This window comes from Novosphingobium sp. BAM6, assembly GCF_057784955.1.
In genome coordinates, this window is record NZ_JBYNTR010000014.1 from 1 (window position 1) to 40,837 (window position 40,837).

The window sequence follows — 40,837 nt, forward strand, 5'->3', positions numbered from 1 at the left end:
GCGTTGACGGTCGGAGGCCGAAACGGTGAAGCTGATGCCATCGCGCATCCTGCGAGACTGGCACGCCTGCAAGCCGCTGGGAATCCCCAACCGGACTCTTTCGTTCCGGTCAATCCACTAGGGCATCACAATCGCGCACGACGACCTGTCCTCGCCCCGATGTTGCCTCGACATCTTTTAGCCTGATAGGCCCAAGTTCGAGCAGCATCCGGCCTGCCACCCGCGCTTCATCAGCCGAAAACACGGAGTAGCCGCGCAACACCGCATCGCCGAGGTTGGCGCTCAATGTCCGCGCCCAACCGAAGGGATGAATAGCAGCAGCATCCCAGAGCCCATGGCTAATAATTTTCGTCGCGACGAACGGCTCGGGCACAGCCCCTCCGTATAATTGTTCTTCAGATAGGATCCCAAACTGGGTAGCCTCCTTGAGAGTCAAAGTATCAGCGGGAATGAAGAACGGTTGAGAATCAGATCGCACGCCCGGCTCGATGACCCGGCCGCCGCACAACCCAGCGAGACGCTGCGCCAGAACGGCACGTGTCGATATATCGTGACCATTTGCAAAGTTCTCTCCAAGTAACCTAGCCTCAGGAAGCAGTATTGAGATTTCGACATCCATGCGTGCTTCTCCCAATTGACCGGTTTGCGCTTCCGCCCGGATAAGGATCTCCTTGAATGAGCCGCGCATTTTGCGCGGCATTGCCTGCAACCATCTTCGTAGTTTTGGCGGCCTTTTAGGGGCCTAATCGACATCTTTTAGACGGTAAGCGGGCGGTCGATGCCATCCAGCGTTGACGAACTGCCTCCATTGGCACGACGTTGCCCTGCGCAAGCTCAAATCGGTTGCGGCTGCCTCGATAGCGGTTCGTCCGCTACCACCAGCAGATCGTAACCGGCCCACACGACGCAATGCGCAAGCTCGAACCTGATCCCGATGGCCGCGTCCGTAATGACGGCGAATTTATCGGCCATGTGCGACTCTCCTCATACGGCGACGCGGTCGAGGCCAGGCTTCATCACGACCTTGGTCACGTCATTCTGATGGTCGTGAAACAGGCGGTACCCCTCTGGCGCCTGCTCCAATGGCAGTCGATGGCTGATGAGGAATGTGGTGTCGATATTGCGCTCGACGATGGCGTTGAGCAGTCCCGGCAGATAATGCTGCACATGAGTCTGGCCGGTCTTAAGGGTCAGGCCTTTTTCCATGAACGCGCCAAGCGGGAACTTGTCGACGAAGCCACCGTAAACGGCGGGCATCGAAACCCGTCCGCCCTTGCGGCAGGCATGGATCGCCTGTCGTATGCTGTGCGTTCGGTCGGTCCCCGTAAAGGTCGAGACTTTGATTTGATCCCAAACGTTGTCCGCGAAGAACCCATGGGCTTCGAGGCCCACCGCATCGATGCAGGCGTCCGGGCCTATACCACCTGTCATCTGGATCAGAGCCTCGTATGTTTTTGTTTCTTCATAATTGATTGTCTCCGCTCCGAACTTTCGCGCGAGTTCGAGGCGGCGCGGAAAATGGTCGATGGCGATGACGCGTTCTGCGCCCATCAGGAAAGCAGACTGGACGGCGAAAAGCCCCACCGGGCCGCATCCCCACACTGCGACCGTATCCCCCGGCTCGATCTGCGCATTCTCCGCCGCTTGCCAGCCCGTGGGAAGAATATCCGAAAGGAACAGCACCCGGTCGTCATCGATGCCGTCTGGAATGACGATAGGCCCCACGTCGGAGAACGGCACACGCACGTATTCAGCCTGGCCGCCCGCATAGCCGCCGGTCATGTGACTGTAGCCAAATAGACCGGACATCGGCTGGCCGTAGAGTTCCTGAGCTATATCCTGATTGTCCGCCGGGTTGCCGTTGTCGCAGGCAGAGTACTGATGCTTGCCGCAATGATAGCAGCTTCCGCAAGCGATAGTGAACGGCACGACTACGCGCTGGCCCTTTTGCAAAGTCGATCTGGAACCTGTCTCGACGACTTCGCCCATGAATTCGTGGCCGAGGATATCGCCTGCCTTCATCGTAGGGATGAAACCGTCGTAAAGGTGCAGATCTGAGCCGCAGATCGCCGTTGACGTCACCTTGATGATGGCGTCACGCGGATTGAGGATTTCGGGGTCATCCACGGTATCGACCCGAACGTCGTGCTTGCCGTGCCAAGTTACTGCGCGCATCAGGCAGTCTCCTCTTCGCGTTGCTTGAACGTGCGGGCCGCGGTGGCAACCTCGCCTGTTTCCATGAGTTGCTTGAGGCGCCTGAGATCGCGCCGCGTCTGGGTGCCGGGTTCGCGCTGGAACAGCTTGGCGACCAACTTGCCAACAAACCCTGCCGGGGGCTTGTAGAGGATTGTTGCAGTCACGACTGTCCCTCTCCCGCCTGCATCGCTAAATTCCACTCGGCCGCTATTGGAAACGTCTGAGCTATTCGTCGATACCCAGGCTAATGCTTCACCGGGAAGGTCCTGGACGATTTCTGCGTCCCACTCGACGGTCATTCCGGCGGGGCCTGTCACGACCCAATGAGACGTGCGATCATCCTCCACATCAATACGCCTCACGTGTTCCATGAACTTGGTGAGGTTCGGAAAATGCCGCCAGAATCGATACAGATCGTCTCTGCTGCGATTAATTGTCACAGAACAGGCAATAAGGGTGCCTCTCTCACCGGAGGCGCTTTCGCGCACCGCATTTTGCATGGCACTTGCATGCTTTATCGTGGCCGGCGGGGCATCGTCACGCAAGTCCGTCATTGTGGGTCCCTATTCGTATGAAGTGCATTGGTAATATGCCAACCATTTAAATTGTGCCGATGCTGTTCCGCAGTGGGTTGGCGGGGGTGCCACGCCGGAACGCTTATGCTTCACCAAGCGATCCCCACCGACAGCGTTCCCGGATGGCGCCCATGCGCTAACATGGATCAGTCTGTCCGATTGCTGGAGGAGCGTGACTTGATCGAGGTTAGGAATACTCGGTTGCTGGGAACGGATAATAATACCTGGCCCTTCCATCATGTAACGGAACGGAAGGAGCGATATGCCCCGTAAGATCACGCTCACAAACGGTGAGGAGCCCCGGCTACGTGCTGGCGATGATCCCTATGAAACACCGCACGGTCAAATGGGGACGCCCGTCCAGACGAGAAGCACAATCCTCCAACGCGCGACGCTCAGAAACCAGAAGAGGCGGATGATCGGCCCGTCGTCAGGAGCGTCAAACCGGAGGATTATCCCGAAAAGGAACGGTGCGACGGGGACGTCGATCATGACCCTCAACGATCAGCCTGATTATAAGGCGGACGAAAAATCGAGGAGAATTAAGCATGAGACCAGATGAAGACAGCTCTAAAAACGCCGAGGCTGAGAACGAGATGATCTGCCCTCCCTCCTACCAAGGTGTACAACTGCGTCCGACCACTGGGCCTGCACGTTCCGGATCGTCCAACATTCGGAATCCCGAATATGCTGACGAAACAAGAGCGACCAACGAAATGCAACTTAGTAAGGAGGCGGATGAAATAAAGACGATTGTCTTCTCCTTCGTTTTTCTCAACCGGGCGTCGGCACAAGCTTTCGCTGTTTCCATCGAGAACGAAGAAGTACACGCACAGGTCGCAGATCCGACGGACGGGACTACATCCTGCACTGTTCAGGTATCCAAAATCCTTGCTGCTAATTCCGAACGGATATTGTCAGAGCAAAAAGAAATGCAAACAGTAGCGGAGCGTCAGGAAGGTAGATCTGACGGCTGGCTCGTCCGCGAACTTCATCAAAAACGGAGCAGCCGAGCGTAGCCGTTATTGTGTGAGCATTGGTAAGGCTCACAACCATCCGGATATCGCCAATGCTTGACGGGGATTTCACTACAGCAATCTTGCGGCTCGGACTGGCAACAGTGTTAGGTGTTGCGTTGGGCCTAGAGCGGGAACGGCACGGTCATGATGCGGGCCTTCGCACGCACGGCCTCGTCGCCCTTAGCTCAGGTATGCTAACACTCTCCGCTTTAGAAATGGTGGAGCATCACGGCCAAGGCGATCCGGTTCGCGTGATCCAAGGGCTTGCGCAAGCGATCGGCTTCATCGCTGGCGGACTTATTTTCGTGCGTGGGGGCGATGTCCGCAACATGACTACTGCAACTAGCCTTTGGATGGCGGCAGCGGTCGGCATTACAGCCGCTGCCGGCCAATACGGTCTGGTCCTCACTGGCACTGCCCTGGCCTTAGCATTACTCGGTGCTGCAACTGCAGTTGAAAAACTATTGCCGCGCCAGGATAAAAGTTTGCGTAGCGGGGAGCAAGGCCAGATGCCCAATCGCCGAGGGGCGCTACCCCAGGCGACGCAGTTCGATGACCAGGTTGTGACCTCAAACGAGCAGGACAAAAATTAGATGCCCAATCGCCGAGGGGCGCTACCCCTGAGTAGCCCCTAGTTTTCTAGACACCTTGAGCCCTCAAAGCCTGCCGTCGTTCGAACTCGACGGGCGACAGCATCCCGTTTCTGGCATGCTTACAGATCGGGTTGTAGAACATCTTGATATAATCGAACACGTCCTGCCGGGCTTCGTCGCGTGTTTTGTAGGTGCGTCGCGGGATGCGCTTGAGCGATGAGAAGAAGCTTTCGGTCGCAATCAAGAATTTTGGTCTGGTAAAAATCGTACAGCGCCAGAGCCTGCTCGAGGGCAAAGATGTGTTCATCTCGCCAGGTGCCAGGCAGGGCCGCGCATATCTTCTCGGCAGATGCATGACAGCGAATGTCGCGCATCGCCGCCAAGGTATCTGGCACCGGCTCACCCGAGACGATCGCCCTGATGATCCGCATGCCCGTAACCCCTGTGATATTAGTGACGACATGGTGGAGCTGGACATTCATCTCCATCAACGCCTTCTGCATGTGTTGGATGTGCGAGGCGCAATATTCGATCAGGCGTTCACGTTGCCGCAAATAGGCCCGGAGCGTGGCGCACCTCCTTCCGGGGGAAAGCTGCCGCGCAGTAGACCATAGCTGTGAAGGCGTTGTAGCGAGGCGGCGTCGTTCACATCGGTTTTGCGGCCCGGCACATTCTTGGCGTAACGGGCGTTGACGAGGATCGCGAAAGCCATGTTCCTCGAGCACTTCATAGGCCGGTATCCAATAGACGCCGGTCGATTCCATCGCCACGCTGGTGTCACCGCAAGTCTTGAACCAGCGCGCTATGGCGTGCAGATCGCCGGTGAAGGTACCAAAGGATTGCACAAGATCACCGTCAGCATTCGGATTGACGGCTGCCATGTGCATGGTCGAGCCAATATCAACGGCGGCTGCGCCCGGATTGACCATGGACAGGGCGTTCATGCTTCCAGATTTTGGTCCAGTCATTCCACATTCTCCTCCGGGTCCGGAGGGTATGGGCGATGCAAACCGTCATTTTCCTAACCGGGGTCACCGCGACGCGGCGCTACCACTCTCAAGTGCTCAAATGCCCACGGGCCACGTTCTTTAACGGGGTATCATACCACCAATAAGCTATCGGCCGCGGCCCTTCGTTCCCCGACTTCTTTCTATATTTTCCAAACCGCAGGAATATCGCGCCCAAGCTGCGCGCGCTGATCAATCACATCAAGCGGCAACGGGTGCAGGCACCAGCATGACGCTTAGTCGGAAATGGCTTGGGTCTGAATCATAAATCCCTGTTAGGCAGGGTTGATCATTCAGACCACTCGGCGAGCAGAGACTGCCCAGCCCGTGATGGATATTGATACGGGTCGGGGTCTTTGCACCTTCGCCATTCGAACCCTCGCGTGCAGGACGTGGGATACCCCGCCTGGAAATTGAACTGATGCGATGAAGGGAAGCATTCCACCGCATCCGTTCAATCGCCGGTTGGCGCGTCGATGCGAGCTGGCTCGATTTGGGTAGGGGATTCGACGTTTGTCGCCACAGGTTTGGCCGATCTTCCTAGCGAGTGCTCTTGCGCTTGCATTAGCCATAGAACAGCAGTTTTTCGAGCCCTATTTCCACTTTATGTTTTGCCCTACAGGTTATGGAAAGATCCCTTGGCCGATCTTCTGGCCGATCTTCTGGCCGAATTTTAGTACCCGATACTGCGATCACGCGCGGAATTTCATAAGTATCGCTCGGTGTCGCGCGCCACTAAACTGGTGCGGTGGATGCCTCCCTTCATCGGGCTCGTATGATGCTGGACGGTGCCATGGCAGCGCCAGAAGGAGGAGCGTAGCAGAGGCAGGACACGTTCGAAATCTGCCCAGCCCCTGCCCCCGATGATATCGCAGCAAGGCCCTTTGCGTCCCGGTTGAGCAACCAGCTGACATAAAAAGACGTTGCCAATCGGACATTGTTCAGAAATAGTTGCAGCATCAATAAAAATTGATCGCTTTGCGGAAGAGGGAGTCTCGACCGGCACCAGCCTGTGTCCAGGGCACGACGGGGAATCGTTGCAACGGGGCACACAGCTTGAAAGGGTGTTTTGCGCACGGTGAGGCGAACGTGCCGTCGCAGACGCAGTGCTTTGATATGCGACTTGCGCTTATAGAGGCGCTGCGCGCGCCGATCCTGCAGGCCTCATCGCTCGACGAACTCCACGAGGCACTGGCGCGCGCCAGCTATGACATGGGTTTCGAACGCTTCGCACTTGCGCTGGAAATCGGCCTTGGCGGAAATGCTGGAACATCGCTGTTGGTCCACGACTACCCCGCAAACTGGGCCGACGTCTATACCGGCTTCAACTTGGCCGCGACGGACCCGGTTCGCCGGGCAGGAGAGCACAGCATGGTCGGCTTTCGCTGGCAAAGGATCGGCGCACTTATACCCCTCACCAAGCAGGAATGCATCATGCTGGAAATTGGCCGGCAATTCGGGATTTGCGATGGCTTCACCGTTCCCCGGCATTTGCCGGGCACCCTGACCGGAAGCTGCAGCTTTGTCACCGGATCTCAAAGCCTGCCCGAGCCCTACCTGATTGTCGCAGAAGCCGTTGGTGCGATGGCACTGGAACGTGCCAGTCAGTTGTCAGGACAAGTGTCACGCCCGCAAAAGGCGCGCCTGACGCCCAAGCAAATCACCTGCCTGTTATGGGCAGCGCGCGGCAAAAGCGATTCTGAAATCGCCAACATAGAAGGCATCAGCTACCAGACCGCAGCCCAGCACCTCAAGGATGCCCGGCTACGCTACAATATCGGTCGGCGCGAACTGCTCATCGTCTATGCGCTGTTCGAAGGGCTGGTCAGTTATGCAGATATCTTTCGCTGGCGCGATTGACGCCTGGAGGCTTCCCGCGCCCGGCTCCCCAGATATGGGGATAGGCGACTCGCACGCAAATCGTCTTCCTTGCAGAGGCATCACTGCACAGGAAAATGACCATGATTGCAGAACTCTACGACGGCGCGCTGGCGCGCAGCCGGTCACCACTTCGTGCCATGTTCCAGGCACGCAAGGAGGTTTTCGTCGATCTTCTGGGCTGGGACGTACCGGTGTCTGCAGAGCATCTGGAAATCGACCAGTTCGACAATGCCGATGCCCGGTATCTCGTGCTAAGCGATGAACAGGGACGCCATAGGGCCTCGAGCCGACTCTTGCGCACCGACCGCCCCCACCTGCTCGCCGACTGTTTCGCGCATCTGTGTTCCACTCCGCCTCCGGCCGGTCCAACCGTGCGAGAGATCACCCGTTTCTGCCTCGATCGCCACCAGCGCGCTGCGGAACGCCGCCTCGCCCGGAACCGGATTGTCACCGCGCTAAGCTGGTATGCGATGAATGTCGGCATCACGGCCTATACGGGCGTGGCCGACCAGGCCTGGTTCGAACAGATCTGCACCTTTGGCTGGGATTGCGAAGCTCTGGGTCGACCTGTCCGGCATGGCAATTCCTGGATTGTTGCGCTTCACATCGCCATCGCGCCCGACACGCTTGAACGTCTGCACAAGAGCGACATCTTCGCGCCGGTCCCGCTGACGATGATGCCATTTGTGATGGCCGATGCGATCGCATGACCGATAGCCAACTCACGCGACCCACAGCGGCCCGACGGTGGACGTCCGGCAGGCCACCGGACACCTGCGCCTCGCCATCTCCCCGCCGCGAAGGAGCGCATTGCTCGCCAAACGGAATGGACCTGTGAGCCCTGCGCACGTACTCGAGCCGACCTATCACGCGCTGCGACGGCGTCTTGTGAGCGGTGCGTGGCCTTCGGGCTTTCACCTCGAGGCCGCGAAACTCGCGACCGATCTGTCAGTCAGCATCACCCCTGTACGCGATAGCCTCAACAGACTGTCGGGAGAGCGACTTGTCACGACCAGACCGGGGGCCGGCTTTCAGGTTCCGGTGATCGACGAGGCCGCGTTCCTTGCCCTTGTATCCTGGCATCATACCTTGGCCCAGCTTGCCATCGCGGCCGTTTCGTTGCCGGTGTTGTCCATCGAAAGCCCGCAGAACCGGGAGGGAGAAGCCGACGCGGCAGCGATCCTTTTCGCCTCGATCACGGCAAGAAGCGGCGATCCGGAACTGGATTGGGCACTGGGTAACGTTGCAGCCAGGTTGGGGCCTTTTCGCCGATGGGAAAGCGCGATCCTGCCACGTACAGCACAGGAGTTGCGTACACTGCGCACAGCCGTTGGCGGACGCGATCGCGGCAAGGTGTCCGACCTGATCGCAAGATACCACGACAGACGGCGAAAGTTTGCCCGGCAACTGGTTGAAGCCGCGGCATTGGGCCACGCTTAAATCGCGCTTGCACCATGATCGCGGTGCAGCGATGATGACCAGGCGCGGATCACGTTCTGGCCGCTCCGTGCGCAACCTTGCCAGGCATTATGTACGCCGGTCCTGTCGGGACAGGCGGCCGGACCGGAACGGTGACGCCACAAGGTTTTCTTGGGCGAACCCAACGACGGCGCAGCTATGGAAGCGTGTCCTTCGGTTTTGCCGAGCAGGACGTGCGCCTGTCGCGGACATGCTAGCGTGCCGTCCCTGCCTGCATCGATCGGCGATCCTGCGATCGAGATCGAAGCCACCGAACCTCTCGGCCCGGGCAATGAGACCCATGCCGTCACTCTTGCGCTCGTTTTCCGTCAGGAAGAACCAAGATTGCTGCGCTATTTTCGTCGCCGTGCCGGTCAGGATCTTGCTCCTGACCTGGTGCAAGATGTCTTCGTCCGCGCGGCCGGAAGCGCCCAGGCGCATTCGCTTTCCAACCCTGCCGCCTTCATCGCACGCATTGCCCGTAATCTCCTGATCGATCGCGCCAGGCGCCACAAGCACGCAGCGGCCATCGATCTTCCGCTCGATGAGGAACGGGATCTTGCCACCGAACCGGTACAGTCCCATGCGATCGAGGCCGCCGATTTGTTGCGCGTGTATGAGAATGCCCTCGATCTGCTGCCGGAAAAGACCCGGCGGGTTTTCCTCATGCACCGGGTCGAGGAGTTGACCTATCGCGACATCCATCAAAGACTGGGCATCAGCGTGGCGACCGTGGAATACCATATGATGAAAGCCCTGCGGCACATCGCCCTTCATGTGGATGCGGCCCGATGAACGAGACACCGATCGACAACGCGCCACTTCCTGCCGACCTGCGGGACACAGCCATCAGCTGGTTCGTACGCCGGCGGGGCGAAAATGCACCGGACCATGAGGATGCGTTCATCGCTTGGCATGGCGCCTCGCCACTCCACCAGCGTGCCTATATCTGGGCCGAAAACCATTTTGCCGAAGCGGCCATCGTGAAACTGTCTTCGCGACATGGCACTATCCAGCCATCGCCACGCCCCCACCACTTTTACGGCAGAGCGGCACTCGCGCTGGCAGCAACGCTCGCTTTGGTCATAGGGGTTGCAGGGTATCTTCTCGTTCCGCGCCAAGTCCTGCCGGCGGCAGCGCCAACCATCGCGCTGGCCAGCCAGGCAGGACAGATCCGCGTATTCACCTTGCCGGATGGATCACGCGTAACTCTCGATGCATACAGCCATGCCCTGGTGCATATCGGCGGCCGCGAGCGGCGCTTCACGCTCCAGTCCGGACGCGCGCGGATCGCCATCGCATCCAATTCCACTCCCTTCGTCGCGTCGATCGCATCGGGACGTGTCACGAGCTCGCAAGGCATCCTCGATCTGGATTTCGTTGGCACTTACGGCGCACGCGTTGCCTTGCTCGACGGACACGCCGCACTCTCCGCGGCCCGCGCGAGCACGGCCTACATCAGGCCAAGTCACATGCTGATCAAGGGACAGGCCTTGTCCTATTCGGCAACCCGTTTCGACCCGGCTCCGGCGCCAGCCTCGGATGTGGATGAGCGGGACTGGCCCCAAGGATGGTTGGACTTTCGCGCTGTTCCCTTGAGCGAACTGGTCGCCCGCACAAATCGCTACGGCCCGCCCGTCATCGTCCTGGACAACAGCCGGCTTGGGACACTGCGCATATCGGGCCGCTTCAAGGTTACCGACCCGGCCAGAATCGCCGCCAGGGTGGCAGACGTCTTTTCTCTGGCCGTCACTCATCGACCCGACGGCATCCATCTCGACGAAAAATAAATTCGTACCACGCACTAAGGTCGCGCTTCCCCTCACGTCAAAGCTCCTCGGTAGCGGGAAAATCCCGCCAAAACCAAGGGGGGCTTTGATCATGAGGAACAGATTGCTTTTCGCGCTTTCGCTGGGAACCGGCGTTGGCATGCTGTCCATACCGGCATCGGCTCGCACGGAGACGGTCCTGCCATTCGACATGCCGGCACAAGGCCTCGGCGATGCCCTGCGCGACGTCGCCACCCGCGCAGGTTGGGAGCTGTTCGCGCCCGGCGACATCGACAGCCTACGCGCGCCTGCCCTGCACGAACGATTGAGCGCCCGCGAGGCGATCGTGCGGCTTCTTGCAGGAACGCACCTTCGTGCCCGGTTCTCGGCAGGCGCGGTGACGATCCGGCGCATCACCGACGCCCCCCGGCCGGGGGGCGACCAGCCAACCGGCGCGCAGATCCTCGTGACCGGCAGCCGCATTCATGGCGCGCCACCTTCGGCGCCGGTCCGGACAGTCACCGCTCAGGACATCGATGAAAGCGGACAGGCGGATCTGGGCGAAGTCCTGCGCAGTTCCCCGCTCAATTTCGCAGGCGGCCAGAATCCCGGCGTCGGGACAAGCCAGGGGGATGACGATGGCAACGTCAACGGAGCCAGTTCGGTCGATCTTCTGGGACTGGGGCCCAACGCGACCCTGACCCTACTCAACGGCAACCGGCTAAGCTACTCGGGCATCAATGCCGGCGTCGACATCGATGCCATTCCTGCCGGCGCGGTCGAACGGATCGAGATCGTGGCCGACGGTGCTTCGGCGATCTATGGTGCCGACGCCGTGGCCGGTGTCGTCAATGTCGCCTTGCGCAGCGATTACCAGGGTCTGGAAACCGAGGCGCGCATCGGCGGCTCGACCGATGGCGGCGATTTCCAGCAGCAGTACAGTCTCCTCGCCGGTCACATCTGGGCGCGTGGCGGCATCATGGCCGCTTATACCTATACCGGCAATTCGGGTATCGCCGCATCGCAGCGTGACTATGCAAGTTCGATGGGGACGGATGCCTCGCTGTACCCATCCCTGAAACGACACAACCTGCTGCTCAGTGCGCATCAAGATATCGGCAGCGCCCTCACGGCCCGGATCGACATGCTGTACAAGCAGACCCGGCAGTATTCGGTGTTCGGCGGAACCGCAGGCCAGAGCCACCTGTACGGCGGCCAGGACAGCCGAGGCAACAATCCCTCTTTCACGGTCGCCCCCACGCTCAAGGCTAATCTTGGCCATGGCTGGACCGGCAATCTGCTGACCTCCTATGCCTTCGATAGGACACATTTCATCTCGGGCGTCTATGCGCAGGGCGTCCAGACATCGCAAGGCGACCGCCGCTACGACAACTCGGCCTCTTCCATCGAGATCAATGCCGATGGCCCGGTATTCGCTCTGCCCGCAGGCGCCGTGCGAATTGCCATCGGCGGCGGTCTACGCAGGACCAGCCTGTCCCTGGTGGCGGCATCGGCGGCTTCGACCACTGGCTTCGATACCCATCGATATAACCGCTTCGGCTATATCGAGACGTTCATCCCCCTGCTCGCGCCAGGGCAAGCTTCTGCCCTTGGGCGCTCGCTGTCGATCACCGGCGCGTTTCGATACGAGGCGAACAGCGGCACCGCCTCTGCCGCCGTCCCCAAGGCCGGGATCATCTATGCGCCGGTGGAGGGTGTAACACTCAAGGCCAGTTGGGGCCGCTCTTTCCGACTGCCGACTTTCTATGAGCAATACAACGGCTATGCGCTGGTGCTGCTGCCTGCCTCGAGCTATGCCAGCGGCTATCCCGCAGGCTCGACATTCTTGTACCTTGCAGGTTCCAATGCCAACCTGAAACCCGAACGCTCAGAAAACTGGACCGTGTCGGGTGAAGTGAAACCAAAAGGATTGCCCGGGCTAACAGCAACGCTGGGCTATTTTCATTTCAACTACCGCAACCGGATCACCACCCCGATCTCGTCGATCACCCGCGCCTTTTCCAACGACCTTTATGCCAGCTTTCTCGATCCGGATCCGTCGCAGACGTTCCAGGATAGTCTGATTGCCGGAGCCAACAGCCGTGGCCTGCAAAATGGAACGGGGGCTGCATACGATGGCGATACGGTCGTTGCCGTTCTCGACAATCGCTACCAGAATGTGGCGCGGGAAATCTATCGCGGGCTCACCGGCTCGGTGCGCTATACCATGGTCCTTCCTCAGGGCGCGAAGCTAGGCCTCACACTCGATGGCGTTTGGATCGACAGCGACCGGCAGCTCATCGCTGGCGCGTCAATGGTCCAGCTGGCCGGAACGCTGTTCAATCCGCCCCATATCCGTGTCCGTGGCGGTATCAGCTACTCAACGCGGCAATTCTCGCTTTCCGGATTTGCCAACCTTGCCTCGAAGCTGACCGACACCCGCACCAGCACCCGTTACAGCATTCACGGTCCCAGAACGATCGATCTGGCGGCGCTGTTTCACGCAAGCGGCGGCCTTGATCTGGGCATGACAGTGAACAACCTGCTCAATGCCAAACCGCCCACGATCGTCACCAGTTCTGGCTACGACACCCCGTTTGATTCCACCAATTTCTCGGCCATCGGGCGGTTCATCTCGGTCAGGATCCGCAAGTCATGGTAAAAGCCCTGATCAACCGGCTTGCCCTTGCGCTGATCGTTGTTGCCGGCCCGAATACCGCGACCGCCGCGCCGCCAACACAGCCCGCGCGCGTCGCTCGGACATGGACGATCGAGGATATACTGACCATCCCTCAAGTCGAGCAGATCGCCTTGTCGCGCGATGGCAGGAGCGCTGCTTACCTAGTACGTGTGACACGCAGCCAGGATGACGGGCCGGTCTTCGAATTGCATGTCCTGGATCTGCAATCCCGTCGGGACGTGATTCTTGCCCGGTCTGACTGGATGGAACACCTCGAAGCGATGCCCGCAGGGCCGGGCTGGAGTGTGCTTGCGGACTTTGGCGCAGGCGTGCAGCTCTATCGTGTTAGCGGGAACACCCCACCCTCTACCCTTGTCTTCAATCCCCGGCCAGTTCTCGTCGGCAATGTCGATGGCGGCGAGTTTGGTGTGACTTTCACCCGTCCGCTGCGTTTTGGTGTGGCCTTCTACAGCTGGTCGCCTGATGGCAGGAGACTGTTCTATTCGACGCTCGAAGCCTCGAGTGCCCCCCCTGCTATCGTGGCAAACGAGCCCATCGCGCGCGCCAGCCTGCACCACCGGACCGGCCCTCCTGTTTCGGTTCATTTCTTTATGAAGCAGCAGCAGCTCGCACCTGTTCCGGTCATGACCGTGTCCGACCACGACAGAGTCGCGCGCTGGCTCGGTGCCATGCCAGTCTGGCGCGCGGATGCGATCGAGTACGCACGGCAAATAGACACTCGCAGCGATCCGACAGTCCAGCGCTTCGCGTGGGATTTTGCGACCCGGCAGTCGACACCGCTGCCCGCTGCAGCGGGCCTCGCGCGCCCGGCGGTCATCGGACCGCACGGCGGCACGCTGGCAATCGATCGGCTCGACAATGTCCTGCGCCTGCGCGAACATCAGCCCGATGGCCGGGTCTACGACTACGGCGCCAGCGAGGACACCCTGTCCGATCCCCGCTCGCCCGGCAGCTGGCGTGCAAGCGACGGCGCGTTTTCCTTGACGGCCGTGCGCATACCGCGAGAGGCACGCTATGCGCTCCTGAAGATCGACGAGGCAGGCCACAGGCAGCTGATCGATGCGCGCGGGTCGCTGAGGAACTGCGCATTCGATAGCGCGCTGCACCGAGGTATCTGCATCCACGAAGCCCTCGACCGGCCACCGCAACTGGCATCGGTCGATGCACGCAGCGCTCGTGTCACCGATCTGCATGCGGTCTCGGCGCGGTACGAAACGATCGCGCCCCTGCGGATCACGCCGCGGACTTGGACCAACGCCTATGGTTTCGTTTCCGCCGGCTTCGTCATCTATCCCCGCGGCTACCAACCCACCAAGCGATATCCCGCGATCATCGTCACGCATGGCTCGGATGCGGACCAACGGTTCGGGGCGCCAAGTTTCCAGTGGAACTACCCCGTGCAGGTCCTGGCCGAACGCGGGTATGTCGTCGTGCTTCTCAATGACCCTTTCACGGCGCAGAGCCCGACGATCGAGATGGCGGCTACGACGGAAAACAGCTGTGACGGCAAGACCAGCCCCGCCGAAGTGCGCCAGCTGCTCTGGCTCAACACCGTCGAGAGCATGCGCAGTGCGATCGCCCAACTGGATAGGGACGGGATCATAGATCCGGCACGGGTCGGGGTTGCCGGCTACAGCTTTGGCTCGCAGATCGTCAATGTGGCCGTGACCCAGACCCATCTGTTTCGCGCAGCCTCAAGCGGCGATGGCGGATTTCTTGAACCCAGCGTCTATCTGGCCGCGGCATGTTCCTACAACGCAATCTATGGTGGCGCCCCCGGTGACCCTGCTGCTGCCGGCGCCTATCAGGCTTTTGCGCCCTCCTATCGTGCTTCGTACACGCATACCCCTGTCCTGCAGCAACTCGCCGAACCGCTGGCCATTCCGACGACGGATTTCTACCGTGCCTTGCGCGCGCACGGTGTCCCGGCGGAAATGACGCTCTATCCCGGTGAAAGCGAAGCCTCAGACGAAACCCATATCTTCCACATTCCGGCAAACCGACGTGCCGCGATGCAAGAGAACCTCGAGTGGTTTGACTTCTGGTTGCGCGGGATCGAGCCGTCTTCCGGGCCGGACGGACAAAGGCGCCAGCGCTGGGATGCCCTGCGCGACGAGGCCCGGCGCGACGAGGCTGAGCCCATGTCACCTTGATGACTGCTGCCAAGCCTGTGCCCAGTTCTCGGCGGCAAGCAAAGCCAGCAGGCGGCGCCCGGCGCCAGGTTCGAGCGATAGCCTCTCATCCGGCGCCGGGAGATCGTGGACCACGCCCTCGCGTTTCAGCAGGCCATCGTGAAGGCGATGCACGATGTGCTGCTGGTGCGCCAGAAACAGCGCTTCGGTAAATCCCGAAGGGCCGCCTTTCGAGCGACGCGCGACGATCTGGGCTGGAAGATCCCCGGCGAAAGCATCCCGTGCCACCGAACGGTCCTGTCCCCTGGTAATCCACCGCCAGCTCGGTATCCGCAGGCACAGTTCCACCACGGGCTGCGCCAGCAGTGGGCAGATCATGGGGGGATGCGTTGTGCGGCTATGGATACCATCGTGGCCATGCGCGCGTCGGATCGAACGGACGTGGGCGGCGCGGCCGGCTGGCGTCGGGGAAGGCGGCTGATTCCATGGGTGTGAGGCGATTTCATCGCGTGCCGCGCGAAAGCGGCCAACGTCGAGAAAACGCAGATCGGCTGTATCTCGCGAGGGACGCCGGGCCAGTCGCCGTGCAAGGTGTAACAGGATCGTGGGCAGGTCGGCATCGTTCAGACGCGCGACATCGGCGATCGTACGCATGATAGCCAAAGGACCTTGCAAATCCAGCATGGCGTCAAGAACAGGCGTGACCGAGCGGATCATACCAAACACGTTGTCGCCGCCGTGCCCGGAGATATAGCCCTCGGGGTACCCAAGGACATCGTCTGTCGCGGCCAGCGCCTGAACATGGAACGACAGCTGGGGGCGCGACGTGTCGCGCACGACCGGCGCATCGAGATCCACGTCCGAAAAACGATAGGCGGCTTCCTGCAGATCCACCCCCGCCGATTGCGCGGCCAGCCGGGCCCATGCGCGCTCATCGCCCTCGCCGTCGGGCCAATAGAGCGTCACGCCCCGAACTCTGGTCCGTGAACGGTGCAGCGCGGCGGCCACGATCGAGGAATCGAGACCGCCCGACATGCCCAGAAGCACCGAGGCGAAAACATCGCCCCATGCGGCGACGACATCGGACACGACAGCATGCAGGTCGTCCGCCGTGACCTGCGCGTCCTGCCGGCGGTCGTGAACATGATCCCACGGCGACCAGAGCGCTGTGTTTCGGACACCGTCGTTGCCAAGACACAGCACTTCGCCAGCCAACAGTTCGCTGACACCTGCCAGGCAGGTCGCCGCGCCGGCGTGATGGGCAGCGCCGAGATGAAGGCACAAGGCCTCGTAATCGATACCCACCCCGTCTTGGTAGCGAAATGGGGGTTCCTCGAGGCCGGAGGCCAGTGCAATTCCGGCTGCCAATCGCCGCCAGTAAACAGGGAGTGTTCCCGAGGGGTCGCGCAAGATGTGCCAGCACCCCTGCGCATCGAGAAGGAAAGCGACATAGCCTCCCCAGAACTCGCGCACCAGGCTGGCCCCCTTCGTTGCCACAATACGCTCGATCCGGTCCGGCTCGAGACGCAGAACCCGGCGACTGACGGCTCCTCGTTCGAAAAGATGGCCGATGATCGCACCCTGACCGCATAGCGGGATGACCGGGCCGCTGGCCCTGAGGTCGAGGCCCTTGCCGGAAGGCACCGGGACCAGACCACCGTTACGGTTGGTATGCCATGGCATTGCATGATCGGTGCCGAGCCAGGCCGAAAAACGCGGTGTGGTCATGTCGACCAGATGGGATGGAAGGGCGTTATCGCCTCGAGGCGATCGCTGATCAGTCGATCTTCGCACTGGACCCAGCAATGAGCGGCAATCGGCAGACATACGCCGATCACGATCCGGGGGCGATGGCCATGACGCGCGAGCACCGAGGCCAGCGCAAGGCTATCTGGCACACAACGGCCATCGCCGGCGAGCCACAACCTCGAGCATGCAAAGGCTGTGGCGATCTCCGCTTCGCCATGAGATCGCCGCCAGCGTGCAGGCGATCGTTTGGGCGCGACCGCATCGCGCAGCGCCTGCAACGTTTCACCGAAGGGCCGGCCGCGTAGATGGTGCCGCGCCGCAAGCCGCTTACCGAGAGCGGCCATCACTCTCTTGCCAGGCACGGTTTGTGACAGGTCTTCTCGCCGGGACCTGGTGACGACAGGCGCATCATGCACGCGCACCTGCGCTTTCGCGTCCCAAGCGAGGAGGCCGTGGCAGCGCAGCATGTCCTCCATTGCGGATGGCATCTGGCGCTCGACGGCATCGAGCAGACTGCGGGAAGCATCGCCGCGAAGGGTCAGATAGCGCCCCTTCGCCGTATCAAGGAGCACCGGCTGATGAGCGATGGTACAGCCATGAAGCGTATCCGACAAAGTGTACATCGTGCCCCCGCCCTTTTCGAGATCGGATGCGAAACGGGCGCAGTTCTCCAGGAAAACTGCGCCCGCTCGCAAGGTCAATCGTCCTGGCTGATGCCGCCTGAAGTGCGCGACATGTCGTTTAAGGTATCCTGCGGGCCGAGGAGGGCATCGCCGCGGGTCAAGGCCACGGCATCGCCAAGCTCGACGAGTTCGGCGGTGGTGTCGGAACGATCCATGATCTGTACTCCTTCGTCAGGTGCGGCCACCATGACCGCAACACAAAGGTTTCATGACCATCCGACATCGGCCAGTTTATAATCAATTATAATACGGTCATGCCGCCGAGACCTGGCAATCCATCGGTATGAAAAGTGACCGAGCGGGGAAACGTCCGGCGAACGAACGCACTGGAACCTTTAGCGATAAAGCCTGGACATGCGCACCAGCGACCCGGTCACGATACTGCATCAAAAGGTGCAGCACTGCCAGTATGGTCACCATTCATATTGTTTCAAACGGTATCTCACTGATTTCTTGTCATGCACTTCAACGTGCACGTCTTGCAAATCCGCGATCCGAAGCCATGAAACGCTCGAGCATCGGCGCGATCAGTTTCTCGGGACTTCTGGCCTGCGCCTGTCCGTGCTGCGCAGCATGGGCCTGGGCATAAGCCACGAGATCGCGGTAGGTCGCGGCCGGGATTTCAACGGTAAGCTTGACCGGCCGATCATCCTCGAGCGGCCCGAGTTTCAAAGTGCCCATCATCTACCTCTTGGAAACAGGTGCCAGTACAAGGTCGCGGGTCACAATGACCCGCAAGGGATATCCAGGCCTGACCGACAGGGTTGGCGGCACATCGATCTCGCGTTGCACGAGTTGTCGCCCTGTCTGGCTTACGGTGTCCTGCGTGCCTTCGCGCAACGCGCGCACCAGACGTCCATCGCTGTCAGCCGCCAGATCGCTTCCCACGCTCAGCACGCTCGAGACGAGGGCCGCCTTGAGGACATTGCCCCAGTGGTGGTTGGTGCGGTCGGCAAGCCCTGCCATACCCGATGCATCCGCGCCTGCGAGACGGTCCAGCATAATCGAGCGCCCGCCTGGAAAGATCAGGCGGTCCCATGCAAAAAGAACCCGCGTCTGGCCTGCGGCGATGGCGCTGTCGTATGTGCCGATCAACCGGGCGCCTTGCGGGATAAGCAGGATGGTGCCGGTGGGACTGTCATAGACGTTCTGGGTAACCTGAGCCGTGATCTGGCCGGGGAGATCGGACTGGATACCGGTGATCAGCGCTGCCGGGATGATACTGCCGGCCTGGACGACATTGGCGGATGGAGGCGTCACGATACGGGCATCACTGACGGGGGATGCCTGCTCGCCTTGTCGCAGAAAGGCACGATTGCCAGCCACTCCTGCCGTATCCGCCGAAGTCGTGGCAGCCGGCTGCGACGCGGATGCCGACATCTGCGATGCGAGCGACAGAGGCAACTGCGTCATTGACGTACCTCCTGGGGAACTGCCGCTGTCATCTTCGTTCGCGTGCGCCGCAAACAGCCCACTGGATCTCGCCGCCTCGATACTGGCTGCCCTGCGTTCACGAGCCTGCTGTGTTTTCGTATCTTGATCTGGAGGGGCCGGATTTCGGGCCTGTGCCTGTTCGGCTTCCAGAATCGGGCGCCCCAGATCACCGGGCAGCGGTGGTCCCAGCCGGGGCACCTGCGAATAGTCGCTGGTGCCCCCCGCAAGGCCGAACGCCTTGGTGGCATTCATCGGCTCCACGAGATTGCGCGGCGCAGCGGGCGGCGAGGTGCGCAGCGCATAGATGACAGACCCTGCGACCAGGGCTGCGCTCACCCCGCCCAGAATGGTGAGCGAGTTGCGCGACAGTCGCTTGACCTGCGGCCATGGAACCCCGAGACGAAAGGGATCCGCCCCGGGTTCCGGGCTCGGGTTGAAGTCGGGGAACGGCGCAGGTGCGTCATGAACTTCATGCCCGACATCGCCCCCTTCTCCATTGCCCGGGTTTGAACCGGTGCCGGACTGCGACACGGGGCCCCCGGCTGCATCGGGCACCGCGCGATCGCTTGCCGCAGCCTCTTTCCGATCGAGGCCTTGAACCGGATCGCTTCCGCGTCCGACATGCGGGTCTTGCGTCGCGTTCATGTGCCAGCCTCGCTGCGCCGCGCGCGAGCGACATGCTCTATGATGACGGACTGCTGCGTCTTTGCAGTTCCCAGCCGCAGCTGCGCCTGATCAAACAGGCGATCCACGATCATGTAGCGCCCCTCGACCCGATAGTTCACCAGTTCGCTGGCACCGTGCTCGCCCATCACAAAAAGCGGCGGCATTTCACCGGTGCCGATATCGTCGGGAAACTGGATCAGCACCCGGTGTCCGTCACCGAAGACGCGCAGCGGACGCCAGCGCGGTCGATCGCCCTTGAGGCGATACCCGAAATCGAGAGCGGCAGCATCAATGGCCGGCCCTGAAGGCGACGGCGATGGCGACGGCACCATTCCGGCACCAGCCTGCAGTGCAATCAGCGCATCGGCGGGATAGGTCCAGGACACCGAGGCCATGTAGGTCGAAGGCGTGGCGTGCAGCTCGATGTGGTACGTGCGCCGGTCGGTGTTGATCACCAGATTGGTCGCAATGCCCGCGCGCGCCGGTTTGACAAGCACATGCAAATGCGCGCTCGCCCCTGCCCCGCTTGCAGTATCCCCGATGATCCAGCGGGCCGTATCGCCGGCCGCGACCGGCCCTGATCCTGCAAATTTCTCACCGGCCTCGAGAACGATGTCTGTCACTCGCCCGGGCGCCGTATAGACCTGATATAGTGCGCTTTCACTCCACGCATATTGCACGATCCCGCTGGCATCGCTTTCGGCGTCGGGTCCGATCCGCGCTGCAGCATTCGCTTGGCGGACGCGCGCTGCCGCACCGTTGCGAGCCCGCGCGCGGGCTGTTGGAGCCGGACGGCGGCGTAACCTATGGCGCGCGCCATGGTGCGCCGTGGCGTGAACGGCAACGATGTGCTTGCCGTCTGCGGGGCGGACCGGCACCGTTGGTTGGCTGCGCACCGCAATCCTTGCGCCTGGCAAAGCCGTTGGCACGCCCAGTCCGGCAGCAAAGGACACAGGCGCTGCAAGACCAAGGAAAGCCCCTGTGACAAGGCAGCAAAATCTACGCGCAGTGTGGACCATCAGCCAAGTTCCTTTGACCAGTCGAAAGCATCGACGAAAATTCCCAGCGGATTGCGACGCAGGCCATCGGCCGTGCGCGGCGGTTCGACAGCGATCGTGAGGATCGCAGACCAGCGCGTGGTCTGGGCCAGTGCACCGTCCTCATAGCGCCGCTCGCTCCAGGCGACCCGGAAGCTGGATGGTGATGCCCGGATGACACTCGAGACATCCACGGCGACCTGTGTCTTGCCGATCTTGGCAAAGGGATCATCGCTGCGCGCATAGTCGTTCAGGGCCTGACCACCACGCTCAGAGGTAAAGTCATAGGCTCGCAGCCAGTTCTGACGCAGCACGACCGGGTCGGAAGGGATCGAGCGCACCTGCTCGATGAAGCGCGCAAGGTGATACGCGATCTGAGGATCCGAAGGCCGGTATCCGGCTTGGGCCGGAGCAACGGCACGAGCCTGCCCTAGCCGGTCGATTTCGACGACCCAGGGTATCACGGATCCTCGCGAGGCCTGCCAGACCAGAGCGCTTGCCAGCCCAGCGGTCAGTCCCAGGCAGCAGAAGCAGGCCAGGCGCCAGTTGCGCGCCTGCACCCGCGCGGACCCGATCCGCTCGTCCCAGACCTGCGCTGCGCGCTGGTAGGGCGTAACCGGGACAGGGCTCTTGCCGTAGCGGATCGAGGATCGTCGAAACATGATCTGTGGCCTCCAGTGCTTAGCGTTCAGCTCTTGTCGGAAATATCCGGCGCACCGCCTGCACCATGGCTGTCGCCAGCCTTCAGCGTGTGAGCGGCAACGCTGGCGCCATGACTGAGGGTCTGGCCTCGTTTCATCGCGACCGCCCAGCGCGGTGCGCGGCCTGCTGTCGAAGAGGCGGAGCTTTCGGTTTCGGCATCGGGCGTACCGCCTGCGAAGCGTTGCGCGAGATGGGTGGCCGCCGCGCGCAGCGGAGAGCCTGCTGCCTGTGCGCTTTGCCGGGCAACACCGGAAAGCCCTCCAACCGCGGCACTGGCCCCGCTCCTGCCTGCCGCTCCTGCGGCAAAGGCACGAGAAAGCCCGCCCGCCGCGGCCGCGCCGGAACCGGCAAGGCCGGCGGCAGCTCCGCCGGCGAGACCCACTGCAGCACCTGCGCCACCCACGGCGGCCCCGGCGGCAAGTGCGGTTCCTGCAGCCGCCCCTGCGCCCAGTTGGGGGCCTCCGGCGACGATTCCGTTGGCGATACCGGGCCCGAAGATCGCAAGCCCCAGCAAGCTCAGCGCCGCCAGCACAAGCGCCAGCACCTGTTGCAGGGTCGGCTCGCTGCCGAGCCCGGCCGAGGTGAACTGGCTGAAGAGCGTCGTGCCGATCCCGGTAATGACGGCCAGGACCAGGAGCTTGATGCCCGAGGATACGATATGTCCGAGCACCTTTTCAGCCATGAAGGCCGTGCGCCCGAAAAACGCGAAGGGCAGCAGCACGAAACCGGCCAGCGTCACCAGCTTGAACTCGATGATGGTGATGAAGACCTGGATGGCCATGACGAAGAACGCGAGAACGACGATCAGCCAGCCGATCAGCAGGATCGCGATCTCGACGATATTGGTGAACAGACCGACCGGTCCCAGCAGGTCGGCGGTCGCGTCGAGCAGCGGCATCGCGGCATCGATCCCGGTCGATGCGAGCGTTCCCGGCTTCAGGAAATCACCCAGCGCAAGGGAAGATCCGGTTGCCTTGAGGCCCAGCCCTGCAAAACTGTCAAACAGGATCGTCGCCAGATTACCGAAGTTCCCGATGATCCAGGCGAAGACGCCGATATAGAGCGTTTTGCGCACGAGGCGCTGGAGCACGTCCTCCTCGCTCCCCCAGGCCCAGAACAGTGCCGCAAGGGTCAGATCGATCCCGATCAGGCTCGAGGAGAGAAAGCCGACTTCCCCGCCCAGCAGTCCAAAGCCGCTATCGATGTACCGGCTGAAGACCGAGAGGAAGGTATCGATGACGCTCGTATCGTTCATGGTGCACTTCCTCCTGCGGTCTGCTCCCCGAAGAAATGCCGTCGCCGTGCATCCCAGGCCTGCTCGCAGGAAGCCACCGGCACACTGGCGCTGCGGCAGCCGGACGTATCGCTACTCTGGCCCCTTGCGTCGGCCTGGGTTTCGATATCGGGAGCGAAGCGCTGACCAGGTTCCAGTAAGGCGTCCGGAGCAGGCCCCTCGCCGGCAAACACCAGTGAAATGCCGATCATCATGCAGGCGCCAATGACCGCCACGGCGAGGCAGAAGCGGCGCCGCATCATTCTCCCCTGAACCGCTTGAAGCGCGCGGCGCCTTCGGCCTGGGTGGCACTCGCATTGGCAGCCTCCAGAGCCTGGGCCCGAGCCTGCGCGGCCATCGCTGCGGCCAGATCAGCCAGTTGCTGCGACTGGAGCGCCAGCAGCTGATTACCGACCTGAGCCGCCTGGAGCGCGCCACTGGCCGACTGGCTGGCACCGACCAGTCCGGTCACAGTTTCGCGGGTGTCACTCAGATTGCCGACCAGGGTCGCACCGACTTTCAGCGAATCCTGGAAAGCCGCAACGCTGTCGCTCCAGCGCGCCTGGGCATTCGTCGCCATCTGGCTCGCGCTGCCGGTCAGGGCCGAGCCTGTATAGCGCTGCGTGAACGCACTATCGATGCTGGCAACACTGTAGGAAATCCGTTGTGCCTCGAGCAGTAGCTGTCGTGTCCGGTCGAGCTGCTGCTCCAGACTTGCCAACCGGGTCTCAGGCAGAGACGCCAGGTTCTTCGCCTCGTTGACCAGCGAGGTCGCCTGATTCTCTATCTGGCGAATCTGGTTGTTGATCTGTTCGAGCGCACGCGCGGCCTGCAGGACATTCTGGGCGTAGTTTGTCGGATCATAGACGATGAACGCCTGGGCGCGCCCGCAACAGCTCACCAGCGCAAGGGCCCCGGCGATGATCGAGGCTGGCACCCGGATCTTCATGCCACCCTCTCGTGGCCATCGACATCGTCGATCAGGTCGGCGGCCCATGCCAGACCGCAGGCACACAGCCACGCCCGGGCAAACCCGGTGCGCCCGTGTTTGGCGAGAATTGCATCGATGCGGATCTGATCTTGCGCCGCCGAAGTTGCGGTGAAGGCCAGCGCGACATCGCCCAGCCCAAGTTCGAACAACCGGTTGCCCCGTCGCGACTGGCAGTAGTAATCGCGCTTGGGCGCCGCTTGCCCGAGGATCTCGATCTGGCGGTCGTTGAGCCCGAAGCGCTGATAGATCGCCGCGATCTGGGGTTCGCTCGCGCGCTCGTTGGGCAGGAAGATGCGGGTGGGGCAGCTCTCGATGACCGCCGGTGCAATGCTCGAGGCTTCGATGTCGGCAAGGCTCTGGGTCGCAAAGACCACGCTGGCATTCTTCTTGCGAAGCGTTTTGAGCCATTCGCGCAAGGTCGCCGCGAAAGCCGGGCTGTCGAGCACGAGCCAGCCCTCATCGATGATGATCAGGCTGGGGCGTCCATCGAGCCGCTGCTCGAGGCGATGGAACAGATAGGTGAGAACCGGCGCAGCCGCCGCCGTACCGACCAGCCCCTCGATCTCGAACGCTTGTACCATCGAGCTTGCCAGGTGTTCGACGTCTCCATCGAGCAGGCGCCCCCAGGGACCACCCAGACAATAAGGGGCGAGCGCCTGCTTGAGCCGCTGCGAGGAAAGCAAGACCGCAAGACCGGTCAAGGTCCGCTCCTCGACCGGCGCCGTCGCCAGCGATCCGAGCGCGCTCCACACCGCCTCCTTGATGGCAGGCTCTTGGGCAATGCCCTCGGCCTGGAGCAATGTCGCGAGCCAGTCCGCCGCCCAGGCCCGTTCGGCCGGCTCGTCGATACGTGCGAGCGGCTGGAGAACCGCCACATCGGGTACGGCGCCAGGATCGAGCGCGATGCCCAGGTCCTGCCATTCCCCGCCCATCGCAAGGGTCGCAGCCCGGATCGACTTGCCAAAATCGAAGGCAAAGACCTGTGCAGCATCATAGCGCCGGAACTGCAGTGCCATCAGCGCCAGAAGCACCGACTTGCCGGCACCGGTGGGCCCTACCACCATCGTGTGCCCGACATCGCCGACGTGAAGAGCGAAGCGGAACGGCGTGGCTCCATGGGTCTTGCCGAAGAACAGCGGCGGACCTGCAAGATGATCATCCTCCGCCGGCCCGGCCCAGACGGCCGAAAGCGGGATCAGATGCGCAAGGTTAAGTGTGCTGACAGGCGGCACACGGACATTGGCATAGACATGGCCGGGCAGCGAGCCGAACCAGGCCTCGAGGGCATTGAGCCCTTCTGCGCTGCACGTGAAATCGCGGCTCTGGATCACCTTCTCGACAAGGCGCAGGCGATCGGCGGCAACGCTCGGGTTTTCGTCCCACACTGTCACTGTGGCGGTGACATAGGCGATGCCGGCATGGTCTGCCCCCAGCGCCTGCAGCGCCTGGTCGGCATCGGCGGCCTTGTTCGCGGCATCACTGTCGAGCAGTACCGACTGCTCGTTGGTCATCACTTCCTTGAGGATCGCAGCCACCGACTTGCGCTTGGCAAACCACTGGCGACGGATCCGGGTGAGCAGCCTGGTCGCATCGGTCTTGTCCAGCATGATCGCGCGGGTCGACCAGCGGTAGGCGAACGCCTGACGGTTGAGTTCGTCGAGAAGGCCGGGAAACGTGGCGCTGGGAAAACCCGTAATCGTCAGCGTCCGCAGGTGCGCCTGCCCCAGCCGGGGTTCGAGGCCGCCCGCAAGCCCTTGGTCGGCCAGCAGCGCGTCGAGATAGATCGGTGTCTCGGGGACACGGACCTGCTGGCGCCGTGTCGAGACGCAGCTGTGCAGGTATGTAAGGGTCGCGCCATCGTCGAGCCATTGGGCCTCGGGCATGAAGCCATCGAGCAGATGCAGCACGCGCTCGGTGCGATCGATAAAGGCACGAAGCCATTCTGCTGCATCATGGCCGTGATCGCTGCGCCCTTCGTAGAGCCAGCTTTCCACCCGCGCGGCCTCCTCTGCAGGGGGCAGCCAGACCAGGGTCAGAAAGAAGGCACTTTCGAAATGGCGGCCCGTTTCGCGAAACTGTGCCCGACGTTCGGCATCGACCAGCGCGGAGGCAGGATCGGGAAAGCGGCTGTGGGGATAGGCCTGGGCCTGTGTCCGCTGGGCCTCGACAAACAGTGTCCAACCTGACCCCAGGCGTCGCAGCGCACCATTGAGGCGCGCGGTCACGGCCATCAGCTCGGACGGGGTCGCGCTATCGAGATCGGGCCCGCGAAACCGGGCGGTGCGCTGGAACGAGCCATCCTTGTTGAGCACGATGCCAGGCGCCACCAGAGCGGCCCAAGGCAGGAAATCGGCAAGCCGGTCGGCCTTGCCGCGATATTCGGCAAGGCTCAGCATGGCCCCATCCAGACCGGATAGCGTATGTGTCGGCGCGCGACATCGACAAACTGCGGATCACGCCGGGCCGACCATACCGCCAGCCCATGTCCCAACGCCCAGACCACGAGACCGACGATCCACAGCCTGAGACCGAGCCCCAGGGCGCCCGCTAAGGTGCCATTGACGATGGCAAGCGCGCGCGGAGCACCGCCCAGCAAGATCGGCTCGCTGAGCGCGCGGTGGACCGGGACGTGGAACCCGGCGAGCTCGACCGGCTGCGCCATCAGACGAGTGCCCCGCCGGAAAAGCTGAAGAAGCTGAGGAAGAAGCTCGAAGCTGCAAAGGCGATCGAGAGCCCGAACACGATCTGGATCAGTCGCCGGAAACCGCCCGAGGTATCCCCGAAGGCTAGGCTGAGGCCGGTGGTGATGATGATCATGACGGCGACGATCTTGGCGACGGGCCCCTCGATCGATTCGAGGATCGAGTTGAGCGGGGTTTCCCACGGCATCGAGGAACCGCTGGCATAGGCCGGCGTGGTGACGATCAAAGCGATGGCGAGGGCGCTGGCGACCCGGCCACTGCGGACACGAATGAAGGGCATAGCAGTCATGGCAGTTCATCCAGTTCGGCTAGAAGGGAGACAAGGCGGTAGTCGCCGGTGACAGGATCGAGCCCGTCGAGGCGGATGAGCTCGGCGAGGCGGCGGCCGTGACCGTCACGAACCAGCACCGCGACCAGATCGATGGTCTGGGCGATCAGCGTGCGAGGTACCGAGACCACCGCCTCCAGGATCAACTGCTCGAGGCGATGCAGCGCGCCTGACGCACTGCCGGCATGGATGGTGCCGATACCGCCCGGGTGTCCGGTGCCCCAGGCCTTGAGCAGATCAAGCGCTTCGGGCCCACGCACTTCGCCAATGGGAATACGGTCGGGACGAAGGCGCAAGGAGGAGCGAACCAGATCGCGTAATCCGGCAACGCCATCCCGGGTACGCAGGGCCACAAGATTGGACGAGCTACACTGCAGTTCGCGGGTGTCTTCGATAAGCACGATGCGGTCCGCCGATCGGGCGACTTCGGCCAATAACGCGTTGACGAGCGTGGTCTTGCCGGTCCCTGTCCCTCCGGCCACCAGGATGTTGCAGCGCTCGGCGACAGCCCGGCGCAGCGCAACTGCTGCGCCGGGCGTCATCATGCCGCCCGCGACATAGGCCTCGAGCTCGAAGACGATGCTGGCGGGCTTACGGATAGCGAAAGCCGGTGCGGCCACTACAGGTGGCAGCAGCCCTTCGAAGCGCTCGCCCCCTTCGGGCAGTTCGGCGGAGAGACGCGGCGCGCCTGCGTGCACTTCCACCCCGACATGGTGCGCGATGAGCCGGATGATCCGCTCGCCATCGGCCGCACTGAGCTGCGCGCCGCTGTCAGCCATTCCCGAAGACAGACGATCGACCCACAGGCGCCCATCGGGATTGAGCATGACCTCGATGACACCGGGATCGGACAACCATCGGGCGATGTCGTCGCCCATCGCAGTGCGCAGCATGCGTGCGCTGCGCGCATTCGTATCGCGGTGCAGGCCCGAAGCGGACATTCTCGTTCCTCGCAAGGCGACCGGGATGGCCGCCTGACGGGATCGATCAAGAAAGGCATAAAGCCGTGGCGATCAACATCTGTTTGGGCCGAGCGTAGCCTGGCGTAGAAAGACTTGCGCTGGCGTAGGCCATAGAAGTTCACCCGGCCCGCCAGCGCCTTGCCCTGACATCCTCATGACCGCGGCTAATCGGCTTGTTGCTCACGGTCAGACCCGTCATCCTCCTTCAGGTCAGCCGCGAAATCCTCGCCGATCTCGTCCATGAGATGGCGGCCGGCGGCATAACGACGCGCCAGTGTTTCAAGGAAACCTTCATAGCGCTGACGCCCCTTGACCTGTGCTGCGGCCTGATCCTCATCGGGCAGCGGTGGGGTTACCGACAGCCAGAAACGCACGAACAATGCCAGAGCCTCGGTCGTGAGCCCGGCGTTGCGCTCGAGGCGCTGGACGTGCCGGCTCAGGCGATCGAGCCGGCGGGCGAACGCGGCTTCGAGCCGATCCGAACCGTCTGGCGACATGTAGGATGCCACGGCGGCCTCGATGATCGCCGAACGCGACAGCCGGCGCCTGATCGCAAGCTCGCTGACCCGACGGGCCAGGTCCGGCGCAAAGTAGACGTTGAGACGAACGCGCATCGTCTTTCTCCTTTAGAACCGTCTGGGATCTGACAGCGTGCCCCCATCCCCCCGACTTCGCGATATGCTGCGTATTTGTGCGATCTTCCGGGTAATTTTCCCGGTGATTGCAAGGTGCTCTAGAGCTGCATTTTGTCATCGGGATCGAGCGAGGCCTGCCGCGCCACCTTGCGCTGGCGCTTTGCGACGGCTTTCCTGCTTTCTTCGCCCAGCGGAGGATCGTCGGTCACCGAAAACTCGTTGGACGGCTTGGGTGAAGGGGCGCGGCGTACCTTCGCCGGTACCTTCATGGCCACCTCATCCATCCCGCCATCGTCGCCGGTCACCGACGGAGAACGTCGCCGTGGCGCCCCCCCAACGGGCGAGACCTTTGCAGGAGGTGTTGGCAAAAAGGCTTCCCCCTTGCCGGTCCAGTCATCGCCACTGGCCTGACGCGGCGGTGGTAGAATCCGCGCTGCAAACCGCCGGTCCTCGAAATAGCGCACTTTTTTCGCGCGTACCGGACGCGCGCCTGCCAGCATGACGATTTCCTCATCGTCAGCCAATTGCATAACCTCGCCGGGCGTCAGCAACTGTCGTGCCGTTTCCGAACGCGAGACCATCAGATGTCCGAGCCAAGGTGACAACCGATGGCCGGCATAGTTCTTCATGGCCCGCATCTCGGTTGCCGTTCCCAGCGCATCGGACACGCGCTTGGCCGTGCGATCGTCGTTGGTCGCAAAAGCCACGCGGACATGGCAATTGTCGAGGATTGCGTTGTTGGGCCCATAGGCCTTCTCTATCTGGTTGAGCGACTGGGCGATCAGGAAGGCCTTGATGCCGTAGCCGGCCATGAAGGCGAGAGCGCTTTCGAAAAAGTCGAGCCGGCCCAGCGCAGGAAATTCATCGAGCATGAGCAGCATGCGATGGCGCGTCGCGACGGGATCGAGCGTTTCTGTCAGCCGCCGCCCGATCTGGTTGAGGATGAGACGGATCAAAGGCCGGGTCCGGGCGATATCGCTGGGCGGAACCACCAGATACAAGGTGACGGGCTGCGGCCCCTCGACAAGGTCGGCAATGCGCCACGCACACTGGTGGGTGACCTGCGCAATGACCGGGTCGCGATAGAGCCCGAGAAAGGACATCACGGTCGAGAGCACACCCGAGCGCTCGTTTTCCGATTTGTTGAGCAGTTCGCGCGCCGCGCCAGCGATCACCGGGTGGGGACCGCGCTCGCCCAGATGCGGTGTTTCCATCATCAGTTCGAGCGTCTGCTCGATGGGGCGCGACGGATCGGACAGGAATGCCGCGACACCGGCCAGCGTCTTGTCCGCCCCGGCGTGCAACACGTGCAGGATCGTTCCCACCAGCAGCGAATGCGCCGTCTTTTCCCAATGATTGCGCGCCTCGAGCCGACCATCGGGATCGACCAGGATATCCGCGATATTCTGGACATCGCGCACCTCCAATGTTCCGCGGCGGACCTCGAGAAGCGGGTTGTAGGGTGCAGAGGCAACGTTGGTGGGATCAAACAGCAGCACCCGGCCATATCGCGCCCGGAAACCCGAGGTCAGTTGCCAGTTCTCGCCCTTGATATCGTGAACGATGGCCGAGGCAGGCCAGGTCAACAAGGAGGGAATGACCAGCCCGACACCTTTGCCGCTTCGCGTGGGGGCAAAGCACAGAACATGTTCAGGACCATCGTGACGCAGATAGCGGCGGCCCAGTCGCCCCAGAATGACACCACGGCGTGCGCGCAGCCCGGACCTGCGGACCTGAGGCGGTGATGCCCATCGCGCCGACCCGAAAGTTTCAGCGACCTTGCGTTCACGCGCGCGCCACACCGACATCGTCATGGCAACCAAAATTGCGGCCACCCCGCCCGAGGCCGCAATGACCGCACCTATCGCAAAGACACGCGGCGCATAGGCGTCGAACGAAAACCACCACCAGAAAAACGCGAGCGGTTGATAGATCGGGCGATGGGCCAACGTGAACCAAGGTGACCCGAGCTGTACCTGATACGAGAGCGCAGCGGCCGTCCACTGGGTGGCAGACCACAGCGCGGCCAGCACGATCGCGAACACGGCGAGAATCTGGCGCCACAAAATCTTGGTAACAGCCATGACAGGACCTCCTTTGTAGACGGGGAAAAACGCAAGACACCGAACGTCACCGGCTGAGGCCACGCTGGCGCCCCAGCGACCATTCGATACCGCCACCGGGCCTCGCCAGCCCCGTGACCCGCTGGCCTGCGAGCCCGTCAAGATCGCGAGACCACGGCACCAGAGTGAAGCCCAACCCACCCTCGATCACGGCAAAGCGCCCCGAGCTGAGCGCGAGACGCCGACGATATGTCCCCGCGACCGATTGCCCGGCGCGCGTATCGCGCCAGCTGTGTCCCGAATGCGTGGCAATTTCGCGCGCCACCGCCTCGAGTTCATCGCCGCGCAGCCTCTCGAGCAGCCCCTTGGCAAAGACGACCCGTTCGCCGATGCGCCTCGCCAGTCCCAAATCGACAAGATGATCGCAGCGCGCATCCATGGCGCGCCGCACGTCCTGACCGAAGCCCTGGTCAGCGATACCCTTGCCCCGTTCGATCAGCCGGTGATCGAGCCACGTCGCGCCGGGTGCGGCGACCTGACGTGCCAGATCCCAATCCGAGCGGGTCACGAGGCGTAAACCTGTTCGGCTGCCCGCACCTTCTCTCGCGCTGTGCAGTTCGACAATGCCGCTCGCATCCGACGGCCGATCGATGGCCTCGGCACCGGGCAGGATGACATGATGGGTCTGCCCGTCGACGCCGTCTATCACCGCATAGACGCTGCCGGAGAGTTCATCGTGCAGGCCGCTTGCAAGGAGCCGCCCGACAACCGGTCGCCGTGGCGCGCCGTGGACTATCGCATATCGCTCCAGTCCGCGCTCTTCGCCGGCATCGGCAAGTGCGCGGGCAATCGTGTGAATGATGTCGCGCCGCCTTCCCATATCGCGCAGAGTGCCTTGCGCGCCTTCGGCAAGATGCCAGCGCCCGGGGGCGGTTTCCTGAGCAAGCCCGCCCTTCTCGAGATAGTTCAGGCGCGCGATCATCAGGCGCCGGATGCGCGGATCGCCCGGGCCGGTTTTGCCGGGGCGCATATCGATCTCGCCCCGCTCGCCAGCCGCCCGCACGATCTCGGCATCCAGCCCGGTCCAACGATCCGCCGCGATATCGCGCGCCAGCGCCTTTTCGATGGCGTGCTCGGATCGCGGCCCCAGTTCGGCCATGACCAGATCCTGCGCCCGCGAACGCAGGCCATGCGTGATGTAATCGCGAGAAAGCACCAGATCCTGACCGGCAGCATCGACCCCGCGCACCAACAGGTGGACATGCGGATGCGCGGTATTCCAATGATCGACCGCAACCCAGTCGAGCGGCGTTTCAAGATCGACCTGCATCTGGACCATGAGATCGCGGGTGAAGGCGCGCAGATCCTCCATCTCGCCCGCATCTTCGGGCGAGATAATGAAACGGAAGTGATGCCGATCCTGCTGGCATCGCGCCGCGAAATCCGCAGCATCGGCGGTGTCTGCGTGCGCGTCGAACAGCCGTGCCTCGGCGCCATCACGCGTGACGCCCTCACGAACGAGATAGGCGATATGCGCACCAAGCGGCGCGGCACGCGGTCCATTATGCCGATGGCGGACCGGGAGCGCCTTGATCACCACCCGGCGCGCCGATCCGAAAAGCCGGCTGCGCGCAAAGGCTGTCCGGCCCCGACCGAATGTCGAGAACCCGCGAGCAGCGCTTGCGCCCGACCGGCGATATGGTCCCGGCGACCGCCCTGCCGTTCCGCGCGCTGCGGCGCGCAGGACATCTGCGACCAGTCCCCCTTCGCGCGGCGAACGCCGGGACCGGCCGGGACGCGGCCGAAAGGTGTCCTCATCCCTCACAACACCAACTCCAAGGGGCCAAACTGCCCAGCAGTGCCATCCGGAAGCCTGAAATTGCTGACTTTTTTCTTCCGGGCGGCACGCCCGCCGACCAGCGCCCCCTCATCAACCGATTGAAAGACAGCGTCTTTTTCCGGAATTGGGGCGCGCCTTGTATCTTGCCATCGCCCCTTCCCCTCCCGAAAACCTTCAGAACACACCTGATCACTGCTTTTGGCCAGTGCACGTCCCCGATCCGCCGCAGCCTCTTTCTGTGCGCCATTCATGGCTGGTCATGCCAACCGGCAGGCACGAACAGCCCTTCGGTCCAGTAGGGTGCCCCTGACACCAGAGCAGGCGAGGCATCGGTGTTTACAGGAGCGCCTGTCGCAGACGTGGAGGCGCGCAAGAGCTCTCGATCCCGCACCGGGCGAGCGACCGGATCGGCAACGGCGAACAGAACATCGGGCGACCGAAGGTCTCCTCCCCGCGCCGGCAGCCTGTCGCCGTTGTCGATCCCGGCAAGGACATGCGCGACGTAGGCGCTGGTTTCCTCGGGCAGCGCACGTGTCCCCGCCAGCCAGGCATCGACACGTGCAGGGCCTGCATTGTAGGCGGCCACAGCCACCACCAGACTGCCATATCGCTCGAACATCTCGTGCAGGCAGGCTGCACCGGCCAGAATGTTGGCGCGCGGATCGAAGGGATCGCTTCCCAGCCGATAGCGCGCCGAAAGCGTGCGCCAGGTCGCCGGCATGACCTGCATCAGACCGCGCGCACCGACTGGCGAGACGGCATCTGCGAGGCCCGCACTTTCGGCCTGCATGACGGCCTCTATCCATGACGGCGCAATGTCGAAGCGCTGCACCGCTTCTGCCACGAAAGCGCCATAGCGTGAGCCGCTCAACCGCTGTTCGGAAGACACAATCGCGCGCGGTTCCTGCGCATGGAGACTATCCGCATTGCAGCCCGACAAACCCAGCCCCGCTATGACAAGGGCCCGGACAAACCCGTGCCTTGCACACCGGAGCGTTCCTGCGGGCCACGTGTTCACGAGCTTTCCTTGCCGCGTGCGCGCGGCGACCAGTGCAGCACGTGATCGCCATTGCCATCGCGCGGAGGTAGCAAACGGGCCCGGATTGGGCGTGGGAGCGCCGGGCACTGGAGCTGCACGGCGAGGAACGCGACGCCGGCCGCGCTTGTATTGTTCCAGGCGACGCCGACCTCGACTTCGTCGCGCCCTTCGCCTGCCAGGATCCGCCAGTCCGGCGCCGCCGCTGAGGTCCCGCCCTCCAGCACGACAATGCGCAGTGCCAGGTCCAGCGTCAGGGTCTGCAACCGACCCGCAAACGCCTTGTTACCGGGCGTGAAAGTACCAATCCGCATGATGTCTATTCTTTCGTGAAAGGCAGGGAAGAGGAGGAGACCGACCGCCTGGTCTGCCGCATGCCGATAGCTGCTGCGTCGGCCGCTTCAGTGTCCGGGGCCGTAGCCGGGCTGGCGCCGATGCCGCGCCAGTGAAGCGCCTCGCCCGGTCGGCGACGCGTCAGGAGCGGTATGGCGCGCGCGATGACACTGGCGCGCGGCACGGCTCCGAAATAGCGGCTATCGAAGCTGTCCGGGGCAGCGTTCAGAACGAATACTTCGTCTGCTCCGAGCCGATGACACCCCTGCCAGGCCGGCAGGGCACGGTGGTGGCTGTCGCGGGCAAGGGCGCGCGCAGCGGTCCGGCCATTGATGGTGATGGCGTCACCAAACCGGCAGACCTTGTCGTCGCCAAGTGCAGCGATCCGTTTCAGCAGCGGTACCGAAAGGGGCAGATATCGGCGCCGTGCCATCAGTCCCGTCAGCCTTTCGGGCGCGCGAAGAACGACAAGATCACCGCGCTGTATTGCCCCATCGGACAGGCGATAAAGGCCGATCGGCGCACTGGCTGTGGCATTCCAGACAAGCATGGGTCTGGGCTGCACGAGCAGGACAGCCAGGTAGAGCCCGGCGAACAGTTCGGCACATACCAGCGTGACGACGATGTAGCCGAGCCGGCTCACTGACCGGTTGCTTTGCGCTTGAGCCAGGCGGCGTGGCGAAGCGGCGTATAGGCGCGGGCAGGCTGCCCGGCGGCAATCCGGTTACCGAGATGCAGCCAGTGCTCGGGCGCCGTTTCGCAAGGGTCGAGCGCCTGGGCCTCGATCGCATCGATCTGGGCGAGGACCTGCGATACCTTCGGCCAGCCCTGCACCGAGAGCAGCACCTCGCCGCCCGGACGCACGAATGGCACGCTGGTGTATGCCTCCCCGCGACCGACCGCACGCAGGACATCGATACGCGAATGCACCGTGCCCCAGTCGTTGGCCGACCAGCGCACGAACGCGAAAACGGCGTCCGGGCGAAACGAGACGACCCGCGTCCGGCGTGTGAGAATGCGCTCGTGAGCGATCCGGCCGAAGCGGATCCAGTGCTCGAGGCGCTTTTCGATCCACACGAGCTCGACGTCGGTTAGCGCGCGCCGCGGTGCCCCGAACAGGGAGCCCGCGTTCACGTGCCCTGCTCCGCCTGGGCGAGCGACAGAACATACGCCTTGCGCGCTCCGTATGCGCTCCCGCTCGGAGCCGTTAGCAGGAATCCGAAGGATTCCTTTCTATTAGCATCGTTAGAAGGGCACCAATATTCCAAGCATTGGCAGTCCCTTACGCATGATCCCGGTTCCCGATCGGACGAGGTCCAGGTTCCTGATCGGACGAATGGATGGGTTCCTGATTGGACGAGTGACATGATAGTTATCCACAGGGCTTGAGGCGCACACGGCGCATGGCGGCGGCAAGGGTATCGGCGGGCTGCGGCGTGAACTGCAGACGCTCGCGCCCGAACGCCCGCTCCATCGCCAGCGTGTAACCGGGCAACGGTTGGCGCCGGACAATCTCACGAAGTTCGAAGGCGAAGCGCTTGCGAGGCGAGAGGGCCCCGGATTTGAGGTGGAGGTGCGCGACATCGAAGCTCCATCCGCCGCTCTGGCGCCCCCCATGCTTGCGCACGAGCCGGTAGAGCCAACGCTCCAGGCCGCCTGTCAGCGCGAAATAGGCCTTGTCGATCGTCAGCACGAGCGCGCGGTCCATGACGCCTGCGTAGAACCATTCGGCCAGCACCAGCTCGATGCCGAGAGGACGCCCTGTGGCATCGAACCGCTCCTGCCATTCGTTGATCCATGAGAAGCGATGGAAACGTCGCTGATGCGGCTGGCGGATGGAGGTCGCCACCGTGGTCGACTGCAGGCGATCGAGCGCGGCCTTGAGGCGCTCGTAATTATCCCGCCCGGTACCGCGTCCGACGAACTTGAGGATTTCGTGGGGTGTGGTCGCTATCAGGCGCGAGGTGGAACGTCCGGCATCTCGGGCCTCGACCAACTGGCTCGCGGCCCAGATCAGCACGTCGGCATCCCAGATCGTCGCCATGCCATGTTCGGAAACGGCTTCGACCTGGATCCACGTCTCGCCCATCCGGAACGAGATCGGCCGGGTGCGCCGGGACTTGGCGAGACTGAAGAACGGCCATGTCATGAGGTCCTGGGCATCGCGCACGGCATGATCGCCCGGTACCGAGCGGAACAGTTCGAGCTGGCCGCGTCCCTCCAGCGATGGCGGAAACAGCGTCATGGCTCAGCGCCGGACCGCGCCGGCGGTACGCCGGGCAGGCCTGCAGGTGCCTTTGCCCGGATCGCTCGTCGAATGGCGCTGACCAAGCGCGGCCCAGGCTTCCAGGGCCTCGATCGCGTATACAACGCGGCCTCCCAGTTTGTGGAAGACCGGCCCGGTTCCGAACACCCGATGCTTTTCAAGCGTGCGGGGCGACAATCCGAGACGCAGGGCTGCATCGGGGGTCGTGAGGTAGCGGCGCACGGGAAAGCGGCCGGCATCATCCATGAAAACCTCCATCGAACGCTGGCGTGCTGCGGGTAGCTGCCGGCTGTTGCGGAGTACGCTGGCGCATCGCCCGCCAGCACGGGGAGCGGCTATCGTCCACCCTGCTTTTTGTCGCCCTCACCCGACCAGCAGATCGCGATATCCGCCGTGCATCAACCCGAGCGCCTCGCGTATGAGGCGCTGGGTGCGGCGACGCTGGGAGGATGTCTTCCACACCGCCCCGCGCACGAGTGTCATGCCACGATAGACATGGCGGCCTGCAATATCGTGCAGGCTCATCCGGGGACGGTCCGCCGCTCCGATGTCGTCAAGAATGCCCAACAGCATCGCAAGACGGGCCCGCTGGAAGGGCGACAACGCTGTGCCGCTCCCGCGCGCTTCTTCTGCCCCTGCCCCGTGATCAGGCGCGAGCTTCAGACGCCGGAGCAGGTGCCGTGCCGCTGCGAAACGTCGATCGGCAAGCGCATCGCCGGGAACCGAAACGGCCAGTGCCCGCGCAGGATCGAGCGAGCGCAGCCATATCCGGTGGGGCACGTTGCAGTCCCCCAGCACGAGATGGCGCCCGTCGGCGAGTATCCGGTCAGCCTGTATGTCCGGCCAGGAAAACAGGGCATGCGCAGTGATGCCGTCCATGCCGGGCGGCGCCGGCTCGAGGATCACCACCGCGGGCACAGCCCGGGCCAACCAGAGCGCCGGCCCATCGCTCGCCGCAACATCGGGATCGCACGGGAAACGCCAGGCCCCATCGCCGGGCCATGACCTCGCCTTCCCCCTGCATGCGCGAGACGGGAGGCAAGCGCGCATACTCGGCACGGTAGACCGGATTGCGGCGCAGGAATTCCTGCGCAAACCCGACAGCATCGAGCGCCTGAAACGGATTATCGATTTCGCGCGCGATCGAGGCCATGCGGCGTACCTTCCAGGTGGGAGGCCCAAACCTGCCGCGCCTGTGGCTTTGACGGTATTCCGGGATGCGGGGAGGCCCCTCCCCAAATTTGGGGAGGGGCCTTGGGAAGGGTTACTCGCCCGTGCGACGCGAGCTGCGGGTCCAGACCAGGTCGTGGGTGCCGTCAGGGTTCTCAAACAGCTGGGCGAAGATGGGCGCCACGAGGCTGGGGTCGTCGAGCTTGACCGAGAGATAGGTCCGGTCGTCCTGCGTGCTGCGGGTCCAGGCTGCACCGATTTCTGCCTCGCCCGCGAAGATGCGATGGCCGGGCGCGCTGCCGGTGGCAGTCTCATCGGGGACGATCCTGACCGACTTGGCCTGTACAGCCAGGGTCGTGATGGCGCCGCGAAGTTCGCCCGAGATGATCTTGAATGTGCCGATCTTTGCCATTGTCTACGTTCCTTTTTTGCTCGAGCCGCGCCATTGCGGCCTCGATGCGCAAGGTCAGCCGCCCGCGACCGGCGCCGCAGCCGCAGGCCCGCAGCATCGCGAAGGACGTCTCGATCCGCGTGTTTCCTGTCTCGCGAGGAACGCCCCATCGGGGCGGGGGATGAAACAGGGGGACGAGACGTTGCGGCAAGCCGGGCGAGCGCCAGCGACGCGGCGGCCATCAAGCGCATCGAAGGCGAGGCCGTCATGGCCCGGATACCACCTGGAACGTCTGCATGGCATCAGAACCGCACAGATCCCGACGGCAGGACAGCAGGCAGTTCTTACCCCAGGCCAGCCAGGATGGCAGCATCGTCCGGGCTTCGCGAACACCTGCCTGTGTACCGACACGCATACCGGATGCGAGGCCTCTTGCGGCGCCGGGCACGAGGCGGGATCTCTTTTTTGGGCCCGGATCGGCAAGACCGGCTTTACCATTGCCAGACTAAGGTGCGTTCATGACCAACGCTCCCTGCGAACGGGCCCTGCGGACCGGATATCGCCTTGCCTGCGGCTTTGCACTCACTGCGGGCCTGACGGCCCTGCCAACATCCGCACATGCGCAGATCTATTCGGGGCCGGCCACGGTCATCGATGGTGACACTCTGCAAATGACCGGCGAGCGCATGCGTCTGTTCGGCATTGATGCCCCTGAGAAAGCGCAGTCATGCATGCGCGACGGACAAGCCTGGCCCTGCGGCGCCGAAGCGACCCGCAAAATGGAGGAATGGGTCGGCGACCAGACACTCGAATGCACCCAACAGGGCCGCGACGAGTACGGCCGCGTCGTTGCGATCTGTACGGTCAGCGGCGTCGATCTTTCCGAACGGCTCGCGCGAAACGGGCTCGCGATCACCCTGCCCCATTTCACCGACCGCTACCTCGCAGCGCAGCAATACGCGCACCAGCACGGCATCGGCATCTGGGCCGGTACATTCGACACGCCGTCTGCCTATCGCGCCGCCCACCCACGCCAGTATAGGCCTGCGCCGCCGCGCCCCCGGCCGGCCACGCCCGCACGGACAGCAGCGACGCCCTCTCGCCCGGATCTGTATTTCGCAGCTGTCGCGAGGCTCGGGCAGCAGGCTATGCCATGATGCGGCGAGGAGAGCCTGGCTATCGCGTCGGGCTGGATGGCGATCTCGACGGCATCGCCTGCGAACCGCCACCCCATCGACGTTAAAGTGTCCCCCCAAAACCGGCCATACTTCATCAGCCGGCGAATCCCCCCGGCTCATTGAAAGCTCCCCTTCGTTCATCGCTTCTGCGGAATCTCGCACGTCAATATCGCGTCGCTCGAAGCCCAGCGTTAAAAATTGGAAATCCGGCACGCGCTTTACCAATTTTCGTCCCGAGGTGGCTAATCCGAAGCGATGAGAAGGTACGCAGTTGGAGGATTCAAGGTGCCGTTCTATTTCCGAAAATCGGTGAGCGCAGGCCCCTTTCGCTTCAATTTCTCATCTGGCGGCGTCGGTATGTCGGTCGGCGTACGGGGTTTGCGCGTCGGTACAGGCCCACGAGGTCACTATGTACAGGCTGGACGGAACGGCTTTTATTACCGTGCTTCCCTCGGAGGCGCACCGAAGTCGGGTTCACCAAGGCGAGCAGGCGTTCAAGTGCCAGCAGCAAGGCTTCCCGGCAGCCCTGTTGAGATGATCGAAGTGACCTCGGGCAACGTTCTCGCGATGGAAGATGCATCCTTCAGCGACGTCTTGGCAGAGCTCAATGCGAAACACAGGCAACAACGCCTGGTGAGACATTGCCGACCCCCAGGTATGCAGCACGGCGGTGATCCCGATCCGGGCGCCCAGATGGCGGGGATCGGCGGCGATGGTCAGCATCGTCTGCGCGGCCGCCTTGAACAACAGGTCGTAGACCAGCGCCTTGTTCTGCCACGCGATGTCGGCAACCTCGGCGGGTAGCGTGAAGACGACGTGGAAGTAGCCGACGGGAAGCAGGTCGGCCTCCCGCTCGGCCAGCCAGGTGCGTGCCGCGGCGCCCTGGCATTTTGGGCAATGCCGGTTGCGACAGCTGTTGTAGGCGACCCGCCAGTGCCCGCAGTCCTCGCAGGCCTCGACGTGCCCGCCCAGGGCTGCGGTGCGGCAGGTCTCGATCGCGGACATCACCTTGAGCTGGGTAAGGCTCAGGTGCCCGGCATGGGCCGCCCGGTAGGCTGGCCCTGCAGAACGGAAGATGTCCGCGACCTCGAGGTCGGCGCGCACCGGTTCAACCGGCGTCGGCTGACCCTGTGGGTGCCTTGCCTTCCATCAGCGCCATCAACTGGTCGAGCGGACTCGAGACGGCGTGGATCGTGCGGGTCGACACCTTGGTGTAGAGCGCGGTGGTCTCCAGCTTGCTGTGGCCCAGCAGGACCTGGATCACGCGGATATCAACATCCTGCTCGAGCAGGTGCGTGGCGAAGGAATGGCGCAGGGTGTGCGGGCTGACGCGCTTGCGGATGCCCGCCACCTCGGCCGCCTCCTGAACCGCGCGGTGCCGTTGCCGGGTCGAGATGGCGTCAGTGACGTTCTGGCCGGGGAACAGCCAGCCATGCGCAATCAGCACCCCGCGCTTGTGCCCCTCACGCCACCACATCCGCAGCAGTGCGAGCAGTTGGGGCGAGAGCATCGAATTGCGATCCTTGCCGCCCTTGCCCTGTTCGACCCGGATCAGCGTGCGCGTGCTGTCGATGTAGCTTCGCTGAACTTCGTTTCGTCGACCTTGAGGAGTGCGACCTCGGATACGCGCAGGCCCGCGCAATAAGCCACGCCCAGCGCCGCCTTGTACTTCATGCCGGGCGCGGACTGCAGCAGTTCAAACTGAACCGGCCTGCCCGTCTTTTGCTGCACGACCGTAGCCCGTGTTCGAATTTTCCGATCACAAACGATATCGCTGATCCTGATCTTCACCAGATCACATCCACGAACTTACTGTCGATGGCGAGGTCAAAAAGCGCCCGGTCGCGGACCCGCCCATTCTGATCGAGAAAGAAGCGGATCGCCCATATCTGACGGGGTTTGAGCGCTCGCTTTGCACCAACTTTGCGCCCGGCGTTCCACGACACCTGAACCGCACCGGGATTGCCGGAGGCCAGTTTTCTTAAATTAGGCAGCCAGTGGGACGTCGTCCAGCATAGCGTAGTAGCGTTGCTCGGCTTCGACGGGAGGAATGTTTCCGATCGGCTC

At 63.0% G+C, this 40,837-nt stretch carries 45 protein-coding genes and 5 pseudogenes; 13 read left to right on the top strand and 37 right to left on the bottom strand.

Features of this window, described 5'->3' with window-relative positions; genetic code table 11:
* Positions 1–109: 109 nt before the first annotated feature.
* The 4 genes from AC3EC3_RS18315 to AC3EC3_RS18330 form a co-directional block, all read right to left on the bottom strand.
* Complete coding sequence (locus AC3EC3_RS18315; RefSeq protein WP_488491038.1) at positions 110–688, bottom strand: DUF3182 family protein; 579 nt, start codon at positions 686–688, stop codon at positions 110–112.
* Between the two features lie 146 nt (positions 689–834).
* Complete coding sequence (locus tag AC3EC3_RS18320) at positions 835–972, bottom strand: hypothetical protein (RefSeq protein WP_409934972.1); 138 nt, start codon at positions 970–972, stop codon at positions 835–837.
* A 12-nt stretch (positions 973–984) separates the two neighbouring features.
* The gene (locus AC3EC3_RS18325) at positions 985–2,175 is read right to left on the bottom strand and encodes a zinc-dependent alcohol dehydrogenase (RefSeq protein ID WP_488491039.1); all 1,191 of its coding nucleotides are present in this window, start codon (positions 2,173–2,175) and stop codon (positions 985–987) included.
* Positions 2,175–2,750, bottom strand: coding sequence for an SRPBCC family protein (locus tag AC3EC3_RS18330; protein ID WP_488491040.1), 576 nt, complete (start codon positions 2,748–2,750; stop codon positions 2,175–2,177). Before AC3EC3_RS18330 ends, AC3EC3_RS18325 begins: the two co-directional genes overlap by 1 nt.
* Positions 2,751–3,319: 569 nt before the next feature.
* Between AC3EC3_RS18330 and AC3EC3_RS18335 the strand changes: the two genes are divergently transcribed.
* A complete protein-coding gene (locus AC3EC3_RS18335; protein WP_488491041.1) occupies positions 3,320–3,790 on the top strand; it encodes a ribonuclease E inhibitor RraB in 471 nt (156 codons plus the stop codon).
* Between the two features lie 50 nt (positions 3,791–3,840).
* Positions 3,841–4,383 carry an MgtC/SapB family protein gene (locus AC3EC3_RS18340; RefSeq protein WP_488491042.1) on the top strand — a complete coding sequence of 181 codons (543 nt, stop codon included), beginning with the start codon at positions 3,841–3,843 and terminating at the stop codon, positions 4,381–4,383.
* A 46-nt stretch (positions 4,384–4,429) separates the two neighbouring features.
* Here the strand turns inward: AC3EC3_RS18340 and AC3EC3_RS18345 are convergent.
* A pseudogene (locus AC3EC3_RS18345) lies at positions 4,430–4,615 on the bottom strand (IS3 family transposase); the annotation flags it as partial.
* A 300-nt stretch (positions 4,616–4,915) separates the two neighbouring features.
* Positions 4,916–5,095: a hypothetical protein gene (locus tag AC3EC3_RS18350; protein ID WP_260929166.1), complete on the bottom strand. Its 180-nt coding sequence runs from the start codon at positions 5,093–5,095 to the stop codon at positions 4,916–4,918.
* A gap of 1,384 nt (positions 5,096–6,479) precedes the next feature.
* Between AC3EC3_RS18350 and AC3EC3_RS18355 the strand changes: the two genes are divergently transcribed.
* From AC3EC3_RS18355 to AC3EC3_RS18390, 8 genes and pseudogenes are all read left to right on the top strand, one after another.
* Entirely contained in the window at positions 6,480–7,250 is a 771-nt protein-coding gene (locus tag AC3EC3_RS18355; protein WP_488491043.1) for a LuxR family transcriptional regulator, read from the top strand.
* A gap of 95 nt (positions 7,251–7,345) precedes the next feature.
* Complete coding sequence (locus tag AC3EC3_RS18360) at positions 7,346–7,981, top strand: acyl-homoserine-lactone synthase (protein WP_488491044.1); 636 nt, start codon at positions 7,346–7,348, stop codon at positions 7,979–7,981.
* Positions 7,982–8,105: 124 nt separating this feature from the next.
* Positions 8,106–8,297 (top strand): annotated as a pseudogene (locus tag AC3EC3_RS18365) (GntR family transcriptional regulator); the annotation flags it as partial.
* Between the two features lie 15 nt (positions 8,298–8,312).
* Entirely contained in the window at positions 8,313–8,711 is a 399-nt protein-coding gene (locus tag AC3EC3_RS18370) for a hypothetical protein (protein WP_488491069.1), read from the top strand.
* 237 nt (positions 8,712–8,948) lie between these two features.
* Positions 8,949–9,524 (top strand): RNA polymerase sigma factor, encoded by a 576-nt coding sequence (locus AC3EC3_RS18375; protein ID WP_488491045.1) that lies wholly within the window; start codon positions 8,949–8,951, stop codon positions 9,522–9,524.
* On the top strand, positions 9,521–10,519 hold the full coding sequence (locus tag AC3EC3_RS18380) for a FecR family protein (protein WP_488491046.1): 999 nt from the start codon (positions 9,521–9,523) through the stop codon (positions 10,517–10,519). The genes AC3EC3_RS18375 and AC3EC3_RS18380 overlap by 4 nt, the downstream gene beginning before the upstream one ends.
* Before the next feature lie 91 nt (positions 10,520–10,610).
* Positions 10,611–13,160: a TonB-dependent receptor domain-containing protein gene (locus AC3EC3_RS18385; protein ID WP_488491047.1), complete on the top strand. Its 2,550-nt coding sequence runs from the start codon at positions 10,611–10,613 to the stop codon at positions 13,158–13,160.
* A gap of 149 nt (positions 13,161–13,309) precedes the next feature.
* Positions 13,310–15,352, top strand: coding sequence for a prolyl oligopeptidase family serine peptidase (locus AC3EC3_RS18390; protein WP_488491048.1), 2,043 nt, complete (start codon positions 13,310–13,312; stop codon positions 15,350–15,352).
* Here AC3EC3_RS18390 and AC3EC3_RS18395 read toward each other — a convergent pair.
* The 27 genes from AC3EC3_RS18395 to AC3EC3_RS18525 all read right to left on the bottom strand — a co-directional run bounded on the left by AC3EC3_RS18395 (position 15,344) and on the right by AC3EC3_RS18525 (position 37,613).
* Positions 15,344–17,059: an asparagine synthase-related protein gene (locus AC3EC3_RS18395; protein WP_488491049.1), complete on the bottom strand. Its 1,716-nt coding sequence runs from the start codon at positions 17,057–17,059 to the stop codon at positions 15,344–15,346. The two genes, AC3EC3_RS18390 and AC3EC3_RS18395, sit on opposite strands and share 9 nt — an antisense overlap.
* A complete protein-coding gene (locus tag AC3EC3_RS18400) occupies positions 17,056–17,775 on the bottom strand; it encodes a lasso peptide biosynthesis B2 protein (protein WP_488491050.1) in 720 nt (239 codons plus the stop codon). The genes AC3EC3_RS18395 and AC3EC3_RS18400 overlap by 4 nt, the downstream gene beginning before the upstream one ends.
* Before the next feature lie 2 nt (positions 17,776–17,777).
* Positions 17,778–17,918, bottom strand: coding sequence for a hypothetical protein (locus AC3EC3_RS18405; protein WP_260929152.1), 141 nt, complete (start codon positions 17,916–17,918; stop codon positions 17,778–17,780).
* 310 nt (positions 17,919–18,228) lie between these two features.
* Positions 18,229–18,444, bottom strand: coding sequence for a DUF2274 domain-containing protein (locus AC3EC3_RS18410; protein WP_260929689.1), 216 nt, complete (start codon positions 18,442–18,444; stop codon positions 18,229–18,231).
* Between the two features lie 3 nt (positions 18,445–18,447).
* Positions 18,448–19,842: a TraB/TrbI/VirB10 family type IV secretion system protein gene (locus AC3EC3_RS18415; protein WP_488491051.1), complete on the bottom strand. Its 1,395-nt coding sequence runs from the start codon at positions 19,840–19,842 to the stop codon at positions 18,448–18,450.
* Entirely contained in the window at positions 19,839–20,759 is a 921-nt protein-coding gene (trbG, locus tag AC3EC3_RS18420; RefSeq protein ID WP_488491052.1) for a P-type conjugative transfer protein TrbG, read from the bottom strand. The genes AC3EC3_RS18415 and trbG overlap by 4 nt, the downstream gene beginning before the upstream one ends.
* A gap of 122 nt (positions 20,760–20,881) precedes the next feature.
* Positions 20,882–21,562 (bottom strand): conjugal transfer protein TrbF, encoded by a 681-nt coding sequence (gene trbF, locus AC3EC3_RS18425; protein ID WP_260929146.1) that lies wholly within the window; start codon positions 21,560–21,562, stop codon positions 20,882–20,884.
* Positions 21,563–21,588: 26 nt separating this feature from the next.
* Positions 21,589–22,857 carry a P-type conjugative transfer protein TrbL gene (gene trbL / locus AC3EC3_RS18430; RefSeq protein ID WP_260929144.1) on the bottom strand — a complete coding sequence of 423 codons (1,269 nt, stop codon included), beginning with the start codon at positions 22,855–22,857 and terminating at the stop codon, positions 21,589–21,591.
* Positions 22,854–23,138, bottom strand: coding sequence for a hypothetical protein (locus AC3EC3_RS18435; protein WP_488491053.1), 285 nt, complete (start codon positions 23,136–23,138; stop codon positions 22,854–22,856). The genes trbL and AC3EC3_RS18435 overlap by 4 nt, the downstream gene beginning before the upstream one ends.
* Positions 23,135–23,824, bottom strand: coding sequence for a P-type conjugative transfer protein TrbJ (gene trbJ / locus AC3EC3_RS18440; protein WP_260929141.1), 690 nt, complete (start codon positions 23,822–23,824; stop codon positions 23,135–23,137). Before trbJ ends, AC3EC3_RS18435 begins: the two co-directional genes overlap by 4 nt.
* Entirely contained in the window at positions 23,821–26,262 is a 2,442-nt protein-coding gene (trbE, locus tag AC3EC3_RS18445) for a conjugal transfer protein TrbE (protein WP_260929139.1), read from the bottom strand. The genes trbJ and trbE overlap by 4 nt, the downstream gene beginning before the upstream one ends.
* Complete coding sequence (locus AC3EC3_RS18450; RefSeq protein ID WP_488491054.1) at positions 26,256–26,528, bottom strand: VirB3 family type IV secretion system protein; 273 nt, start codon at positions 26,526–26,528, stop codon at positions 26,256–26,258. The genes trbE and AC3EC3_RS18450 overlap by 7 nt, the downstream gene beginning before the upstream one ends.
* On the bottom strand, positions 26,528–26,848 hold the full coding sequence (locus AC3EC3_RS18455) for a TrbC/VirB2 family type IV secretion system protein (protein ID WP_260929687.1): 321 nt from the start codon (positions 26,846–26,848) through the stop codon (positions 26,528–26,530). Before AC3EC3_RS18455 ends, AC3EC3_RS18450 begins: the two co-directional genes overlap by 1 nt.
* 5 nt (positions 26,849–26,853) lie before the next feature.
* Positions 26,854–27,837 carry a P-type conjugative transfer ATPase TrbB gene (trbB, locus tag AC3EC3_RS18460; RefSeq protein WP_260929135.1) on the bottom strand — a complete coding sequence of 328 codons (984 nt, stop codon included), beginning with the start codon at positions 27,835–27,837 and terminating at the stop codon, positions 26,854–26,856.
* Between the two features lie 185 nt (positions 27,838–28,022).
* Positions 28,023–28,472 (bottom strand): ribbon-helix-helix domain-containing protein, encoded by a 450-nt coding sequence (locus AC3EC3_RS18465; RefSeq protein WP_488491055.1) that lies wholly within the window; start codon positions 28,470–28,472, stop codon positions 28,023–28,025.
* A gap of 119 nt (positions 28,473–28,591) precedes the next feature.
* A complete protein-coding gene (locus AC3EC3_RS18470) occupies positions 28,592–30,577 on the bottom strand; it encodes a conjugal transfer protein TraG (RefSeq protein WP_488491056.1) in 1,986 nt (661 codons plus the stop codon).
* Between the two features lie 46 nt (positions 30,578–30,623).
* Positions 30,624–32,153, bottom strand: a complete 1,530-nt coding sequence (locus tag AC3EC3_RS18475; RefSeq protein ID WP_488491057.1) for a DUF3363 domain-containing protein — start codon at positions 32,151–32,153, stop codon at positions 30,624–30,626.
* Positions 32,154–32,377: 224 nt separating this feature from the next.
* The gene (locus AC3EC3_RS18480) at positions 32,378–32,647 is read right to left on the bottom strand and encodes a hypothetical protein (RefSeq protein WP_488491058.1); all 270 of its coding nucleotides are present in this window, start codon (positions 32,645–32,647) and stop codon (positions 32,378–32,380) included.
* On the bottom strand, positions 32,644–33,285 hold the full coding sequence (locus AC3EC3_RS18485; protein WP_488491059.1) for a lytic transglycosylase domain-containing protein: 642 nt from the start codon (positions 33,283–33,285) through the stop codon (positions 32,644–32,646). Before AC3EC3_RS18485 ends, AC3EC3_RS18480 begins: the two co-directional genes overlap by 4 nt.
* Positions 33,286–33,410: 125 nt before the next feature.
* Complete coding sequence (locus AC3EC3_RS18490; RefSeq protein WP_260929130.1) at positions 33,411–33,746, bottom strand: DUF736 domain-containing protein; 336 nt, start codon at positions 33,744–33,746, stop codon at positions 33,411–33,413.
* Positions 33,747–33,751: 5 nt separating this feature from the next.
* On the bottom strand, positions 33,752–34,408 hold the full coding sequence (locus AC3EC3_RS18495) for a S26 family signal peptidase (protein ID WP_488491060.1): 657 nt from the start codon (positions 34,406–34,408) through the stop codon (positions 33,752–33,754).
* Positions 34,405–34,899 carry a DUF2840 domain-containing protein gene (locus AC3EC3_RS18500; RefSeq protein ID WP_260929127.1) on the bottom strand — a complete coding sequence of 165 codons (495 nt, stop codon included), beginning with the start codon at positions 34,897–34,899 and terminating at the stop codon, positions 34,405–34,407. The genes AC3EC3_RS18495 and AC3EC3_RS18500 overlap by 4 nt, the downstream gene beginning before the upstream one ends.
* A 238-nt stretch (positions 34,900–35,137) precedes the next feature.
* Complete coding sequence (locus tag AC3EC3_RS18505) at positions 35,138–36,010, bottom strand: replication initiator protein A (protein ID WP_488491061.1); 873 nt, start codon at positions 36,008–36,010, stop codon at positions 35,138–35,140.
* Between the two features lie 3 nt (positions 36,011–36,013).
* Positions 36,014–36,277, bottom strand: coding sequence for a helix-turn-helix transcriptional regulator (locus tag AC3EC3_RS18510; protein ID WP_260929126.1), 264 nt, complete (start codon positions 36,275–36,277; stop codon positions 36,014–36,016).
* Positions 36,278–36,394: 117 nt separating this feature from the next.
* Positions 36,395–36,940 (bottom strand): DUF2285 domain-containing protein, encoded by a 546-nt coding sequence (locus AC3EC3_RS18515; RefSeq protein ID WP_488491062.1) that lies wholly within the window; start codon positions 36,938–36,940, stop codon positions 36,395–36,397.
* Positions 36,858–37,184: a transcriptional regulator domain-containing protein gene (locus AC3EC3_RS18520; RefSeq protein ID WP_488491063.1), complete on the bottom strand. Its 327-nt coding sequence runs from the start codon at positions 37,182–37,184 to the stop codon at positions 36,858–36,860. The genes AC3EC3_RS18515 and AC3EC3_RS18520 overlap by 83 nt, the downstream gene beginning before the upstream one ends.
* Before the next feature lie 111 nt (positions 37,185–37,295).
* The gene (locus AC3EC3_RS18525; RefSeq protein ID WP_488491064.1) at positions 37,296–37,613 is read right to left on the bottom strand and encodes a DUF736 domain-containing protein; all 318 of its coding nucleotides are present in this window, start codon (positions 37,611–37,613) and stop codon (positions 37,296–37,298) included.
* A gap of 497 nt (positions 37,614–38,110) precedes the next feature.
* Between AC3EC3_RS18525 and AC3EC3_RS18530 the strand changes: the two genes are divergently transcribed.
* From AC3EC3_RS18530 to AC3EC3_RS18540, 3 genes and pseudogenes are all read left to right on the top strand, one after another.
* The gene (locus AC3EC3_RS18530) at positions 38,111–38,749 is read left to right on the top strand and encodes a thermonuclease family protein (protein ID WP_488491065.1); all 639 of its coding nucleotides are present in this window, start codon (positions 38,111–38,113) and stop codon (positions 38,747–38,749) included.
* Positions 38,749–38,835 carry an excalibur calcium-binding domain-containing protein gene (locus tag AC3EC3_RS18535; protein ID WP_488491068.1) on the top strand — a complete coding sequence of 29 codons (87 nt, stop codon included), beginning with the start codon at positions 38,749–38,751 and terminating at the stop codon, positions 38,833–38,835. The genes AC3EC3_RS18530 and AC3EC3_RS18535 overlap by 1 nt, the downstream gene beginning before the upstream one ends.
* 190 nt (positions 38,836–39,025) lie before the next feature.
* Positions 39,026–39,202 (top strand): annotated as a pseudogene (locus AC3EC3_RS18540) (DUF4236 domain-containing protein); the annotation flags it as partial.
* A 201-nt stretch (positions 39,203–39,403) separates the two neighbouring features.
* On the opposite strand, the pseudogene AC3EC3_RS18545 reads toward AC3EC3_RS18540, so the two are convergent.
* The 4 genes and pseudogenes from AC3EC3_RS18545 to AC3EC3_RS18560 form a co-directional block, all read right to left on the bottom strand.
* Positions 39,404–39,874 (bottom strand): annotated as a pseudogene (locus AC3EC3_RS18545) (IS91 family transposase); the annotation flags it as partial.
* A gap of 4 nt (positions 39,875–39,878) precedes the next feature.
* On the bottom strand, positions 39,879–40,412 hold the full coding sequence (locus AC3EC3_RS18550; RefSeq protein ID WP_488491066.1) for a tyrosine-type recombinase/integrase: 534 nt from the start codon (positions 40,410–40,412) through the stop codon (positions 39,879–39,881).
* Positions 40,322–40,561, bottom strand: coding sequence for a hypothetical protein (locus AC3EC3_RS18555; RefSeq protein ID WP_488491067.1), 240 nt, complete (start codon positions 40,559–40,561; stop codon positions 40,322–40,324). The genes AC3EC3_RS18550 and AC3EC3_RS18555 overlap by 91 nt, the downstream gene beginning before the upstream one ends.
* Positions 40,558–40,837, bottom strand: a pseudogene (locus AC3EC3_RS18560) (hypothetical protein); the annotation flags it as partial. The pseudogene AC3EC3_RS18560 and the gene AC3EC3_RS18555, both read right to left, overlap by 4 nt.

Bases quoted from the DNA above. Each gene is read 5' to 3' on its own strand.
- AC3EC3_RS18465 (WP_488491055.1), bottom strand. From the start codon at position 28,472: ATGCGCGTTCGTCTCAACGTCTACTTTGCGCCGGACCTGGCCCGTCGG.
- AC3EC3_RS18405 (WP_260929152.1), bottom strand. From the start codon at position 17,918: ATGGATCGTTCCGACACCACCGCCGAACTCGTCGAGCTTGGCGATGCC.
- AC3EC3_RS18450 (WP_488491054.1), bottom strand. From the start codon at position 26,528: ATGGCGCAGCCGGTCGAGCTCGCCGGGTTCCACGTCCCGGTCCACCGC.
- trbB (WP_260929135.1), bottom strand. From the start codon at position 27,837: ATGTCCGCTTCGGGCCTGCACCGCGATACGAATGCGCGCAGCGCACGC.
- AC3EC3_RS18470 (WP_488491056.1), bottom strand. From the start codon at position 30,577: ATGGCTGTTACCAAGATTTTGTGGCGCCAGATTCTCGCCGTGTTCGCG.
- AC3EC3_RS18385 (WP_488491047.1), top strand. From the start codon at position 10,611: ATGAGGAACAGATTGCTTTTCGCGCTTTCGCTGGGAACCGGCGTTGGC.
- AC3EC3_RS18435 (WP_488491053.1), bottom strand. From the start codon at position 23,138: ATGATGCGGCGCCGCTTCTGCCTCGCCGTGGCGGTCATTGGCGCCTGC.
- trbL (WP_260929144.1), bottom strand. From the start codon at position 22,857: ATGAACGATACGAGCGTCATCGATACCTTCCTCTCGGTCTTCAGCCGG.
- AC3EC3_RS18535 (WP_488491068.1), top strand. From the start codon at position 38,749: ATGCGGCGAGGAGAGCCTGGCTATCGCGTCGGGCTGGATGGCGATCTC.
- AC3EC3_RS18505 (WP_488491061.1), bottom strand. From the start codon at position 36,010: ATGACGCTGTTTCCGCCATCGCTGGAGGGACGCGGCCAGCTCGAACTG.
- AC3EC3_RS18410 (WP_260929689.1), bottom strand. From the start codon at position 18,444: ATGGGCACTTTGAAACTCGGGCCGCTCGAGGATGATCGGCCGGTCAAG.
- AC3EC3_RS18330 (WP_488491040.1), bottom strand. From the start codon at position 2,750: ATGACGGACTTGCGTGACGATGCCCCGCCGGCCACGATAAAGCATGCA.
- AC3EC3_RS18340 (WP_488491042.1), top strand. From the start codon at position 3,841: ATGCTTGACGGGGATTTCACTACAGCAATCTTGCGGCTCGGACTGGCA.
- AC3EC3_RS18335 (WP_488491041.1), top strand. From the start codon at position 3,320: ATGAGACCAGATGAAGACAGCTCTAAAAACGCCGAGGCTGAGAACGAG.
- AC3EC3_RS18525 (WP_488491064.1), bottom strand. From the start codon at position 37,613: ATGGCAAAGATCGGCACATTCAAGATCATCTCGGGCGAACTTCGCGGC.
- AC3EC3_RS18520 (WP_488491063.1), bottom strand. From the start codon at position 37,184: ATGGCCTCGATCGCGCGCGAAATCGATAATCCGTTTCAGGCGCTCGAT.
- AC3EC3_RS18380 (WP_488491046.1), top strand. From the start codon at position 9,521: ATGAACGAGACACCGATCGACAACGCGCCACTTCCTGCCGACCTGCGG.
- AC3EC3_RS18395 (WP_488491049.1), bottom strand. From the start codon at position 17,059: ATGACCACACCGCGTTTTTCGGCCTGGCTCGGCACCGATCATGCAATG.
- AC3EC3_RS18325 (WP_488491039.1), bottom strand. From the start codon at position 2,175: ATGCGCGCAGTAACTTGGCACGGCAAGCACGACGTTCGGGTCGATACC.
- AC3EC3_RS18320 (WP_409934972.1), bottom strand. From the start codon at position 972: ATGGCCGATAAATTCGCCGTCATTACGGACGCGGCCATCGGGATCAGG.
- AC3EC3_RS18480 (WP_488491058.1), bottom strand. From the start codon at position 32,647: ATGAATGGCGCACAGAAAGAGGCTGCGGCGGATCGGGGACGTGCACTG.
- AC3EC3_RS18530 (WP_488491065.1), top strand. From the start codon at position 38,111: ATGACCAACGCTCCCTGCGAACGGGCCCTGCGGACCGGATATCGCCTT.
- AC3EC3_RS18360 (WP_488491044.1), top strand. From the start codon at position 7,346: ATGACCATGATTGCAGAACTCTACGACGGCGCGCTGGCGCGCAGCCGG.
- trbJ (WP_260929141.1), bottom strand. From the start codon at position 23,824: ATGAAGATCCGGGTGCCAGCCTCGATCATCGCCGGGGCCCTTGCGCTG.
- trbF (WP_260929146.1), bottom strand. From the start codon at position 21,562: ATGTTTCGACGATCCTCGATCCGCTACGGCAAGAGCCCTGTCCCGGTT.
- AC3EC3_RS18415 (WP_488491051.1), bottom strand. From the start codon at position 19,842: ATGAACGCGACGCAAGACCCGCATGTCGGACGCGGAAGCGATCCGGTT.
- AC3EC3_RS18490 (WP_260929130.1), bottom strand. From the start codon at position 33,746: ATGCGGATTGGTACTTTCACGCCCGGTAACAAGGCGTTTGCGGGTCGG.
- AC3EC3_RS18350 (WP_260929166.1), bottom strand. From the start codon at position 5,095: ATGGCTTTCGCGATCCTCGTCAACGCCCGTTACGCCAAGAATGTGCCG.
- AC3EC3_RS18455 (WP_260929687.1), bottom strand. From the start codon at position 26,848: ATGCCCTTCATTCGTGTCCGCAGTGGCCGGGTCGCCAGCGCCCTCGCC.
- AC3EC3_RS18315 (WP_488491038.1), bottom strand. From the start codon at position 688: ATGCGCGGCTCATTCAAGGAGATCCTTATCCGGGCGGAAGCGCAAACC.
- trbE (WP_260929139.1), bottom strand. From the start codon at position 26,262: ATGCTGAGCCTTGCCGAATATCGCGGCAAGGCCGACCGGCTTGCCGAT.
- AC3EC3_RS18510 (WP_260929126.1), bottom strand. From the start codon at position 36,277: ATGGATGATGCCGGCCGCTTTCCCGTGCGCCGCTACCTCACGACCCCC.